A 52,175-nucleotide genomic window follows, 5' to 3' on the forward strand; every position below is an offset into this window, starting at 1 on the left:
GCCGAATGCGCTGGACGCGGGGTGGAGCAGCCCGGTAGCTCGTCAGGCTCATAACCTGAAGGCCGCAGGTTCAAATCCTGCCCCCGCAACCAAAACCCTACGCTACAGTATCCCACAATAGCCAAAAAAACTACGATCCAGCGCGCTAAACAGCTACGATCAAGAAGGCAAAATTCTCGTCTTAACAAAGCTCCTCCGCGTCAGCGTCGAGGAGCTTTTTGTGTTTCTGTTGCGTGTCGATCTCTTAACCTCCATGACCTTTGACCCTGTCCCCAGACTTTGTCCAGTTTTGAGTTCGCTCCAGCGGTTTGGGTTGCTGTATTCTGGACGGTAACGGCGGGTTGAGGTGCGGATCCATTATCGCAGCACCTCATCACGTCACGTCGCGGGTTGATTGTCTGAGCGAAGAACTCGGCGGATGTCAGCCACCGGAGTCCAGAGTTTAGTCGATCATCGTTGGAATCGCTGCGCCAGTTTGAAAGCGCTGGTCGGGCGTATTGTCGATAGGCCAACTGCATTGTTATAATTCTGTCAGTGGCCGTAGCAATCGGTTGTTTCCTGCCTCGCCGTTCTGTGCGGCCATACGGGCGTATCGAGCAGGAGGGATGCCGGTGCGTCGGGCAAAAGCCACGCTGAACGTACTTGCTGATCCATATCCCACCCGCTCGGCTACATCGTCGATTGCGAGATCACCACTCCGCAAGAACTGCCTTGCCAATGCCATACGCCATGTCAGCAGGTATTCCATCGGCGCAACCCCGACTATTCGGTTGAAGCGCGCAAAAAATGCCGAACGGGAGAGCGCCGCCTCTTTAGCGAGATCAACGACGGTCCAGGGATGGCCGGGACGGTCATGCATAGCCCGAAGTGCCGCCGAAAGGCGCTCATCACCAAGCCCTCTGCCGAGGCCCTGTGCAGAATTGGTGTCGGTTGAGGACCGTAGTGCCTCGATCAACAGCACCTCGATAAGTCGTTCCAGAACCGGTTCGCGCGCTGCGCGCCGTTCCTGCGTCTCCTCGTCGATCAACTGCATCAACGTCGCAAGCCGGGGTTTGTCGCGAACCAGAATCACGTCCGGCAACAAAGAAACGAGCAGGGCCGCATCCGGCGTGCCGAAGCTGCAATGTCCGATACGCATTCGTAGCGCGGGTGGGCCGTCATGTGGTCCCACACGAAAATGTCCCTCATTGATCTTTGTCGGGACCGTTGCCGGCAAGTCGGCTGTGGCGTTGGAGCTTTCATTGACGAGATCGCGCATGGCAGGCGCGAGAATGAAGTCTCCGGCCTGCAGGATAAACGTTTGTCGGCCACCGAAAGTGACCCGGCATTGCCCTTCCAGGATGGCACAATAAAACGGCTCGCCTGTGCCGTCACGACGTATACGCCATGCACCGGCGCACTCCACCAGTTTCGAAGCCCGGGCGGCGGGTTGCAGGAGTGTGACGATCTCGGTGAGCGGGTCTGTTGTCATATCCAGGACTATTACTAAAGAAATGAGGAGCCTGGAACATATAAAGTCTCCCTTCGGGTCGCTACCATAATGACACAGCCACTTATGGAGAAAATAATGCCCGCAATTCTGATAACCGGTTGTTCCTCGGGCTTTGGCCTGGAAACTGCAAAACTGTTCCTTGAAAAAGGCTGGGACGTGATCGCCACGATGAGAACGCCCGACGAAAGCTTACTCCCAGCGTCGCGGCGTCTGCGTGTTCTAGCACTCGATGTCACCGTCCCGGACAGCATCTCACAGCTTGTGAAGGCAACGGGTCAGATCGATGTTCTCGTCAATAACGCCGGGTTCGGAGCACCATCTCCTGTCGAACTGACTGCATCCCAGACCGCACAGGCACTCTTTCAGACGAACACGATAGGCACTCTGGCGATGATCCAGGCCCTCGGCCCGCAAATGCGTCGTCGCCGGGCTGGCGTCATTATCAACGTTACGTCCTCGGTCACACTGAAACCGCTACCGGTCATCGGGGTTTATCGCGCCAGCAAGGCCGCAGTGAATGCGCTCAGCGAGTCCCTTGCGATTGAAATGGAGCCCTTCGGCGTTCGCGTCCACATCGTTTTGCCCGGACGTTCGCCGGAAACGAGTTTTGGCGCCAGTGCCCGCCCACACCTGCGCGGCATGGACGATGCGGACTATGCGCCTCTTTTGCACCAGTTCGTCAGGAATGTTCAGGACGACAAGGGCCCTGTGACCCACGCGCGCGATGTCGCGGAAGCGATCTGGAAGGCTGCCACCGATCCGTCTGCGCCACTGCGCATACCGGCAGGTGCAGACGCAGCGCTATGGATGGCTGAGGCGGGCCTGTAATCAGCGAAATTGCGATCCGTCGCTTCTCTGTCGAGCGTTTGCTGTACCCGGTCATTCCAGATCGGGTACAGCGTTTCGAATTCTGGCTCAGACCTGCCGCAAGCCGCCATCGATGCACAGTTCGGCACCGGCGATGTAACTCGCCTCATCGCTTAACAGGAACAAGGCAGCTGCAGCCACCTCGGCGGGTTGCGCCATCCGTCCCATCGGGATCGGAGCGACAATGGCCGCGCGCATGTCTGGCTGAACCGCAGCCATCATTTCCGTATCGGTTGGGCCCGGTGCGACGACGTTAACGCGTATACCCTTGGATACCAGTTCTGCAGTCCAGGTTCGTGCATAGGAACGCACGGCTGCCTTGGTCGCAGCATATGTGCCATAGGAAGCATAGCCGCCGCTGTCTGCAATTGATCCGACGAGGACGACTGAGCCGCCGTCCCTCATCGCCGGCAGAGCCGCCTGGAAGCCGAAGACCATTCCTCGAACGTTAACGTCGAAGTGGCGGTCAAAGTGTTCAGGCGTTATCTCCGTGATCTGGGCGGGCTCGGAAAGACCGGCGTTCAAGACCAGCGCGTCGATACGGCCGTGTTCCCTTCTCACTTTTTCGACCGCCTCCCGCATATCTTCGGGGAGCGCGGCATCGGCGACAATGCCGACCGCACCATGACCGATGGCAGTTGCCGCCCTTTTGGCATCTTCGCTTCGGCGACTGGTGATGAAGACCATCGCTCCTTCGGCCGAAAGCCGCTCTGCAATTGCCAAGCCGATACCCTTGGCGCCCCCGACAATCAGGGCAACCTTGTTACTCATCCGAGCCATCGTAAGTCCTTTCAATTGATGGTCGCTGCATGATATACATTAGATATCTGGTATCAATTACGCACCTTAAGTAGCCTAGATATGGACGAGTATACTGACCTTGAAGCACTTTCTCAGTGCGCCCTTAGAGACATGGCGCAGGTTCGCCCCGTGCTCGACAAGATCGCGGACAAATGGACAATCCTGATCCTGACGGTGATTTGTCCCAGGCCCTCGCGCTTCAACGAGATCAAGCGCCGTCTCGACGGTATCACCCACAAGGCCTTGGCCGATGCTCTAAAGAGGCTTGAGCGGAACGGTCTTGTGACGAGGACCGTCCTGCCGACCCAGCCGGTGGGTGTAGAATACGCGATCACCCCTCTGGGCCATTCTCTGCGGCAACCGTTTGAGGCCCTGTGCTCATGGGCAGTAGCTAATGGCGATAAGGTCGAGGCCGCTGCGCTTCTTTATGACAACAGGGCAAATCATCGCTGATATCGCGATGGCCGCAGAGCCATACCCCCGCTAAGCAGGACGTTTCCGATAATCGTAGGCTGGTTCGGATCTGCGGTCGCCGAACAGTTCACCTCGTTGAACGAGAGGAGATCGGCACTATCTAGGAGAGATGCGGAAACTCGAGAAGAGCGATATCGAACTGATCAGGACGTGGATGTTGTCGCCTGCGGTGACGCTGGGATCGTCCGTGCGAGCGAAAGGCATTCTGCAGGAAATGCAGGCCCGACTGCCTGCGGCTTTGAAGAAAGCGATCAGCCTGGAGGGCAACGAGATCACGCTCGCGATGCCAGCCCGCGACAAAAACGCCTTCGACGCCGCTGCGAGGACCGTGGCCGGCGTGATGATGGAAGCCGAAACTCTTCCGGTGATCCCGCGCGAGATACAGGACATCCTCGCCATCAAGACGAGCGAGCGACATCGCTGGCTCGCGGATGGGCGTCTCAAGAGCGCCGGGACGAGAACCGTGCGGCTGAACGGCCGTGCCCGGCGCATCACCTTCCATGTCTTCGATCCGAAGGTGGTTGAGGACCTTCTCGATCGCGGGGTCGTGGAAGAGTGGCGGGTGGAGGACGCTGAGGCGAAGGCAGAGAAACGACAGAAAGCCGCCTATCAGAGGCGGCTGGCTCGATCGCTCAAAAAGAAGATGAAACCGGGAGAAAAGGCGGGTCAAAAGGTCGACGAAGGTGCGGCCGACCTTCGTGGATGGGGAGAGTTCGATCGGGATGGGTTCCTTCGCTAGGCAATCGCACCAAACATGGTGCCTCCAGCGATTTCGAGAGGCTGTCCCTCCAACGTTACGGAACGTTCTGTTGTTATCACGCAGCATTAATCGTGGCCGCGGGCCTGGGTCGACCTTCGCGGAATGGAAGGTGGCATAGACTTCCGGCCGGGACATAATGGAAGCCGCGCCAGCACAATGTGGGAGAAACTTCTGATTGAGGGAACAAACAGGGCAAAATCCCCGTTGCTCGTCACAATAATTTCTCTGGAGGCGCGTCATGAGACTCAAGCTGGCTTTAAGCGTGGTTCTAAGCGTTACCTTTACGGCGGCAGCGGCGGAAGCGCGGACCCAATTGCATCTTTACGGTACCGTTCCGGTGACGGGTAACCATGTACTGGAGATGGCCTATCAGGCAGCCCTCGACAGATGCAGTTTCGAACGTTACCCATCATATGGCGACGTGGGTTTCTATGCAGGTGCCTATGGCTCCGCCCACGTGCGCAGTTGCATGTATCGCAAGGGTTTCGTTTTTGAGAATGGTGAGCCTTTCGCATATCCTGTGAGAAAAGCGACCTACCTTTCATGGTGACGAGATCACGAAGCGTCTGACGGCGGAGCGCCCGAGGGTTGCAATCTCGGAGTGAGGCCGTCTTCGCAATTCACAAGTTGCGGGTTTCAGGAGCATGTGATTTTTCAGTCGAGTGGCCCGAATCCGTATTGAAAACCGGCGGCAGAGTATCGATTTCAGGGGTAACCTGGAGGTCGGAATGATCTACGTTATTTTCGCGTTGTGCGCGCTCGCGGTAACATTCTTTGCCTGTCGGTATTTCGCCGCCAAGGCTCTCCTTGTCGAACGCGAAATCGACAAAGCGATCGCAAGGCGGTTTGAATCGAGCGGAAAGGTTATCGAACTGGCGGAGCTGCGAGAGGAAAACGCGGTCATGCGTAATCTTCTGCTGGACCTTCTGGAAAACGAAGCCGTTTTTCCAGTCCAGTCAGCACCTCCATCAAGGGTCGATTTGCGCAGGATGGGCGCCGCAAAGGTCCAGAGGTATCGCGAAATACTTGCTGAAAGTCAGTACGTCTTGCAACAGCGTGGAGCCATTGGGGTCTTCGAAGACCATGGCGCATTCAAGGACGATCAACGCAGGTCTTGAGTTTAGGAACAGCTCACGGAGCTTCCTCGTGGGAGTGCGGTAGGAAGAAAGGCCTGAAGTTTTCCTTGTAGAGCGAGGCATCTTCACGCTCCTCGATTGCTTTACCCGATGCGACCGTCTGACGAACCGGTTCTGCGTGGACTCCATCTGGAATTCCCGACGTGTTTTGACTATCAGGGTAGCGCCTCGCGTCGCAGCTGAAGCGAAGCAAAAAGTGTATTCGCATGAGAGCTGACAAAGGAATCCGGATGTCGATCACTGTACAGAGAACAATTCCTGCCGAGCGGATGCGCCAGTTCCATCAGATGGTTGATCGCTGGCTGGAAGAAGGTCCGATCAAGCTCGCGACGAACGCAACGATAACCGCCATGGAGAACGCCGGCATCCCAAAGGCCGAACAGGCAGCGATCATCGAGGACCGCGACATCATCATGAAATACAATATGCGCCTCGGTGTAATCAGCGAGGTTTTCGGCCCCGCCATCGAGAAGGCGGTGGGGTCGTACCGCTCGGGAAGTGAAGCACAGGACGAGATCGCGCGTTTGATTGTAACTGCCATGGGTCTCCGGCAGGACGATGACAGCGAACTGGTGACGTTCACCTTCACGACCCAGAGTGAGGCAGATGTATTCGAAAATGCCACTTGAAACATCAAATTCTGCCCGCCGCGCGCGGTCGCCTGCGAATCAGAGCTTGTGAACGTGACCGTCAATGCGGCCGAAGGGCAGGCAAGATTAGCTCGGGCCTCTATCGATCAATCCATCAATCGGAAAGCGCGACTGGAAACCGATATCGAATTGCCAGACGGATCGTTGGAAGCGTCTCCATAAATTTCGATCGTGACCGGCTCGTCCGCGACATAGATCATTATGTAGCCAACTTCATTCGACGTTCCTTCTGCGGTTCAGATGCATATGCATCCCTCTAGTCGAACGCGCGCAACTCGCGCCGCATCAGGAGCCACCATGTCAGGGTCAAGAGAATGCCGATCACAGCGACGAATATGGCGCTGAACGAAAACGATACCCAGCGCATGAGCCCGACAGTCAACGCCGCACCGATGCCTATGCAGATCTCCTTGATGAACATGGTTTTCTGCCGGACAGAATAGTAGTCGATATGACCAAAGGTACATTCTGCCAGCGAAATCAGGAACACCCAGACCACAGCGCCGGTGAATGTATGGACGTGGAATGCACCCGGAAAAGCCAGACCGCTGAAGCGAACTGCGGTTTCGTCGGGCTTTCGGCAGGTCGGATTCCGTATGCGAAAGCGGCGGTCATCTTGTCGAGTTTACGAGAGGTTGCCGACTGATCTGCGGGGCGAAAGGAGATACTCGTGGATGAAAACAGCCTCGACGTCCATCTTGCGCCGATCACCAGGCGGTCGCCGAGGGTGCATTCGTCAGCCATGGCGCTCCAGTGCTCCAGCCGATTGAAATCTATCGCGACGCGCCGACCGTTGAGGTCACGTGGCATTACGCATGTTCATCGCGCCATGCGGCGCAATGCCAGGGGGTCCCATATGTCGTCGAGCGGACCTTCGAGAGCGGTTCGCGGCGAAATGAGCGTCGGTTCGATAATGGTGACTTCGGGTTCGGTCCGGTTCTCTGCCAGAAGTTCGAACCCCTTGTTGAGCATTTGCGCTATATCGGGCTTGATCATGTAGACCGGGAACGGAAGGAACGATGCGAAGGGGTCGTAGTCAAAACAGCCGACAACGATATCGCCAAACGCCTCGCCGTCATGGCGCCCCATGAAGCGCAGCAATCCTTCGAAATTGATCGATGAATTGACGAAGAAGCAGCGGGGCAGGCGGCCTTTGCGTTCAAAGAAACGTTCGAAAGCGAGTTCCGTCATGCGTGGTGAATAGCCGGTGATTTCGATATCGTCCCCGTTATCGACCCCGAAATAGGCGGCCTTGGTGGCGTGGAAGCCATCTATACGGGCGCGGCTGGCGTGGTCGTCATGACCGCCGAACAGGATGACGTCGTCAGGGCCGAGAGGTCCGTGTTTTTCCGCATGGGCAAGGATTGCCGATGTCAATATTTCCGCACCATGTCTGTTGTCGGAAATGACCGAGGGTACAAATTTGCCGGGAAGGTCAATATTGACATGCGGCAGTGCTGCGCGGGCGCAGACCTGGTGCACGCCGTCGGGATCGGTCGCGCCCGCGATGAAGAGTGCATCGATCGAATAGGCGATCAGGGTCTCCACCGTGCGGCGTTCTTCTTCAGGATCGCGCCGCCCCGATACAACCATCGGCGAAAGGCCGCGCTTGCGTGCCTGTCCCTCGAATGTTTGTGCCATCGAGGAAAAGAACCGGTTGTCATAAATCGGGACCAGTAGGCCAATAAGTCCGGATTTCGAGCTCCTCAAACCTCTCGCCTGCAGGTTGGCGGTGTAGCGGTGCGTCTTGGCGAGCGATAGAATTTTGTTGGCCGTTTCCTCGGAAATCCGCCTTTTTCGCCATGATCCATTCAGGACGGCGCTGACCGTCGACGCTGATGCGCCGGACAATATCGACAAGTCGTATATAGTGGCCTTCTTGGAACTCATGCCCGTCATTGTGATCTCCCCAACTGATTCTAATTATTAGAGTAGGCGTCCCCTTGACGGAAGGGAGCTTCATGATATGGTTATTGCACCATCGATTGTGCAAGTTGGCAATATCGATTGTGCAAGATGGTTGCTGTGGGAGTGGCAAGGGAGAGTCTCGAATAAGCGAGATGAGAAATTTTGAACGCGCCAGATGAAAAATGGCTGCGGCGGGTTTCGTTTGCCTGTTTTTTGAGGAGGAACATCATGAAGAAAATTATTGCTGCAGCGGTTGGTCTGTCGCTCGCGCTGCTCTCGTCCGCAGCCTTTGCCGAAGGGCCGAAGGTGGGCGTCGTCGTCAAGATCGGCGGCATTCCGTGGTTCAACGCCATGGAGGCCGGGATCAAGGAGCAGAGCAAGAAGCTCGGCGTTGACGGTTTCATGGTCGGCCCGACTAGCGCCGATCCCGCCCTGCAGGTCCGCGCCATCGAGGACCTGATCGCCCAGAAGGTCGATTTCATCGGCGTCGTGCCGAATGATGCCAAGGTGCTGGAGCCGGTGCTGAAAAAAGCCCAGGCCGCCGGTATCAAGGTCATTACCCACGAATCGCCCAAGCAGCTCGGTGCCGACTGGGATTTCGAACTCGCCTCCGCCAAGGGTTTTGGTGAAGCGCATGGCAAGCTGCTGGCGGAGAAGATGGGCGGCAAGGGCTCCTATGCCGTGTTCGTCGGTTCTCTCACCGTTCCGCTTCACAATGCCTGGGCCGATGCCGCCATCGCCTATATCAAGGCGAACTACCCTGACATGAAGCTCGTCGGCGATCGCTACGGCGTGGCGGAGGACCTCGACAAGAGCCGCTCGACGGCGCTTGACCTTATGTCCGCCAATGCTGACCTGAGCGGTTTCCTCGCCTTCGGCTCGCAGGGACCGATCGGAGCCGGGCGTGCGGTTGAAGAGCGGCGCAAGGATGGCAAGGTCTTCGTCATCGGCCCGTTCTCGCCGGGGCAGGGCGCCAAGCTCATCAAGTCGGGGGCGCTGACGGGCGGCTTCATGTGGAACCCGAAGCAGGCCGGTGAGGTCTTCATCACGCTCGCGGATCGCATCGCCAAGGGTGAGACACCCAAGGCCGGCGACAATATCGAAGGTCTCGGCACCATCAATCCCGAGGGCAACACCATCGTCGTCGATCAGCTTCTGAAGATCGACAAGGAAAGCATCGACAAGCTCGTTTCCATGGGCCTCTGATCCTCCCCAAGGCCAGGGCGTCGCGCGAGGTTTCATACTCGCGCGACGCCTCATCTGGAAAACATGCCGAGCGCCCCGTCTGCAATGCTGCCGCGGCGAAGGAGATTTACGTTATCATGAGCGCAGAACCGCTCCTGTCCCTCAAAAATGTCAAAGTCACCTTCGGCGGTGTTCGCGCGCTGAAGGGTGTTTCTTTCGAGGTCAACCCGGGTGAAGTGCATTGCCTTGCCGGCGAAAACGGCTGCGGCAAGAGCACGCTGATCAAGGTCATAACGGGCGTTTACACGCCCCAAAGTGATGCTGAACTCTATTTCGACGGCAAGCCGATAGCCGCAATGACCCCAACGCTTGCGCAATCGCTTGGCATTCAGGTGATCTGGCAGGATCTGGCGCTGTTCGATGAAATGACGGTGGCTGAAAATATCGGCTTCCAGTACGCGGTGAATGCAAAATACGGGCTGGTCGACAAGCGCGCCATCGAGCAGGCTGCCGAAAAGGCGTTGGCCCGGCTCGGCGTCGAGATCGATCTCGACAGGCCGCTCAAGGAACTGCCCATCGCCCAGCGTCAGATCGTGGCGATTGCCCGCGCGCTGGTCGGTGAGGCACGGCTCGTTTTCATGGACGAACCGACCGCGTCGCTCACGCAGTCGGAAACGGATTACCTGATCGACATCGTCCGCAACCTGTCGGCCTCGGGTGTCGCGGTTGTCTTCGTCTCGCACCGCCTTGCGGAAGTGCTTGAGATTTCAGACCGCATAACCGTTTTGCGGGATGGCTCGCTTGTCGGTGTCTTTCCCGTTGAAGGCATGACCCAGTCACGGGTGACCGAGCTGATGACCGGCCGCAATTTCGACAGTGCCGTCATTGCCGCCGATCACGATGACAAACCCGTCGTTCTCTCGGTGCGCGGGCTGAGCCGTGCCGGCGAGTTCGAGGATGTTTCGTTCGATCTGCGGCGGGGCGAAACGCTTGGCATAACGGGCCTACTGGGAGCCGGCCGCACGGAACTGGCTTTGACGCTGTTCGGCATGCATCGGCCGCAATCGGGTGAAATCCTCATCGATGGAAAGAAGGTGGATTTTCATTCCAACCGCGATGCGATCCGGGCAGGCGTAGCCTATCTTTCCGAGGACCGGCTTTCGCTTGGTCTCAACCAGCCGCAATCCATTGCCGACAATCTGGTCATGGCCTCGCTCGACCGGCTGCTGCGCGGCGGCCTGATCTCACCGTCGAAAAAGGCGGATGTCGTTTCCCGCTGGATTTCTGCGCTCGGGGTGAAGATCGGCCTGCCCGAAGACCCGATCCGAACGCTTTCGGGCGGCAACCAGCAGCGTGTGGCGATCGCCAAGTGGCTGGCGATCGGGCCGAAAATCCTCATTCTCGACGCGCCGACCGTGGGGGTCGATGTCGGCGCCCGCGCCGGCATCTTCGAAATCGTCCGCAAGCTCGCCGCAGAAGGTCTCTCGATCATCGTGATCTCCGACGAGCCGCCGGAAGTTTATTTCAATACAGACAGGGTCATCCACATGGTCGAAGGCCGGTTTCACGCCACCTATGATCCGCGACGCCTGTCGTTGACTGAACTGGAGGCCGCCATCTATGCGTAGGCTCATCCTCGGACATACGACCGAATTTACGCTGCTTGTGGTCATGGTGCTGCTTTGCACGGGACTGTCCTTCGCCACCGACCGGTTCCTCACCATCTCAAACGCCTTCGATGTACTGAATGTCTCTGCGGTCAACATCATCTTTGCGGTCGGCCTGCTTGTGGTGCTGATCTCGGGCGGTATCGACATTTCCTTCGCGGTCGCCGCTTCCGTCGTCCAATATGTGACGGTGCTGGCGCTCAATGCGCTCGGCGGCGGCAACTGGGCGGAAGGTTTCATCATTGCCGGCGCGGTAGGCCTTAGTCTCGGTTTCGTCAACGCTTTCCTCGTCTGGCGGCTCAACATCATTTCAATCGTCGCGACGATCTCCACCTTCAACATCTTCTTCGGGTTGCTGATGTTCTTCACCAAGGGTGTGTCGATCTACGACCTGCCGGAATGGCTGTCCACGCGTGTGGTATTTTACGAACATGAAATGCCTGATGGTTCATGGGTAGAGCTGACGCTGCCGGTCGTGGTCATGATCCTCTGCTGTATTGCAACCTGGTTCATGATTTCGCGCACCACTGTTGGGCGCAAACTTTACGCCTTCGGCGACAACCCGGAAGGTGCTCGCCGCTTCGGCATCAATATCGGCGCGATGCATTACATTTCGTTCGGCTGGCTCGGCCTGATGGCGGGCATTGCGGGTCTTATGCAGGCGCATTATGCGCAGGAAGTGGTGCCCAACGCGCTTTATGGCCGCGAGCTGGATGTTCTTGCAGCAACGGTCCTCGGCGGTGCGCGGCTTGGCGGCGGCAAAGGCTCTGTCATCGGCTGCGTGCTCGGCGTTCTCATGGTGTCGATCACCCAGAACGGTCTTAACCTCATGGGCGTGTCACCCTTTGCCTTCAAGATGATCGTCGGTGCCATCATTCTGATCGCGATCACCCTCTCTTCCACCCGGTTCGACAAGCTTTTGCCGAGTGCGCTTCGCACGTCCACGAGAAAGGGGAGCGCCCAGTGATGAGCAGCCTTGTCAGGAAATTCAACGCCATTTTCGGTGCCGATATGGCTGGACCGGTGATTGCCTTCATCGCAGTCATGCTCATCTTCGGAACGTTCGCGGATAACTTCCTCTCGCTTGCGACATTCGGTTCGGTGGCCTTCCAGCTGCCGGAACTCGGCCTTCTCACGCTGGCGATGCTGCTGCCACTGCTGACGGGGGGGATCAATCTGTCCGTCACCTTCGCGGCCAATCTCTCAGGACTTGCCGCAGCCTGGGTACTCCAGGCCCATGGCGGCGTAGATGCACCGCCGAGCGCCTTTCTCTTCGCCTGCCTTGCTGCATTTGTCACCGGCGGGGCTGCCGGTGCCATGACGGGTGCGGCGATCGCTTATACCCGCGCGCATCCCATTCTGGTGACGCTGTCGATGATGATTTTCCTGCGCGGCCTCGGCGAATTTCTGACGCGCGGCGGTGACGTGTCAGGGTTTCCCGCCTACATGGCGCCGCTTGGCCATGGCACGCTTCTCGGTCTGCCGATCCCGCTTCTGATTTTCGTCGTCGGCGTGGCGCTCTGGCATGTGCTGCTGACGCGCACGAAGCTCGGCTTCGGGCTGTTGATGATCGGCTCAAATATCGAAGCCGCGCGTTATTCCGGCCTCAACACGCGCAAGATCCAGGTGCTCGTCTACACGCTCTCGGGTCTGATGTGCGCGGTCGCCGGCATCATCATGCTTGCCCGTTTCAATTCCGTCCGTGTCGGCCACGGAGAGTCCTATCTGCTGATCACGGTGCTCGCGGCCTTTCTCGGCGGCATCAATCCCTTTGGCGGTTTCGGTCGTGTGCTTCCCGTTTTTGTCGCGCTCATCGTCCTGCAGCTCCTGTCCTCCGGCCTTAATCTTCTCGGCGCCAACCAGCATCTCGCCACGGCCCTTTGGGGTGTCCTGATGATTGTCGTCATGGCGGCGCGCGGCCTGTTCTCCAGCTACTTCGGATCTCTCAGAAAGAAGGTATGACGTGAAAGGCTTCGGTGTTCACGCAATGATGTGGTCTCTGAAATGGGACCACGAAAACGCCAGACGGTCTATCGCCGCTGCTGCGGATTACGGTCAGGATTTCATCGAGATTCCGCTTATCGATATCCCCTCCGTCGATGCAAAACACACGCGCACGCTGCTGGAGAAATACGGATTGCGCGCCGTCTGCTCGCTGGTGCTGCCGGAGCCCGCCTGGCCGTCCATACGTCCCGATGCGGCAATCGACTATCTGAACACCGCGCTCGGCAAGGCCGCCGATATGGGGGCTGAAGCGCTGACGGGTGTCACCTACGGCGGCACCAATGAGCGAACCGGATTTCCGCCGACACAGGGTGAATATGACAACCTGACAAGGGCGCTTTCGCGGGCTGCCGGCCACGCAAAAACACACGGCCTGCAATTCGGCATTGAGACCGTCAACCGCTACGAGAACCATCTGCTCAACTCCGCCGAACAGGCGGTGGCGCTGGTGGAGCGCATCGGTGCGGACAACGTCTTCATCCATCTCGATACGTTCCATATGAATATGGAGGAAAAGGGCATTGCCAATGGCATCATCGCCGCCCGCAACCATCTGAAATACATGCATATGTCGGAAAGCGACCGCGGCACGCCGGGCTGCGGAAACGTTGCGTGGGACGAAGTGTTCTCAGCGCTCGCAGCCATCGGCTTCAAGGGCGTGCTGACGCTCGAAAGCTTCGCCGCGATGCCCAAGGAGGTGGCGGGCGCGATTTCAACCTGGCGCCCGGTTGCGCCCAGCGCCGATGAGGTTCTCGACAAGGGACTGCCATTCCTGCGCGACAAGGCAAACCAGTACCGCATTTTCTGAAAGCACTCATTATCGGGGCAAGTACCTTGAACACTATTGACGATAATGCCCGCGAGATTGTGGGCCTTGCTCTTCAGCGACTGGAAGGGTCAAAGGCCCGGCGTGTGATGGTTGCGATTGCCGGTGCCCCCGGATCGGGAAAATCAACCATCGCCGAGCGTGTGGTCGATGCGTTGAACGCGGGCGAAGGCGTGTCCGCCGCACTGTTCCCCATGGATGGCTTTCATTATGACGATGCGGTGCTTGAGGAGATGAACCGCCGGCCCTTCAAGGGCGCCATCGATACGTTCGATGTTCACGGCCTGCGCCATATGCTTGAGCGCCTGAAGGCCAATCAGGACGATGTCGTTGCCGTCCCCGTCTTTGACCGCGCCATCGAGATCGCCCGCGCCGGTGGCCGCCTGATCCCGCAATCCGTCGATATCATCGTCTGCGAGGGCAATTATCTCCTCGCCGGCCAGTCGCCATGGGATCGCCTCAAGCCGATCTTCGATCTCACTGTCTTCGTTGATGTCGACGAGGACGATCTGCGTGCGCGGCTGCGGGATCGCTGGCGGAGCTTCGGTCTCGGCGAGGGGGAGATCAACCGGAAGGTAGAGGAAAACGATCTCCCCAATGGCCGCTTCATCACATCCACAAGCACGGAGCCGGACCTTCGCATCGGAAATCCGGGAAGCACTCCCGCGTCGTGAAACGGCCCGAAGGGCTGCGCCTCCCCACCCAAAGTCAAGCAAAACAGAAAAGCGAAAGAGACCCCCATGAAACACGGCATCTATTACTCTTACTGGGAACATGAGTGGAGCGCCAAGTTCGGCCCCTATATAGAGAAGGTTGCCAAGCTCGGCTTCGATATCATCGAAGTAGCCGCTCATCACATCAATGAATACAGTGACGCCGAACTCGCCGTCATCAGGCAGAGCGCGAAGGATAACGGCATCATACTTACTGCCGGTATCGGCCCTTCGAAAACGAAAAACCTGTCGTCAGAGGATGCCGCGGTTCGCGCAGCTGGCAAGGCGTTCTTTGAACGCACCCTTACCAATGTCGCCAAGCTCGACATCCATACGATTGGCGGCGCGCTGCACTCCTACTGGCCGATCGACTACTCGCAGCCGGTCGACAAGGCAGGCGATTATGCGCGCGGCGTGGAAGGTATTCACGGCATTGCCGATTTCGCCAATGACCTCGGCATCAACCTTTGCATCGAAGTCCTCAACCGCTTTGAAAACCACGTGCTCAATACGGCTGCCGAAGGCGTCGCTTTCGTCAAGGATGTCGGCAAGAACAACGTGAAAGTCATGCTGGATACGTTCCACATGAATATCGAGGAAGACAGCTTTGGCGAGGCCATCCGCACGGCTGGCCCGTTGCTGGGGCATTTCCATACCGGAGAAAGTAATCGCCGCGTACCGGGCAAGGGCAGGATGCCCTGGCACGAAATTGGCCTCGCCCTGCGCGATATCAATTACACCGGCGCGGTGGTCATGGAGCCTTTCGTCAAGACCGGCGGCACGATCGGCTCCGACATCAAGGTGTGGCGCGATCTGAGCGGCGGCGCCGATCTCGCGAAAATGGACGAGGATGCGCGCAATGCCCTGGCATTCTCCCGTTTCGTCCTTGGCAGCTGATGCCCCATGGCGCGGATGGAGCGGGATGACTTGATCAAGCGTGAGCCCGATCCGCGAGACAAGCGGTCCAGTCTGGTATCATTGACGCAGGCGGCACTTGCGCGGTTGCCAGCTGGCCGCGCTTTTTGCGCCAGGGCAATCCGGGACATGACCAAGGGATTATCGCGGGAAGAGGTGGACACACTGGTGTCTTTGCTTCGGCGGGTGCTTGATAACGTAGAGGCACTTGAGGCGTGAGTAGCTCTCCAAACGCCCTTATATGCACATTGGTGACGCATGCAATGCAAGAGGGTCACCCATGGGGCCGAGATCGCTCCACAAGGGGTCTCGATCTGCCAGTGCGATTGCCAGAGATTAACGGGAACCGCCTAGGAAGCGAGAGCATGCGGCTCGATCGGGACGACGGCTAAAACCGCTCTTCCAGAATTTGGTGTCAAGAACCGATGTCCTGACCCGCCCCACAATCGGGAAGGAGCCTCGATCTCCTAGCCGGTCCTTTCGCGCTATGAACAAGGCCTATCGGGAACTCCTTCTGCTGCTCATTCGTTCACGGGTCAGTTTTCAATGATCCGCGTTCTCGCCCCTTGATGCGAAACCTTTGATTTCTCCAATCGATGAAGTGGAACTGGCGATGCCAGGCACCGGCATATTTGAACTTTCACGCCGAAACTTACTTATATCTTCGGCCGCGACCGTCGCTGCCACCACTGTCACCAGGGGAGCAGCAGCCCAGTCAGGAGGAGAAATCATGAAACACACGTCAAGCGTATCGTTGAAGGTCAACGGACAGGTCCGAGACCTCGATGTTGACAATCGCACGTCCCTTCTCGACGCACTGCGCGAACACCTTCACCTGACCGGAACCAAGAAGGGTTGCGATCACGGTCAATGCGGGGCCTGCACCGTACTGGTCGGTGGACGCCGCATCAACTCGTGCCTCTCGCTTGCCGTGATGCATGATGGTGACGACGTGACGACGATCGAGGGCCTGGGACAGCCCGGCAATCTGCACCCGATGCAGGCGGCGTTTGTCAAGTTTGACGGCTTCCAGTGTGGCTACTGTACGCCGGGACAAATCTGTTCCTCCGTGGCGGTGCTTGAGGAGATCGCGGCAAACATTCCGAGCCATGTCACGCTGGATCTTAACGCGCAGACATCGGTGAGTGAGGGCGAAATTCGCGAGAGGATGAGCGGCAACATCTGTCGCTGCGGCGCCTATTCCAACATTGTCGAGGCTATCGTCGAAGTTGCGGGGACAAAAGCATGAAAGCCTTCACCTACGAAAAGGCCTCATCTATCGAGGCTGCAACCAGGTCCGCCTTTTCGAACTCGCAAGCAAAGTTCATTGCAGGCGGCACCAATCTCCTCGATTTGATGAAACTGGAGATCGAGACGCCGACACATCTGATCGATGTGAATGGTCTCGGGCTCGATACAATAGAAAAGACGTCTGAGGGAGGCCTGCGCATAGGAGCGATGGTTCGCAATACCGACCTTGCCGCCGATCCAATTGTTCGACGTGATTATGGGCTCCTGTCGCGCGCCTTGCTTGCAGGGGCTTCGGGCCAGCTTCGCAACAGGGCAACAACCGCGGGTAACCTCTTGCAGCGAACACGATGTCCATATTTCTACGACACCGCACAGCCCTGCAACAAGCGTTCGCCGGGAAGTGGCTGTTCCGCCATCGGCGGCTTCAGTCGCCAGCACGCCGTGGTGGGTGTGAGTAATAGCTGTATCGCCACGCATCCCAGTGACATGGCCGTTGCCATGCGCGCACTCGATGCGGTTATCGAGACGGTAAAGGTCGATGGTAGCCGCCGATCAATCCGAATCGCCGACTTCCATCGCTTGCCGGGCGATACCCCTGAGATCGAAACGGTTTTGGAAAAGGGTGAGTTTATCACCGCAGTAGTGCTACCGCCGCCAACTGGAGGAAAACAGATCTACCGCAAGGTCCGCGACCGCGCTTCCTACGCGTTTGCTCTGGTCTCTGTGGGTGCAGTCATTCAGCCTGATGGTACTGGCCGGGTGGCAATCGGCGGCATTGCTCATAAGCCGTGGCGCGTGGAAGCTGCGGATGACGAACTCTCAAAGGGAGCGAAGGTCGCAGCGAAAGCTCTCCTCAACGGCGCTCGTCCGACCGAGCAGAACAAGTTCAAGATCGATCTGGTGGAGCGCACACTCGGCGCCGTGATCGCCGAAGCGAGGGGGTAATTGCCATGAAGTTCGATACACCCGCAACGACCAATCCGATCGACCAGCTGAAAATCGTCGGTCAGCCCGTTCACCGCATCGACGGTGAGCTCAAGACAACGGGGCGGGCCATGTACGCCTATGAGTGGCATGATCCGAACCTGGCCTATGCCTACGGTTACCCCGTCGGATCGACCATCGCCAAGGGCCGCATCATCTCGATGAATATCGAAGCTGCCGAACGCGCGCCGGGCGTGCTTGCCGTGGTAACGACGCTTGACGTCGGCAAAATTGAGAAGGGCAAGTACAATACTGCGATACTTTTCGGTGGCGATGAGATCCAGCACTATCATCAGGCGATTGCCGTGATCGTCGCCGAAACCTTCGAACAAGCCCGCGCAGCGGCAGCGCTAGTAAAGGTGGATTACGCGGAAGAACAGGGTAGTTACGATCTCGCCGAGGCGATGGGTTCGGCAGTCAAGCCAAAAGACGCAGGCGGAGCTCCACCCGATACCGCCGTTGGAGATTTCGAAGGGGCGTTCAAGTCCGCCGAGGTAACGTTGGACGAGACCTACACAACGCCGGACCAGTCGCATTCGATGATGGAGCCGAATGCCTCCATCGCCGCCTGGGATGGCGACGAGCTGACGGTCTGGACTTCCAGCCAGATGATCGACTGGTGGCGGTCCGACCTTGCAACGACGCTTGGTGTCGACAAGGAGAAAATCCACCTCATGTCGCCGTTCATCGGCGGCGGCTTTGGCGGTAAGCTGTTCCTGCGTGCCGACGCTGTTCTGGCCGCGTTCGGCGCGAAGGCAGCAAGGCGGCCTGTAAAGGTGGCGCTGCCGAGGCCTTTCCTCGTCAACAACACGACGCATCGTCCAGCAACGATCCAGCGCATCCGCATTGGTGCAGCTCGCGATGGAAAAATAACGGCAATCGCCCATGAAAGCTGGTCGGGCGATCAGCCCGATGGCCAGCTTGAAACGGCTGCCATGCAGACGCGGCTTCTCTATGCCGGTGAAAACCGCATGACGGCGATGCGGCTGGCGACGCTGCACCTTCCCGAGGGCAACGCCATGCGCGCACCCGGGGAGGCGCCCGGACTGATGGCGCTCGAGATCGCCATCGACGAGATGGCCGAAAAGCTCGGAATGGACCCAGTGCAGTTCCGTATCCTCAACGACACACAAGTGGATCCGGAAAAGCCCGAACGTCCGTTTTCGCATCGCGATCTCGTCGGTTGTCTCAAGCTCGGAGCAGAACGGTTCGGCTGGCCGGGGCAAGCTCAACCCGGCTCTCGTCGCGAAGGCAACTGGATGATCGGTTCCGGTGTTGCGGCTGCGTTCCGCAACAACCTTCTGGTGCCGTCGGGCGCTCGCGTCCGTCTGGACAAGGAAGGGGTCGTCACCGTCGAAACCGACATGACGGACATAGGCACCGGGAGCTACACGATCATCGCCCAAACCGCGGCGGAAATGATGGGCCTACCGATTGATAAGGTCGCCGTGCAGCTTGGCGATTCTCGCTTTCCCGTATCTGCAGGCTCCGGCGGGCAGTTCGGCGCGAACTGCTCGACCTCAGGCGTCTACGCAGCCTGTGTCAAGCTTCGGGACGCTATTGTCAAGAAGCTCGGCTTCAACGAACAGGACGTCGTCTTCGAAGATGGTCAGGTCCGTTCCGGTTCGCGTTCGGTTCCGCTGGCCGAAGTGGCGGGTTCCGAAGGGCTCGTCGCCGAAGACACGGTCGAGTGGGAAAAGCTTTCAGACAGTCATCAGCAATCGACCTTCGGTGCGCATTTTGTGGAAGTGGGCGTCGACCTTGCCACGGGCGAGACGCGGATTCGCCGGATGCTCGCGGTATGTGCCGCCGGCCGCATTCTCAATCCGATCACGGCCCGCAGCCAGGTGATTGGTGCGATGACGATGGGCGCCGGTCTGGCGTTGTCAGAGGAACTTGCCGTCGACACCCGTCGCGGGTTTTTCGTCAACCACGACCTCGCTGGCTACGAGGTGCCGGTTCACGCGGACATCCCGTACCAGGAAGTCGTGTTCATGGATGAGACTGATCCAGTTTCCTCGCCAATGAAGGCGAAGGGTATTGGCGAACTCGGACTATGCGGAGTTTCGGCAGCGATCGCGAACGCGATTCATAACGCAACCGGCATCCGCCTGCGACACTATCCGATGACCTTGGACAAGCTTATTGGGGGCCTGCCAGACGTTGCGTAACTGCGCCATGCCCCCGGAATTCGCCATGCTCAAGCCGCTTGGCGTACAGGCGCACGCCGCTGCGTAGGCTCTGAAATCGGCATATGTCCCAAGCCCTCTGTTCAGGTTCAACATCGTCAATCACAAGATGATCCGGAAGGCGGGGTCAAAACGACGCTTATTTTCCTGCCAGTGGGCGCGTGGGTAGATTTGCCAGGACACGCGCGCTCGTCATCAATGGTTCGCCCTACGTCGCCGCCTGATTGATTGCCGAGACAACAGTTCGAATTCTCAGCGTACTCCATGGCGTGCTTGCGTCGCTAACGGTCGCAGTGCAAAGCCGCAGTCCGGAAACCGTCATGCGGATGATGTCGCTCAACGTCTGGGCAGTCACCACCGGGGCACGCGACGTTCGTAATCTGGTTCAAAGAGCTTCATGTAGGCCGTGTCGTCTCGCTCTTTCATGGCCGTCTGTTCGTACAAACCAGCGAATATTGATAGTTTGTGTCGATCTAACGAGATCCCCAATCCTGGATTCTTTGGCACCTCCAGGCTGCCGCGTTCGAAGACAAAAGGGACTCCTTCAGTCACATCAACACCAGTCCAAGGAAAATGCGTATCGCAGTCGTAGCTTAGATTGGGTGTCGCCGCAGCGACATGGGTCATAGCAGCGAGCGTGATCCCGAGATGCGAGTTGGAGTGCATCGACACTCCGAGCCCCAATGTCTCGCAGATTTTGCCGAGATGCGTTGAAGCACGAAGACCGCCCCAATAGTGATGATCGGACAAGACGATTTGAACGGCGTTCTTTCGGAAGGCTCGAGCAATCTGGTCAAACTCAAGGACGATCATGTTGGTGGCGAGCGGAATTGACGTCGCCGCTGCGACCTGTGCCATCTGGTCCATACCGATGACAGGATCTTCGAGATACTCCAGAACGCCTTCCAATTTGCGCGCTATGTAGATAGCGGTGTCGATGGTCCACCCCCCATTGGGGTCGATCCGCAAAGGGTGATCTGGAAAGGCTTCGCGCAGTTTCAGCATCGTCTCGATTTCGAGATCGGGATGCAAAACACCCCCTTTGAGCTTCAGTGACTGGAAACCGTATTTATCCACCATCCGTCGGGCTTCCCCGACCATCTGGTCTGGCGTCAGCACTTCCCCCCATTCGTCCGGTTCTTCTCCAATATGAGCGGCGAATTTGAAAAACAGATAGGCGCTGAAGGGAACCCTGTCGCGAACCGCACCACCAAGCAGGTCACACACCGGTCGCCCGAGCAGCTTGCCCTGAATATCGAGGCATGGAACTTCAAACGCCGAGGCGACAACGTCCGTCAGTTTGTGGTCGGCAACGGCGCTTTTTGCATTGATGCCACCACCACCTGGCAAAGCGGCAAGGACCCGTGCCTTCAATTCGTGAAGGTGAAACGGATCGAGACCGATCAATGATGGAGCCGCACATCTTAGACCGTCCAGTGCTTTGATACTCCCGTAGCTCTCTCCCAAACCAACGGTGCCGTCATCACAGGTGACTTCAATGATGGTTCTCAGGGCGTGAGGCTGGTGAACACCCTTGCAGTTCAGCAATGGTTTGTCGGGAATGGCAACCGGCGTTAGCTGAATGTCGGCGATACGCATAAGTACTCCTATCGCCACCAGGCGCGCGCTGCGATCAACGCGTCATCCAGACGTGGCAGTTCGGGATGCCAGTGGCGCTCCCATTCGAGACTGAGAGGGAGGTGTCGGTCATTCGATCCGACAAACGACAGAAGATCCGCCATGGGGAAGTTACCCTGGCCTGGAAGCACGTAATGGCGTCGGCCGTCGTCTCCCATCTTGCTGTCCTTGACATGTAAATGAACGACATTGTCGACAATATCAGGCCAAAGGCGCTTGATATCGGAACCCTTGGCCCAGGTGTGATGGGTGTCCCATAATATCAGGGCATTTGGCACAAGCCTGATGAAGGTAGAGAGTTGCGTTGCATCCGCTAGAGCATCATGGGTTTCGATCATCAGATCGACATTCAGCCCCCGTGATTGCCGGTCGACCTGCCATTGATCGAGCACTGCACCTGCACGTGTCATCTCGCCGGTCGTCAACCGATTTCCGCCGTCAAATATCCTGAGATGTGCAATGCCTGCCGCTTCCGCCCACGCAATGAAGGGCTCAACGGCAGACATATCGTCGCTATCAAACAACCGGATCGATGTATTGAGGGCCGTGACCTTGAGGTCACGTTGCGCCAGAAACGCAGCAAAGATTGAAGGGCTGCCAAACTCACCCTCCAGTGCCGAAATCAGGTCGACGGAACCGCAAAGCGTGCGCAATTCCACGGACGAAATACCGTGCCGTTTCGCCAGGTCAGCGGTTTCATGCAGGTTGAGTTCAGAGCAGCCAAGCGTGGAAAAACAATAGTTGAAAGCCCTCATGCCATGCGCTCCATGTCATGTTTGCGAACGGGGTAGAGCGGTGGAAGACCCGCAACAAAGCGCTCGATTTCAGTGATTGCGACATCAGAAAGCGCGCGCAATTCATTGCCCAACGCACCGGCGATGTGTGGGGTCAGCACGACATTCGGCAAGTCGTAAAACGGGCTGTCGACCGGTAGCGGTTCGGGTTCCGGCGTATCGATCAGGATCCGCAGGCGACCGGATCGCGCCTCTGATAACAGTGCTTCGTGATCGACCAGCCAGCCACGCGCCGTATTGATGAACACCGTATGGTCGGCCATCAACGCAAGCTCTTGCGCACCAATCATGTGACGGGTTTGCGGCAGGATCGGTGCATGCAGCGAGACGATGTCGGACCATGCGAGAAGCGTATGCAGTTCCATTTTTGTCGAGCCAAGTTCCGTTGCCTCAACCGCGGACAGGAATGGGTCATAAACGCCGATTTCGAAACGGCCCCGTGTCAGCATATCGATGACCAGTCGCCCGATGCGGGAGGCACCGACAATGCCGACCTTGCGGGAATAGCTTCCAAGCCAGGGCAGGTTCATGCCACGGCGGCTGCCAAACCCACCGGTGCCGCGCTCAGCCCGGTGTTCATCTCGCAGGCGAAACACGTCCTTGCTGCACATGATGATGGCCGCATAGGTAAATTCCGCCACCGGCACGGCCATGGCAGGCGCTGCGGTTGTCACCAGAATATTGGAGTTGTCCCAGAATTCAGCAGGCGCGACGACGCGAACGGATGATGCCGCATAGGCCAACATCTTGAGGTTAGGTGCTCGGGCAAGGCGTTCTTTTGTCAGCGAAGGTGTCCCCCAGGCCGCCAGCAGAATGTCGGCCTCGGCCAAAGCCCGGCGACCTTCCTCCGTGTCGAAGTCCGTATAGGGAAATCCGTCAACGATATCGGTCACCGCATTCAGTCGCGCCCATTCGCGCGCGCCGAAAAACCCTTGCGGAAGCTCGCTGCGCATGGCGATCAGCAGCTTCGGCTTTCCACCACCCTTGCTCATGCACACACCGGACTTGAAACGGGCCGTACATCAATGCGCGCAATATCGATGCTGATCGGCTTTGAACCAGCCTGCAGCAGGACATCAAGATATAGCTCCGGCGGTGCAGCACCCGGCCGGAGTTTTAACGGCGGCGTCCGCAAAGCACCTTTCCAATGTGTATCAGGGAAGGGGAATACTGAGCCGTCTTCGGCACGAAAGGGACTTAGCGCACATGCCTCTTGCCCTTCCTCGGCAATATCTTTCAAACGTAGTGTTACGCCGAGAATGCCTGAATGCGCTGGCACGTCGATATCGCAGATTGCCTCAACCCAGTTACCGGTTCCAGGATGCACAATCTGCCCACCAAGACGGTGGCTTTGCTCCAAGCTCTCTGTCAGAGTTTTCGCGGACATTTCGGTTGCCAGATTGCCGGTCGGGTTGTTGACGGCGTCGAAACGATCATCTCTTGGCAAAACGCGGTCTGCCGCACGCGGCACAATGTTTGCGAGATAGCCTGCCAGCAGCTTGCCGACGGCAAAGGCACCGCGCACCGAAAAATGCGTTCCATCGTCGGAGTAACCGGGATAGGGCTCTCCAAACTCGCTGTTCGGATCGACCCATGCTGCGTTCCAGTCGAATACATGGCAATTGGCGTGACTGGCGGCAAATTCAGCACTCTGGCGATTGATCCAGTGTGCCTTTGCGCGTTCGGAGCCATGCGCCGGCCATTTACCCACGCCACGCGCCAGAATGGGCAGCAGAACGACCGTCTTTCCAGCCGCCAGTAAAGTGGACGCAATCCGTGCTCTGGTATCTGCAATTGTCTGGCGCGTTTCCACCATCATATCGTTGGTGCCGGCATCCAGCAGGATCAGATCGAAATCTGATTGCAGCAATCGCGGCAGTCGTCGTTCGATTTCGATCGCCTTCTGGCCAGAGACACCGAAGTTGAGGCCGGCAAAAAACCGGCTGACGCCCGGCCGATTGCTCGGCTCCCAGCCCGCTGGCACCGATGGATCGTGATGGACCGGGCAATGCAGCCTGCCGTGAGACAGAACCTCGGCCCAGCTCATCCAGCCGCGTGCCGATGTCGCAAGCATCCTGGCATCGCCAATGTGGTTTTGCTGGACGAGCGACGTGCCAAGAATGGCAACGCGGCTCGCTCTCGGTAACGATACGGACATGGTTTTACCAGGATATCAGGAGAACAGGACGCCGCCATTGATGTCGTAGCAGGCACCAGTGATGTAAGCGGCATCATCAGATGCAAGGAAGGCCACCAGACCGGCAACGTCCTCACTCGATCCTTCGCGCTTCAACGAAGTCGCACCGGCCACTTTTTCACGTACTTCGGGTTTGGTGAAGGTGTCGTGGAACGTGGTCGAGATCATGCCCGGGCAAACTGCGTTGACGCGAATATTGGGACCAACTTCCTTGGCGAGACCACGTGTGAAGGTCATTACCGCACCCTTGGATGTCGCATAAGCCAGGGCGCCGGGACCGCCGCCGTCACGACCGGCTTGCGACGAGAAGGTCACGATGGAACCGCCTTTTGTCATCTTCGGCACGGCTGCCTTGGCGATGAGGAAAAGCGACGTTAGATTGACATCAAGAACCTGATGCCAGAAAGCTTCGTCCATATCGGCCAGAGATTTCCGGGCAATCAGACCGCCTGCCACATGCACCAGACCGTGAATGTCTCCGAACTTGTCGGTCGCACCGGAAATCGCAACCTCTACATCGGCCGCCTTGGTGAGATCGGCCTTGATGGCCAGTGCCTCGCCACCGAGCTTCTTGATCTCGGAAACGGCCGATACTGCACCTTCCGCCGCGCCGTTATAGGTCAGCACAACATTGGCGCCTTCCCGAGCAAACCGGATAGCGCATGCGCGACCAATATCACGACCTGCGCCTGCGACGACGACCGTTTTGTTTTTGAAACGTAGCATTATGGAAACCTCGTATTGATTAGAACTGCTTGGCAAGAGAGAGTTTGAAGCGCTCGTCATCGACATCGCTGAAGTAGATGTCCGTCGAGAAACCCTGATCATCGATGAAATTGAAAATACGCTTGGGTTCGCTCAGGATGTAAGGCACCAGAAGAGTGACCAGACGGTGCCGCGTTGCTGCCGGCACGGTCGCGCAAACGTGGTGATGAATTTCGAGCCCTTCAAATTCCTTCGGGTCGATACCCTGGAAACCTTCAACGGCGGAAATCTGCGGTGCGCCAGAGGATGAATAAACAAACTGGCCGTAGAAGCCGGCTTTTTTGCCGGTGTAACGAAAACTGGAACGGCCGGTCTGGGGGGCACCGATCGTGTGGCAAAGCCATTGCAGTTCCTGTGGCTCACTGCACTCAACCTCATCGACGAACACAAAATAGCTGTCGTTGACGAAATGGATTTCTCGCTCTGCCTTGAGCACCAACGGGTTTGCAACCTGATAGGCCGCCGTTGCATCGCCGACGATTTTGATATGGCCAGGTTGCTCGTCTACCGAGACAATACGCCCGGCTGCACGCCGCGCCAGCGCCTTGTCCTTTTCGGCATATTGGCCTTTGCCACCGATCAGCACCGCATTTTTTGACCGGGTCTGACGGCGCCAGTTCACATGCATCTGTGAATTGAAGGCAACGTAATGACCGGATTGGATCGCGAGGTCTTCGCCGTAGGCGTAAAGCACAAAGGCGTTCTGATCGCCGTGGCTGTGGCTCAGCGAACCGTAGGGACTGGACTTGAATACGAATTGCAGATGCCGGTCCGGATCTTCCATGTGTTTCTGGATTGTCACCCAGCCAATATCGTTGAACACGGAAAGGGCTGGAAGATCGGTCGGCGCAACGGCCGCCACCTGCTGGTAATCGTGACGATAAACGAGATCGTCGAAATTCAGGTCCCACCAGCCGTAATTGTAGAAGGCCATTTCTGTGCCGGTGGCATCCTGCTTAATGCGATCGAAATACCATTGGTAATGGCCATTGCCGGTCACACCAGCAAACTGGCGCACATTGTAACCAACCTTCAGACCGGGCAGATCGCCCATGGTGGAATCGTCACCAAAATTGGCGCGACGTGTTCCGGGCGCCTTGGTGTAGAGAGGGAACCGGCCGGTGTTCTGGAAGAAGGGGCGCTGATAGAGATCGTAACCGATATAGGACCGGATCAGGTTGGCCGCTTCAATCAGATAGGCCATGCCAGTCATCCAGTAGTGCGGACCTTCGGCCCAACCACCATCGGTGCCAGCCCATGGAGAATAAAGTGTCGACAGGAACTCAACCGTATAGTCGAGCCATTCGCCGCCTTCGTCGCTTTCACCCAGCAATGAAATGCAGGCAGGTGTCAGCACGGCAGACAGGGAGCGTACTGCGTGGCTGTCATAGGGGAAGACGTGGATACGCGCATGCGAGATCACATGGTCAGCGACCTCACGCGTACGGCGCAGCAGAACGGCTTTGACCGTTTCGCGCTCTTTCGCACTCAGATGGTCGTAAAGCCAGTCATATCCCCAGGCCAGTGCAACAACGACACGAAAGGCGGCTTCATCATTATAGGCGCGGGAGGTCGGGCCAGACGGATCCCAGCCCGCCACGGTCAGCAGCCAGTCACGCGACCTGTCGAGCAGGTCTTCCCGCCCCAGAACACGTCCCGCAATCGCCAGATGGCGAATGGCATAAATCACTTCCTGGCAATCAATATACATTTGCCGCCACAAGGTCGCGACGCGGACATTGTTGGGGTAGGGTTTCGGTTCCAGGATGATCGGCCGGTCCAGCCAGGGCTGGACAGATTTTTCGAAAAAGTCAGACCACCCGCAATGATCGGCATCCTTAGCAACAGCAGCCGAGAAAGCTTTCAACTGGTCGCCATTCAGCCAGAGCCTTGGATGGCTCGTATGGGCGGCGGCACGTCGCGCCGCCCGGCCGGGTAACGGGGTTTTTGGCAATGCGGCAGTGATTTCGAAGCCCCGCGCCTTGCTCCAGTTGGAAAGAGGTTGCCGTGCATTCTGGTCCCAGAGCGCGTAGCTCCAGTGATAGTGGCCATCCTCCAGCGCCACGTCTGGGGTGAAGAAATTCCAAGCCAGATCTTCAAACACAGTTGTCTGTGCGTCAGGGAAATTGGGGTCAGTCGAGATGCGCAGCACATAGCGCGCACCATCATCAATATCGGGAAGCCAGGAAAAACGTGGGGGATTTTCGGTAGGCGGTAATTGCTCACTCGGCATGTAGCCAATGGTCAGGGAACCTGGGCGCGGTTCATCGAGATGAGCTTGTCTGGCAATCGCCGAGGCAGAGGGACGCATTGCGCTCTAACTCCTATAAGAACAAAGAGAGGAGATGGCGGCGACAGGGCCGCCATCACAATAGCCTGATTTATTGGGCCGATTTGTACTGACGGTCGTAGGCTGACTGCATCATCTTGATGACCTCATCGTAACCGAGTGCCGTCAGCCTTTTCTTGTAGGCATCCCAACCGGCATCGACGTCCTGCGCACCAAGGATCCAGGTTTGCTGCATCTCGGTCATGTATGTGAGAATGCTCGGCCAATAGCGGTCGAAGGTTGCCTTTTCCTCGGCGTTCAGCGACACGCCCATGAACTCGTCCTTAAGGCAATTGCACTTGTCGTACATATCGATACCTTCAAGCGCGATTTTGTTGGTCCACTGGCGTTCATATTCGTAGTCCATCCAGTAGCCGCGCGGTACCTGCGCACCCACAGCCCACAGCTGGGCATTAACCGGGTCCTTGTTTTCAAGAACTTCCTTTTTGAACTGCGGTTTGCCGTCGACCATCTCATAGGTCAGGCCTTCGACACCGAAGTTCGACAGGACACGGCCTTGCTGGGAGAACCAGAAATCGAAGTACTTGATCGTTTCGACCGGATGTTCATTGGCGGCCGAGATCGCCCAGCCAACCGGCTGAACACGCAATCTGCGGGCATCTTCGAAACGTTGACCGGAGACGGTCTTCGGCGGCAACATTGGCTTCAGCGCGAAACCTTCGATCTTTGGCGACAGCGCGTCGTTATAGGTCGAGGTGCTGGCGAACCAGTCATGCGTCATGCCGCCGAGATTGTTGCCTAGAAGATATTCACGCGACCGGGCGCCCCGCGTGAAGATTTCCTTGTCGATCAGGCCTTCCTTGTACCACTTGGCGACGTTCGAGATGCCGGTCCTGTAGTTTTCTTCAGCCCATGGATGGCGCAACTCGCCGTCATAGACGGCAAAGTCACCATAGCGTTCAGAACCTGAAACCCGGGCATCCCAGAGATTGATAAGGCGAACCGCGTCGATCTCTTCACGGGCAAAATACGGTACTTCGTCCTTCTTGCCGTTGCCATTCGGGTCCTTGTCGCGGAAGGCTTTCAGGACCTCATAGACTTCTTCAGGCGTTTCCGGCTGTTTCAGTCCCAGTTTGTCCAGCCAGTCCTGGCGGATGAACCAGCCACGGGAGTATTTTCCGTCCGGCACGTAAGGAATGAAATAGAGCTTGCCATCCGGTCCGGAAATCGCGTTGCGGATATCCTTGTGGCTGTCAAAGAATGCCTTGAGGTTGGGGGCGTGTTCCTCGATCAAATCATCAAGCGGAACAAATGCACCTTCCAGCCCGTAACGAATGAAGTCTTCCTTCAGGCCGCCCGACGCATCACCGCCGACGATGTCGGGAAGGTCACCCGAAGCGATCAACAGGTTGAAGGCATCGCGGCTGCTGGTGGTTGCCAGCGATGCGACGTTGCGCACACGGATATTGGTGATCTCCGCAGCCTTCTGCTCCACCGGCCACTTTTCCGAATAGACGTATTTGTCGCGGAAGTGGAAGTGGATCGTCAGCTCCAACGGGTCTTCTGATATTTTGCCCGTATCTTGCGCGAAGGCCGGCAAGGCCATTGTCGCTGCAGTCATCAACGCCAGAAGGGGCGTGCCTTTTCGCAGTTTTCTCACAGGTTCTCCTCCCTTGTGCAGCTACTCTTTGACCCCGCCCAGCAAAATTCCCTTTGTGAAATACTTCTGGGCGTAGGGGTAAATGATAAGGACGGGGATGATCGACGCGATCATGATGGCGGAGGTCACCGTCTCGAATGAATAATGGGCTGTGAGCAGGCTCGAAGCGAACTCGTCGTTCGAATTGAGGTCGACGATGACGCGCTTGAGGTAGACCTGCAGCGGGATTTTCTCCTCGCCACGCAGGAGCACCATTGCCCAGAAATACCCGTTCCAGCGCGAGACGATGCAGAACAGCGCCACCGTGACGATGGCCGGTTTGGAAAGCGGAATGAATACTTTCCACAGCAGTTGCAACTCGCTCGCGCCGTCCATCTTGGCGGCTTCCTCGAAGGATTTCGGCACGGCTTCGAAGAAGTTTCGCAACAGGATGACATTGAAGGCGCTGGCCGCGAACCCGATGATGATACCAAAGCGGCTGTCGAGCAGGCCGAGATCCCGCATGTTCAGGAAGAAGGGGATCATGCCGGCATGAAACCAGAGCGTGAAGGCAATCGCGATATTGAAGAACGTGCGACCGCGCAGACGCTTGCGTGACAATGCATAAGCGCCCGGGATCATGATCAGCAGGCTCATGAATGTACCGCCGAACGTGTAGATGAACGTGTTGCCGTAAGCGATCCAGAACATCCTGTCCGAGAGGACATGTTCATAGGCCGCCAGCGTGACATCGACCGGCCAAAGGGTGACGCGACCGGCAGTCACCGCGGCCCCTGAGGATATCGAAACTGCTGCGACGTAAATGAACGGGTAAAGCGTCGACAGAACGAATAGCCCTAGAAGAATGGCGTTAGCCCAGCCAAAAATCCTGTCGCCACGCGAATAGAGATTGAAACTTGTCATTTTCAGTTCCTCACCAAAGCGATGTCGACGAGACTCGTCGGCTGATGCGGTTTGCCGAATAGACCAGCACGAAAGCGATAACCGCATTGAACAGGCCGGCGGCCGTTGCCAGGTCGTACTGGGTACCTTGCAGACCGGTGCGGTAGATGAAGGTCGAAACGACGTCGGCAGTCTCGTAGGTGGAAGGGCGGTAGAGAAGAATGATGTATTCGAAACCGACCTCGACCAGATTGCCAATGCGAATAATGAGCATGATGACAATCGTGGGGAGAATGCACGGTAGCGTGATCCGCCACATCATCTGCCAGCGCGAGGCTCCATCGACCCTCGCGGACTCGTAAAGGGTTGGGCTCACACCGGCGATTGCTGCCAGATAGACGATCGATTCAAACCCCGACTCCTTCCAGACCGACGAGCCGATGAACACAGGCCGAAACCATTCGGGCTGCGTAAGGAAATATATCGGTTCAAGCCCGATGCCCTTCAGCAGAAGATTGACGATGCCGATGGATGGGGAGAGGAAATTGATGACGATACCCGCAACGATCACCACGGAGATGAAGTGGGGCAGGTAAACGATCGTCTGGGCCCAGCGCTTGCCGATTTCGCTCTGAACCTCGTTAAACATCAAGGCCAGAATGATGGGGACCGGAAAAGCGAAGATGAGGCCGAGGCCACTGATGGTGATGGTGTTCCAGAATGCACGAACGAACATGTCATTCTGGAAAAGCTCGATGAAATTCGCAAAGCCGACCCACGGACTTTTCTCGATGCCACGGAAAATCGAAAAATCCTGAAAAGCGATGACCAGGCCGTACATCGGCTTGTAAAGAAAGAGTGCAAACCAGATGGCCATGGGGGCAAGAAGCAAATAAAGCTGCCAGTCACGGCGCACATCTTGCCAGAGCTCGTGTAGCGACTCCTGAAGATACTGTCTCATGGCCGCGCCCTGCCGGCGGCCTTGAGAGATCTGCCGCTTGCGGCGTCAAAAACATGGATGCGCGCCGTATCGATACCGAGCCGGGTAACGCCGTTTAGCGAGTGATCCGCATAAAGCGTTTCGGCTTTGGCGATGAAGGACTGGCCATCGGCCTTCCCGTGCAACAGTGCCTCGGCACCAAGCGGTTCAACGAGGTCGATGCTGCAATTGAGCACGTCCTGTCCATCGGCCACTTCTACGGACATGATTTCGGGTCTGATGCCGAGTTTCACCGGCTGGCCTTGCACCGCGTTCCGGGCAAAGGCATCGGGGATCGTCAGGCTTTGTCCGGCATCACCCGTGAGCACGGCTTTGGCGTAGCCACCCTGCTTGTCGATTGTCGCGTCAAAAAGGTTCATGGGCGGAGAGCCGATGAAGCTGGCGACAAAAACATTCGCCGGCTCAAGAAAGACTTCCATCGGCGAGCCGACTTGCTCGATATTGCCGCGGTTCATGATGACTATACGGTCGGCCAGTGTCATCGCCTCGACCTGATCGTGGGTCACATAGACGCTCGTCGCCTGCATGCGCTTGTGCAGCTGCTTGATTTCAGCCCGCATATGGGTGCGCAGCTTGGCATCAAGATTGGAAAGTGGCTCATCGAAGAGGAAAATCTTGGGGCGACGTACGATCGCGCGCCCCATGGCAACACGCTGACGCTGCCCGCCCGACAGGTCGGCTGGCTTACGTGCCAGATATTCCGTCAGACCAAGGATTTGGGCGGCTTCGGCAACGGCCTTGTCGACCACATCGCGCTTTTCACCGCGCACGCGCAGGCCGAAAGCAATGTTCTCGGCGACGTTGAGATGCGGATAAAGCGCGTAGTTCTGGAACACCATGGCGACATCGCGATCTTTCGGGGCGATCTTGTTGACCACCCGCCCATCAATCGCGACGGTGCCGCCGGAGATATCCTCAAGACCTGCGAGCATGCGCAGTGTGGTGGATTTTCCGCAGCCCGAGGGGCCGACGAGCACGACGAATTCTTGCGGTTGAATGGAAAGGTTGATGCCATGTACGACTTCGAGAGCACCGTAGCGCTTGACGACGTCGTTGATTTGAACTGCGGACATGAAAGGCCCCTCCTCAAAAGCCTTGAATGTTCAGTCAGGCAGGGGCCTTGGCTCCTCTTGACACACGCTTCCTGGTGACGCGCGTATTGACCTGTTCGATGAAGGTCCAGATTTTGGGGTTCTTGGAGAGCTCTGCGATTTTGGATTCCAGCGATCCCAGATGACACTGTATGGCGTCACGCGCTGCCTCGACGTTGCCAGACTCGATCGCATTCACGATCGCATCGTGCTCTTCGATAACCTTTTCCGTGCGACGTACAGCAAATACCCTTTTCAGGTGGCGCATGCGGTCCATTTCACCTTTGGCCTGATTGACGACGCTCCAGGCGCCGGGCAGGCGAGCCGCTGCAAAAATCGTGCGGTGGAATTCCTCGTCGAGCAGGAAAAAGTCAGTAAACTCTTCATCGGCCGCGGCGGTACGCTGCTGCGAAAGACAGGTCTTCAGGCGGGCGATATCTTCAAGTGAGTGCCGCTTGGCAGCCTCTATCACCGCGCCTTCTTCAAGCTTGAAGCGGATGAAACACGCTTCCATGTAACGCTGCACGTCGATCGGCGAGATATAGGTACCACCCTGCGGTACAACCGTCACGAAACCTTCCTCTGCAAGGCGAATGATCGCCTCGCGCACCGGCGTCTTGCTCACATGCAACAACGCCGCGATTTCCTTTTCGGACAGAGCCCGACCCGGCAGCAGCTTCACTTCCACAATCAATTGGCGAAGCAACGCGTGGATCCGATTGGTCATGTTTCCCTCAACCGGCAAGTCCTGCGGCGTCACAAGATCGGACAGAGGCAAAGATGGGAATTCAACGGTTTTAGACATATCAATAACCAAACTGAGATATCAGAATCTAAGTTGACATATCTGTTGATTTTTTGAAAGTCAAGCTTGTGATGAGGATGGAGATGTCGACCTACCCACAATTCATCCGGATTTTCTATGGAAAGCATCTTCACCCGCAGGGGCTAACACCTTGATTAAAAAACTTTTTCAGTCCGCCTGTGAATGGCTCGAAATATTCCATCCCAAAGCAGGGCGTCCGGGAAAGTTTGAATATCCGGCACAGTTGTTCGGGAGGCTTCGACACGTTTGATCGCTGCAATCGAAGCTGGCGTGGATTCAGGCGCTGGCTGAATTCGCCACAGCAAGGTTCGTTGACAAGCTGATTTTGGGCCAGCCAACATCAGTTCCGCCAACATTGCTTCCTCAACCTTGGCTCCTTCGAAGCATGGAGCAGAGGCCCATCTTGAAGACGTGCGATCACAGCGCGCGATGATGCCGTCCAGAGGCAATATCAACGTTCCATCCATCGTACGTGCGGCGTTCTACCGGTTGATGAAATACAAAAGTCCCGAGTCCTATTGCGGGAAAAGGACGCTTAACAAGAAAGTGGATATCCAATCAGGAAATCAATTGGATCTGGATTAGTCCGCCGGAGCGCTTGGTTCGAATCTCGACAAGTGTTGATCTATCGGCGTTCGAGAGCTCCTCGCCGGATGTCTATTGAGGAATATTCGCGAAAGCATGAAGCGCCACGCCAATCTTCTGAGCCGCAGCGGCGAGGCGTTCATCCCTCGTCCACAAGCTTGATCGTCGATCGGGGAGGATTGAGGTCAACCGATGGGCATCAGTATGCCAGCGTCAGTCAACGGGCTATACCGTACGGATCGCTAAGCCTGCTCAAGTGCTGGTGCAGCCGATCTATAATCGCGACGCGCGTCCCGGCTCGCCTTTGCACGAGCCCGATAGGCCGAAATATCTGCGGCTCACCAAATGGCGCCGAGACAATCGGCACAGCGATATCTCTAAGCGCGATCCAGGGCACCACGGACACGCCGAGACCATGAATTACGCAAGAGACCACCGACGCGATCGTGTCGATCTCGGCTATCAGGTTCGGGGCGACGCCGGTTTTTGCAAGCTCGGTCTCGATGATCTGGGCCAATCTGAACCGACTGTTGAACCTGACATAAGGCATGGTCGACAGCATGTCGATGCCGGACATTCGGGGAGTGCCCTTGGGAGCGATCACGAGCAGGGGTTCGTTGATAAAGGGGTGCCACCTTAGCGCTGAAGGGATTCCAGAGTACTCGGCGACCATCGCGCAGTCCAGGCGGCCGGACAGGACGCCGCTCATCAATTCATCTGTATTGGCGACCTGTAGCTTGATCCTGAGATCAGGATAATCTGCCTTGAGGGCGACGATTGAGAGAGGCAGGAGCGAAAGCGCACTTGAGCGAACGGAGCCGATTGTGAAGGTCCCGCTGATGGCTCTGCCGGAAATCGTGTCAATGATGTTGTCTGCATCACGCACCAGAGTACGTGCTGCTTCGAGCATCTGCAGCCCATGGCCGTTAAGCGTGATCGGCCGGCTCGAGCGATCGAAGAGTTCTCCGCTGACCTCTAATTCAAGTGCCTGCATTTGCTGACTGACTGCGGATGGGGTCAAACCGACGGCCTCAGCAGCCTTTGCAAAAGTTCCGTGCTCAGCGATCGCGATGAAGGTCTTCAGTTGCCGCGTATCCAAACCATCCTCCGACTAATTAAGATTCTCTGTTCATCTTGGCCAGAATTATTCGCTTTAATCAAGAGAGGCTTATGTTAACTTCCGCTCAGGAGACGCCAGGAGGAGCTTTGGCGTATGGGAGGATGGCTACGCTGCGCGCTCAGCGCTCGCGTCCTCGCGCATTCCAGTTCGAGGTACGCATGGGAAGCCGAAACATCCTGGTCACTGGACCAGCCATCAACGAACAAGCAGTCAAGCTGATCGCCGAGAACGGCTATCACGTGTCTTACGTTCCCCCTTACACGAGCGAAGACGACCTGGTCCGGATTGTGACGGAACTTGATCCTGTCGGCGTGGTGGTGCGCATGGGGCGGTTCGGCTCCGCAGCGATTGAAGCCGCGCCTTCGCTACGTGTCCTTTCCAAGCACGGGGTTGGGGTTGACAACATCGACGTGGACGCCGCGTCTCGCCGCGAAATCCCCGTTGTCGTCGCCGCTGGCGCAAATGCGCTTTCGGTCGCTGAACATGCGATTGCACTACTTTTTGCCGTGGTAAAGCGGATTGTGCCGCTCGACAGCAGCCTGCGCGCTGGGCGCTGGGAGAAGGCGGGCTTTGCTGGCAAGGAACTGGCTGGCATGACTATCGGCCTTGTCGGGTTCGGCGCGATTGCTCGGCAAACTGCCTTGTTCGCTAAGGGTTTTGGCTTGAAGGTCCAAGCCTTCGACCCCTTTACAGATGAGGCGGCGTTTGCCGAGGCAGGTGTCCGCCAGGTGACTGATGTCGACCGCCTCCTCTCCTCGTCGGATATCTTGAGCCTGCACTGCCCTTTGACGCCCGACACGCGGAATTTGCTTGATGACCGCCGGCTCGGCCTGATGAAGCCGGGATCGTTCGTTATCAATACAGCCCGGGGCGGCCTGATCGATGAGGATGCCCTTCTTCGCGCTGTCGAAAGCGGACAGATTGCCGGGGCCGGGCTTGACACGTTCCAGACAGAGCCTCCTGGAGACAACCACCCGTTCTGGCAGAATCAGCGGATCGTCGTCACGCCGCATATCGGCGGCGTAACCCAGGAGGCGAACGTTCGCGTCGGCGTCGATGCCGTCGAGGGCATTCTTGCGATCGTGGAAGGTCGTGAGCTTGGCCGCGAGAGGATCGTGAACCATCGCGCGCTGGCAAAGACACCTGCCTGAAAAAGACAATCAAGATCATCGAGGAGAATACGTTGACTATAGGATTTAGGGTTCGCAACAGGGACAGGATCGTCGAACAGGAATGGATCGACAAGTTCAGGGAGCTTCCCGTCGCCAACATCAGCGATAGCATGCACCGCATGTACGCGGGCGGCGCTCAGCTTCGCCCGATGCACCGCCACGGCAAACTTGTCGGCCGCGCACTGACCGTCAAAGCGCCTCCGGGCGACAACCTTATGCTCCACAAGGCGATGGACATGGCCGTGGACGGCGACGTCATCGTCATGGATGCCGGCGGCGACGTGACCCACGCCCTGATGGGGGAGATGATGCTCGACTACGCTCATCGCCGCGGTGTTGTGGGCTTCGTTCTCAACGGTGCGATCCGCGATGCGGATGCGTTTCTCGAAATGAACGTCCCCTCCTACGCGGTCGGCGTGACCCACCGTGGCCCCTACAAGAACGGCCCAGGCGAAATCAATACGCCCATTGCCATTGGAGGAATGGTTGTGATGCCGGGCGACCTGATCGTAGGCGACGCGGACGGGGTCGTCGTTGTTCCGATCGACGATGTGGCGGAGGTTTACGAACGGACGGTTGCCAAGCACGCCGCCGAGCAAAAGCAGATCGAGAATATCAAAGCTGGCACGCACAAGCCGACTTGGTTCAACGACGCCCTCGTCAAGGCCGGATGTGAGCTACCGCCGACTAACTGAACGAAGCTGGCCGATGTTCCGGAGGGGAAACGTCGGCCGGTCACCGAGACCTTGGACGGTACCGTCCAAATACAAACTATCCTGGGAGGATAAGATGAAGCATTTGATTAGAAATACCGCACTGGCAACGACGCTGCTTCTCGCCATAGGCGTAGCCCACGCTGACTGGCCAACGGATCGCCCGATCGAATTTATCGTGGCGTTTGCTCCGGGCGGCGGCACTGATGTGATGAACCGTACGCTTGCTCCTTATGTGGAAAAGGAACTGGACGCGAAGATAACCGTCCTAAACCGTCCAGGTGCGTCCGGTGAAATCGCCTATACTGCGATGACCCAGGCTCGCCCCGATGGCTACACCGTTTCCTCGCTAAACACGCCTGGCTATCTGACGATGCAAATGGATCGCAAGGTGCGGTTCGACCCGAAAAAGCTCTGCCTCGTCGCGCGCATTGTCGAAGATCCCGGTTCGTTCATTGTCCAAACCAATTCCAAGTTCAATACGCTCAAAGACCTCGTCGCCTATGCGAAGGAGAACCCCGGGGCTGTTACCGTCGGCACAACTGGCCTCGGAACCGACGAGCATCTTGCCATGCTTCAGTTGGAGAAGTCTGCAGGTATCGATCTGACTGCGGTCACCTTCAATGGGGCGAACGAGGCTCGCACCGCGCTTCTCGGCGGGCACGTGCACACGATCGGCATCAACGTCGGGGAGTTCGTGGGCAGCGATCACTCCGCGTTCAAGAATCTCGGCCAGTTTGCCGAAGAGCGCGCCTCCATCGCTCCCGATCTCCCAACCGCAAAAGAACAGGGTTTTGAAGTCCTGATGAGTTCTGAGCGCGGAATCGCAATGAGCTGTGACGTGCCGGAGGAAATTCGGACGAAGTTCTCCGCCGCGGTGAAGAAAGCTCTCGACGATCCAGAGTTCAAGGCAAAGGCGAAGCAGATGTCGCTGGCCATTTCCTATCGCTCGTCCCAAGATTGGGACAAGGAGCTTCCCGTGCGCGCTGAGCGCCTGGGCGCGATCTGGAAACTGGCCAAGGAACAGAAGTAATGGCCGCTCCCCGCAAGGCTGGAGGCACCGGTGACCGGCCTGACCTCTTCACCGCAGCGTTATTCATGGGATTCGGCGCGCTTGGCCTATGGGCCGGGCGCGACCTGACCATGGGCACGGCATCCGCCATGGGCCCAGGTTACCTGCCTCGAATAGTGTGCTGGCTTCTTATCATCATTGGCGCCACGATCGGCGGGTTGGGCGCGGTCCGGGCACGGGTCGACATCGACAAACCGAAGCTCTGGCCGCTTATGGTCATCCTTGCAGCAGTTGTTGGCTTCGCCTTCATCGCGGAGTTCTTTGGTTTCGTTGCGGCGTCCGTATGGTTGCTTCTGGTCGGCAGCATCGCTGACCGCGATTCACGGCTTCGCGAGGTCATCCTGCTGACCGCTGGGCTGACAGCGTTTGGCGTTTTGGTCTTCATTGTCGGCCTTGGCGTGCAAATGCCTATCTGGCCGTTCTGAGGGAGGTATAATTGAATTTCGTTGACCTTCTCATGCTGGGCTTCAGCGAGGCCCTGACGCCGACGAACCTGGGCTTCTGTCTGCTTGGCGCTCTGCTTGGCACGCTGATCGGGGTGTTACCAGGTATCGGGCCGACGGCGACGATCGCGGTTTTGCTGCCGATTACGTTCTACCTTCCGCCTCTGGCGGGCCTCATCATGCTCGCCGGCATCTATTACGGCGCGCAGTACGGTGGATCGACGACGGCTATCCTCGTCAATCTTCCCGGAGAGGCGTCGTCGGTCGTGACCGCTGTCGACGGTTACAAGATGGCTCAGAAGGGAAGGGCCGGGTCGGCGCTTGCCGTCGCGGCGCTCGGTTCCTTCTTCGCCGGAACGGTCGCGACGTTCGGTATTGCTATCGCTGGTCCGACGCTATCGTCTTTCGCCCTTTCCTTTGGCCCGGCAGAATACGTGTCGCTGATGCTGTTCGGCCTTCTGGCGGCCACTATCCTCGCCCGCGGACCAGTCCTGAAGGCGATCGGCATGATCCTTCTCGGTCTGCTGCTCGGTATGGTCGGGATCGACGCCAGTTCCGGGGAGGAACGCCTTACATTCACTGCAGTCGAACTCTTCGACGGCATCGACTTCGTGGTCATCGCCATAGGTCTGTTCGGTTTCGCGGAGATCATCGAAAATCTTGAGAACGTCGAAGCTCGTGGTGTGCTTGTCAGCAAGCTCAGCCGCCTGTGGCCGACCAAAGAGGACTTCAAACGGGCCTGGCCGGCTGTCCTTCGCGGCACGGGTGTCGGGACGTTTCTCGGCGTACTTCCGGGCGGCGGAGCCACTCTAGCCTCATTCTGCGCCTATTCGGTAGAGAAAAAAGTATCCAAGCGTCCCCAGGAGTTCGGCGAGGGTGCCGTTGAGGGTGTCGCCGGACCGGAGGCTGCCAACAATGCCGGCGCACAGTCCTCGTTTATCCCGCTTCTCACCCTGGGCATCCCATCGAACAACATGATGGCGATGATGCTGAGTGCGTTCATCATACACGGCATCACCCCGGGACCGACGGTACTGGCAACCCAGCCGGAAATCTTCTGGGGACTCGTTGCCAGCATGTGGATCGGCAACCTGATGCTCGTCGTGATCAACCTGCCACTGATCGGCGTGTGGGTGAAGCTCCTGACGGTCCCGTATCGTCTGCTGTATCCGGCAATCCTTCTCTTTTGCTGCGTCGGTGTCTACAGCATCAACAACCGCATATTCGACGTGGTACTGGCTGCCGGGTTCGGCCTGCTGGGGTATGCCTTCCGCAAGGCCAAGTGCGAGCCGGGTCCGCTACTTCTGGGGTTCGTCCTGGGACCGTTGTTGGAAACCAACATCCGTCGCGCCCTGACAATTTCGCACGGAAACCCCAGTGTCTTCGTGGAGCGGCCGATCAGTCTGGTCCTGCTGATCGCGACAGCCGGCGTGCTTCTGCTGATGATCCTGCCGTCATTCCGCAAAACACGCGAAGAAGCGTTTCAGGAAGAAGAAGCCTGAGGCTGATCTTAAATTGAGCGGCCGCTTGAAAGCGGCCGCTGTTCTCCCTCTGAACCTGGTGTCCCCCAATGCCTCATGCTTCCAGCAAGCCTCTTCGGATCGTCCTTCTCGATCGGAAGACCTTACCCGACGATATTTACTTTCGTGCGTTCTCCTTCGCTCACGAGCTCGTTCAGTTTGACCAGACGGCTCCCGACGAGGTGCCGGAGCGCATCAAGGATGCCGACATCGTCATTACCAACAAGGCCCCTGTGCGCGGCTCAGCGGTCGCGTCCGCTCCCAGACTTAAACTGGTCGCCGTAGCGGCGACGGGCACCGACGTCGTAGACGTCGCAGCATGCGCGCAGCATGGAGTCATCGTCTCAAACATCCGCAACTACGCCGTCAACACCGTACCCGAGCACACTTTCGCTCTGATCCTTGCGCTTCGCCGCAGCCTGCTCGCCTATCGCAATTCGGTGCAGGCCGGACGCTGGCAGGAAGCAAACCAGTTCTGCTATTTCGACTTCCCGATTAACGATCTCGCCGGTTCGACGCTCGGCATCATCGGTGACGGTGCCCTCGGGCGCTCGGTGGCCGATCTTGGTCGTGCTTTCGGGATGAAGGTTCTTTTTTCGGACTACAAGGGCACCAGCGGAATGGGGCCGCTCTATACGCCGTTCGAGAAGGTCCTCGCGCTCAGCGACATCATCACCTTGCACTCTCCCTTGATGCCTTCGACCCGCAACATGATCTCGACCGCGGAGTTCGCACGGATGGCTAGGCGGCCTCTTTTGATCAACACCGCACGCGGCGGACTCGTCGATGAGGCCGCGCTGGAACACGCCTTGAGAAGCGGCCAGATCAGCGGCGCCGGCTTCGACGTCGTCACCACCGAGCCGCCTGCACACGATCATCCGCTGATGCGGCTGCTCGATCTGCCGAACTTCATCCTGACGCCGCATGTGGCGTGGGCGAGCCGAGAGGCTGTGCAGTCGCTGGTCGACCAACTGATTGATAATGTCGAGGCGTTCGAGCGCGGCGCCCCCACGAACACCGTGGCCGCTTGATCATGGCGGCAGTCGCGGACAAACGCGCGCAGCCTTCGGGAATATCTCTGCCTCGATGATTTCGCGGAAGGTATCCGCCCATTTTATTGAGGCGAAGTAAACCTCTCGACAAGGGACTTTTGAACTTTAGCTGTGTCCCAGCAGTCAACCGGTTCAAATAGCTTCAAGAGTTTAAGAACGCCCAGCGTTCACTGGCATCGAACATCTGCATGCCGGTCATTCTCTTGCAAATTCGCGAGCAGCCTGAATAAATGCGGTGAACGCTGCAGGGGGGGTCTTCCTACCAGGGTAATACAACGCCAGCGGGGCCAACGAGGGCGTCCAGTCCTCAAGAACGCGCACCAGTCGCCCAGCCTCAATATCCTCTCGAACATCCGCTTCCATGAGATAACCAAGCCCAACCCCATTTTGGGCTGCTATCGTAACGAGGCTTGGCTCGTCCAGAGTGATCGCGCCTTGCACGTCGATCTGGAGTGCATTTCCGTCTTTCTCGAATTTCCACCGGAAAAGCGCATTGTTCGGAAGGCGCGCGCGAATGCAGCGAAACCTGTAGAGGTCAGTTGGTACAATTGGCTTGCCATGTCTGCGCAGGAATTCCGGTGATGCGACGACCGCATTGCTGCGCTTCAAGCCCAAAGGCACGGCGATCATGTCGGCAGGAACGAGATCGGCCGGTCTCAGACCCAGATCAAAACCCGCCGCGACAATATCGACAATCCGTCCCTCCGTGACAAGGTCGATATGCACTTGCGGATACTTCTCCAGAAATGACAGGACGAGCGGCGCCATTACTTCTCGTGCTGCCGTGGCGAAGGCGTTGATGCGCAATGTTCCGCTCGGGGTCTCCTGAAGCGACTGGGCCGCGAGCATTGCGTCGCGGATGTCGGTCACCGCTGGTCCGACCCGTTCTACAAACGTCTTCCCCGCATCGGTCAGGGACACGCTTCGCGTCGTCCTGTTGAACAGCCGGATACCGAGGCGCTGCTCCAGCTTCGCGATGGAGTTGCTCAAGGCCGTTGTTGACATTCCAAGGTCGAGAGCCGCTGCGCGGAAGGTTCCAAGGCGGGCGATGCTGAGGACGGCATCAAGGTCAGCAAGGACGGAACGGGTCATTTATCCCTCTTTTCGCAATACCTCATCCTTGTTTATCCTGCTTATCCCGTCAATAAGCTTCATCTATCTTCCAGCCAGTGGATATCGCGAAGGCGGAGCCACAGCCCAAGATACCAAAACGACGGGAGATACTACGATGATCGAACTACCCAGCGCTATCGAAGCCTATTTCGAAGCCGACAGGTCAGGCTGTCCGGACGCCATCGCTGCCACCTTCACCGAAAACGGGGTCGTCAAGGACAAGGGGAAGATTCACATCGGGCAGAAGGCCATTCGGGCGTGGATGACCGATGAGGCCCAGCAGTACAGCTACACGGTCAGGCCTTTCCTGATCGCCGTCGAGAATGGAAAGACCCAGGTGATGGCCCACGCAGCCGGCACCTTCCCCGGAAGTCCGATCGACCTTCGCTTTATCTTCGTCCTTTCGGGCGACAGGATTGCTGAGCTGGAGATCACCCTATGACGCCGTTTCTGACACTGGAGGGCCGTCGAACTCTCATCACCGGCGGGACGTCGGGCGCTGGCGCTGCGACTGTGGCTCAGTTCAAGGAGCTCGGCGCCCGCGTGCTGACAACCGCACGCAGAAAGCCGGAGGACTTTTCCGGCGCGGCCTTCGTCGAGGCCGACCTGACCACGATGGATGGCGTTCAGACAGTTGTTGACGCAGTCCACCGGGAGCTCGGCGGACTCGATATCCTCGTCAACGTGTTGGGCGGATCCTCAGCACCTTCTGGCGGCTTTGCGGCGTTGACCGAAGAGGAATGGGAAAAGGAATTCAACCTTAATTTCTTCCCTGCGGTGAGGCTGGACCGCGCCCTTATCCCCGGAATGATCGCGCAAGGAAGCGGCGTCGTCATTCACGTGACGTCGATCCAGCGCGTCCTTCCGCTGCACCAGGCGACGACCGGATACGCCTCCGCAAAGGGCGCGCTCAACACCTACAGCAAGAGCATCTCCAAGGAGGTTTCTCCCAAAGGTGTACGGGTGGTTCGGGTTTCTCCCGGCTGGATTGCAGATCCGGGCTCCAGCGGTCTTGCGCTTCGTATCGCGGAGGAAGCCGGCATCAGCTACGACGAAGCTGTGCAGACGATCATGGACTCGCTTGGTGGTATACCGCTTGGCCGGCCGGCCAGGCCTGGAGAAGTCGCCGACCTGATCGCGTTCCTTGCGTCGGATCGAGCGTCGTCAATTACGGGTACAGAGCATGTGATCGACGGTGGGACCGTACCGACCGCCTGAGCGGTGAGGCGATTTACCACTATCGAAGGTCAGGCGGGTGCGTCCCATCCGCCGACCTGGGAATAGATCGCGTTACGGAGATACCGGACATCGCGGTTAAGAGCAGCGAGTTCCTTTGGCGTCTGTGTAGAGGCCGCGAGCAAAGTGTCGCTGAGGCAGCCGGCCTTGTGCTGCAAGGCACGGCCGTCGTCGGTCAAGGCGATGACAACCTGCCGCTCGTTGCTAAGGTTGCGCGTCCTGCGCAGCAAGCCGGCAGTCTCGAGTCGCTTCAGCAGCGGTGTCAGCGTGCTTGATTCCAGAGCAAGGGTCTGGGCGATGGCGCCAACCGTCTGTCCGTCCTGGCTCCATAACACGTTGAGTACGAGATATTGCGGATAGGTCAGGCCCAGTTCATCGAGAAGAGGCTTGTATGCACGCTGGATCGCAATGCCGGCGGTGTAGATCGCATAGCATAGCTGGTCGTGCAGAGGCGGTGGATCGTTATGGCGTTTTGTCACTGTGAACTCCTGTTGCGTCAAATGTAACGAACGAAAGTACGAAAAACAATATCGCGATAATAATTATGTTGACGCGCAACTCCAAATCTGACAGCCTGAATATATCGCGATAAATGTTATCGCGAGTAAAAAGAGGAAAAAGTCATGACGCGCAAGATCCCGCCCACCGTCGCAGCAATTGCAGCCGTAGCCACATTAACTGCCGCATTGCCGGCAAACGCAGCCGATACCATCCCCAGGGAGCAGTCCGTCAGAAACGTTGTCCTCGTTCATGGAGCCTTCGCGGACGGCTCCGGCTGGAAAGGGGTTTACGATAATCTGACCAAGCGTGGTTACCGCGTGACCATCGTCCAGAATCCACTGACGTCTCTCGCTGATGACGTTGCCGCGACTGCCCGCGCGCTTGAGCGCCAGGATGGTCCGGTCATTCTTGTCGGACATTCCTGGGGCGGCACTGTCATCACGGAAGCCGGTATCGATCAAAAGGTTGCCGGCCTCGTCTACGTCTCCGCACTTTCTCCGGATGTCGGCGAAACGACGGCTCAGCAATACGACGGTTTTGCTCCTGCATCGGAGTTCGTCATCGAAACCACGAAGGATGGATTTGGCTATGTCAGCCCGGACAAGTTCAAGGCTGGGTTTGCCCATGACGTCAGTGACGCCGATGTTGCGTTCATGAAAGATGCCCAGGTCCCGATCAATATGTCGGCGTTCAGCACGAAGCTTGAACATGCTGCCTGGCACATGAAGCCCAGCTGGGCTGTTATCGCAACCGAAGACAAGGCGTTCGATCAGGCAATGCTGATCCATATGGCCGAGCGCATCAAGGCAAAAATCACAAAGGTCTCAGCAAGTCACGCACTGTTCATGACCCAGCCGGAGGTCGTGGCCGATACCATTGATCAGGCCGCCAAGGCCGTCTCCGCGAAGAAGTAATGCCAGGCACGGCGTCATCGCAACAGCCAAATTCCCTGGTCGAAACAGGTCTGGAAACACCGGAATATGGCTGGACGATGTTCAACGGACTTGCCCATCCGAAGAGTCGGGGCCGGTTGCTACTCTCCGGCTCCGACGCAACTGATCCGATCCTGATCGAATCGAATTCACTCAGTGAGCCGGAAGACATGGCTGCCGCCTTGGCCGCCGGGGAATTGTGCCGCATGCTCGGGAATAGTGACAGTTTCGCACCTCCGGTGAAAGGCGAAACTGCTCCGGGCGCGCGCGACCGATCGGGCATGATCAATTTTATTCAGCGCTCTGCCGTCACCTACTGGCATCAGTCCTGTACTGCAAAGATGGGTCGTGACAGCATGTCTGTTGTCGATAACAAGCTGAAAGTCTACGGGATCGGCGGCCTCCGTATTGCGGACGCCTCCGTCATGCGGGCATCTCAGGTCTTCATGTGTCGGCGTTGAAGTGGGTCTGGCTAGAATCTCGGACGCCGAACAGTTCGTCTCCTTCCAGATTGCACAGAGTATTTTGCATCCTCACCGAGCTCGAAGAGCAAAACCTTCGGAATGCTGATGTGATTACGGACGAGATCACAACGACTGGAGAGGGGCGGCATTGTGCGACCGATTGTTCTGCACGGTTTCGACACGTCGTTTAGCATCTTGTTTCTGCTGCGAGTGTGCGCCATGGCGGCGAGGAGGTGGGGACTTCCGATGTATAGCCCAGGTCGTCTCGCCTTTCATGGCTTTCTCAAACAACGTGTGGTGAGCGTTTTTCCTGGTAGGTTCACACGCCCGTAAGCAAGTCTCGGATACTCACTCGGCAATCCTAGTTGTGTATTCCGGGTTTCGCGCCTTGTAGACGACAGCCTCCAAAGCGGGATCTGCGTAGGCATTCACATTGGTCAGGTGACCATTATATCCGCCGACTTTCGTAAGCGTCGCACCGTTTCGCCAAACCATCATGAGGCCACGTTCGACATCCCAGCCGCACTCAGCCTGCATCACGACGTACCAGTTTTCATCCTCCTTTCGCCCTTTCTTGACGGTAACAGGTCCGGGAGTGACATGATCCCATATATCGGCGGGTGATTGTGGAACGCCCATTTCCGCGTCCAGCCATTCTGGTTTCCCGGCCTCTTCGTAATAGTCCTTGTAGAAGGCAAAAACGTGCCGCGTGTCCAAGAGCCTGTCCGCCTCCGTCAGCGCAAGAAACGAGGCCAGAGCAGCAGCGGACTCAGGAGCGTCAGGATCAGGCTCTTCGTCCAGTTCAACTTCAGCGCCATCAAAATAAGAAACGACGATCGTAGTCATAAATCTGCACCTTCAATCCTGCCGCAAGCCGATTTTCAATGCGCCTCCACGGGAGCGTCGGAGGCGCACTGTATCATGATGTTTCGCTGCCGGAAGGGATAGAGGGCGCAGGCAGCGCAGGCCGCGACGGGCGGCCTAGAGGCAAGACGCCTCTATCAGGTCCTCTGTATCTCCTTAACGGCCAATGTAACGAACATGGTCTAACTGCAGTAACTGAAAGTTCGGGGCAACTTCAAGCGCGGTGATGGGGTTGGTTTTTAGAAGACCGGTTCGATTTTGCTCAATGCTGCCAGTCAAGTTAAACCGGCCTCTGCGTGCACCAGTTTTCATCTAGGTGCTGTGGTCGAAACAGATGATTTTGGCGATGGATTAAAGGCTCGACAAGTTTTTTACCCGCCGTTCACGGGTTTCGCCGTACTGGTCACGACTTCTGAGAATGGGACATCAAATGCCCGACTTTTATACGCTCTTTCTCGTTGTCTTGCTGCTCGGTCTTTCTCAATGCCTTATTTGGGGTCTGGTGGTCTATCGCTACGGCGAACTGAAGGCGGCACGTTATTGGTTCTCAGGCAGCGTTGCCAGTGTGCTCGGAGGAGCTATTCTGGCCCTCCAGGGAAATGATGGTCTGCTCATCCAGACTGTACTCGGTAACAGTTTCATAGTTCTGGGATTTTATCTGAACTGCGTGGGCGCCCGCTGTTTCCACGGCGCTCGATTAAAGTTGCTTTCTGTCGCTTGTCTTTTCGTGATCAGCGTAGTGCTGATGCTGGCAACTTTTTGTCCCTGGTACGCGCGCAATCCTGTTTACACGGTGGCGCAGTTGTTGCCGCTAGCAATCACCGCAGTCTTTCTCTTGCGACACCATGGCGGCGAACTCGGCGCAATTGTCAGCAGCGGTGCAATGATCGTGGCCGTTTCCTCGCATGCGATAATTGCTTGCGGCAACATCTTGATCGTCACCCGCCTAACGCCAGAACTGGACCTCAAAGCGGCAGCCGCTGTTGATCTCTTGGCATTCCTTTTTGCCGCAGTGGTCTGGAATTTCGGGTTCCTGTTGTCGGCTGTCGATCGGCTTCGAGGTGAAGTCGAACGCCTCGCCAATGAAGACGAACTGACGGGTCTCGCCAATCGTCGAATGCTGATGAACAAGCTTGCAGATATGTGTGGTCCGTCCCATACCAAACGTGTTTTTAGCGTCATGCTTTTCGATCTCGACCGCTTTAAGGCGATCAATGACAAGTATGGGCATGCTGCCGGGGATGCTGCGCTCCGGCATGCCGCTGCCGTTGTTTCCGAGAAATTATCTGCCAACGATGTTTTTGCTCGGCTTGGCGGGGACGAGTTTTGTCTGCTTCTACCCGGCGTGTCACCCGTCGATGCCGCCGCCAGGGCGAGGACGATGATCAAGGCGCTCACGGCAACACCGATGATATGGAATGACTGTCCCTTGGTGATAAAGACAAGCATTGGCATTGCCTGCTGCACGACCCTGGATAAAATCGATCCCGAGGAACTTCTCGACCAGGCGGACCGTGCATTATACGAGACCAAAAAACGTAGTCGAAACGGATACTCTGTCTATAGAGGTTCGTCTGGCGCTGCGATCAGCGGTAACGTGATACAGCTTAATGATTTCGTCGCAGCAGAGGCAAAATCCAAGTCTTGAAAGTGGAAGCCGAGGGAACTCCCACGACTTGCGTCGCTCCCTCGACCGAAAACCCGCTTTTAATCTGCAAGCGAAGTTTCCGATCCAAGGCACTCGTGATGATGATCAACGGCCGGGCGGTTGGTCTGTCGCGCCGCGGCCGTAGATTTTTAGAACTCCTCCCAGCTGTCTTGCGCAACCGCGGCAGCCGAACCACCCCCGAACGCGTTCGCAATCTTGCGGCCAAGGGCTCTAGCCGGTGATGCTGCAGGTCGTGAAGCTGGCGATGCCGAGCGAACGGCCGCAGGGGCTACAGACGAACGACTTGTGCTTGCGCCATCGGCTAGATTGAAACGCGATAGCAGCTGGTTGAGGGATGCCGCCTCCTTGGCGAGGCTGTGGCTTGCGGCTGTCGACTGTTCGACCATGGCGGCATTCTGCTGTGTGCCCTGGTCCATGGTGTTGACGGCCGTGTTGATTTCCTGAAGGCCAACCGACTGTTCGCGCGAGGATTCGACAATCGCGGCGATATGACGGTTAATCTCTTGCACTTCCGTGACGATCACTTCGAGTGCCCTGCCGGTTTCACCCACCAGTGTCACGCCGGAGCGAACGTGTTCACCGGATGTCGTGATCAATGCCTTGATCTCTTTCGCAGCCTTTGCAGACCGCTGGGCAAGTTCGCGGACTTCCTGTGCGACGACCGCAAAGCCCTTGCCGGCCTCGCCGGCGCGGGCGGCCTCAACGCCTGCATTCAAAGCCAGAAGATTGGTCTGGAAGGCAATTTCATCAATAACGCTGATGATGTTGGTAATTTCACCGGATGAACGTTCGATTTCGTTCATGGCGGTAACGGCCTGACGTACGACTGCTCCGGACTTTTCCGCACCCTCACGGGCCCTCGCGACCAGATGGCCGACTTCTTCGGCACGGTTGCTGCTGTCCTTCACGGTCGTGGTGATTTCCTCCAGAGCGGCGGCTGTTTCTTCGACTGAGGCAGCCTGCTGCTCAGTGCGCTTGGACAGGTCGTCGGCGGCAGAGCGAATTTCGTTGGCACCGGCATCGATGCCGCGAGCGTTCTCGCCGACGGCGCGCAACGCGTCATTCAGATTCGCGACCGAGCCATTGAAGTTGTTCCGCAGAGTATCGAGATGGGCAACAAACGGTGTCTCGATGCGATACGCGATATCACCATCGGCGAGACGGTCGAGCCCCTTGGCCAGTTGGTCAACGGCAAATTGGGTGTCGGCAGCGTCCTTCGCCTTTTGGGCCTCGCGTTCCAATCGTTCCTGTTCGGAAAGGCTGCGATTGGCATCAGCTTCTTTTTCCAGACGGATTTTCTCAAGAGCATTGTCGCGAAAAATGGAGACCGCCTTTGCCATCTGACCTACTTCGTCCTTGCGATCCTGACCATCGACGAGTGCAGTGGTCTCCCCCTGCGCCAGAGTGATCATGCGCTCGCGCAAAGAGGCGATAGGCGTCGTGATCCCCTTGGCGGCAACAACGAGTGACGCGATGATGCCGAGTGTGAATGTGATGCCGACAACCATCAGCGAGGTAAAGATGGTGGAGTTTGTTTGGTCGGTCAGTTCGTCACTTCTCGCAGCCACGGATTTCAAGACCTGGTCCAGAAACGCTGCGTTGTCGGTCGTCAGGGGAAGAATCAAAGAGTCCGCTTTTGCCAGGGTCGCCCTTGCCGGTTCGTCCTGATCAGCTTTACCCAGTTGAACGGCCTGGTCAGTCAAGACGATGACTTCTTTCGTTCTCTCAATGATTTTGTCTATCGCAGCGCTCTCACGTGGGAGAAGTTCTTTCGTGTGCTGGAGACGCTCAAGAAGCTTGCCTTTGCTATCGCTGTAAAAGTCGATAGCTGTTTTCATGGCCGGATCGTCTTGGCGGTAGGTCAGGATTTGATAGGCGGCGTAAGCAGTTGCGACGACATTTCGGTTTACGCGCGACATCTCGACACTGGCGCCAGCATCATTGGAAATGAAATCGGAGTAGCTCGTATCTGCTGCTTTGTATCGGGTTGCGATAAACGCCGTGGCACACAGGCCCACCACGCACAGAGGGATGATCAGGGATAGAATTTTCGTGCGAATGCTCGCATTTTTAAGAAACGACATATTTCCTCGCGGTTCTGTTTTGAAATCGCGAACACGAAGCAGGGAGCATTGCGACCGGGAACTGGTCGAATGAAAAAAGAACTCTGCTGCAGGGGATTCGGCATGGATATGAAGAATTACAGAAGGTGCATGCCGTCATGGCAACCTGATTTTGCTCTGTCTGCTGTTATGGTAAATTAGTTATCGTTTAAATGTAATTAAAGAAACGGCGGCGCTCATAACAAAAGCCGAGGAGACAGGACTTCGCTTTTCGAGCCGAAGGGACCTGTATCCACGAAGTGCAATTTGGCACGTCACCGGATCATCTCTTCAAGATCGAGGACGCCGAAACGGCATTTTCTTGCGCGGTATGCCGACCGCCAGTTGCGACCGTTTTGCGCCTTCATGCCGGCCACAGAAACCAGCTTGGCCGCTGACCGAAAGCAGACGTCACCAGCGATGCGCGCCTTGACATCCGACAACCGTCGGAGCCCGGCGCGCTGCTGTCACCGGATTCCGTTGCTTGGGGAGTGTCACAATGTGCCCATGCCACCGTCGATCATGATCTCGCTGCCGACCGTGTAGGCGGCTTCGTCCGATGCCAGGAACACTACCGCCTTTGCAATCTCGGACGGTTCGCCAAAGCGGCCGGCCGGGACCAGATTTTGTATGCTCTCAGCGACATTCTTCAGGTCAGTCTCGGTGAAACCCAGCTTGCCATAGAGCGGTGTAGAAATGGGACCTGGGCTCACCGCATTCAGCCGGATACCGCGTGTGATCAGTTCGCCGGATAACGTGCGGATGAATGACTGTAGTGCCGCTTTCGAGGCGGCGTAGACACTCGAGTTAGGCATGCCGATGTGGGCATTGACCGAGGTGTTCAGTACGATCGAAGCCGGATTGGCCAGTATCGGCAGTAGTGCCTGCAGCAAAAAATACGGGCCTTTCACATTGATGTCGAAGACCCTGTCAAAACCTTCTTCGTCCCATGCTTCCAAAGGCTTGAGAAGGGCGACGCCTGCATTGATGAAGACGATGTCCAGGCTCCCGAATGCCTCCCTGATCGTTTCAGCGACGACCTTCTGGCCCTTCACGTCGGCAGCGTCTGCCTTGATGACCAGTACACTGGGACCAAGCTCCCGCCGTGCAGCTTCCAGCGTCTCGGGATTGGTTCCCGTGACTGCTACCCGCGCAGCCTCACTGATGAATTGACGTGCTGTCTCAAGTCCGATGCCGCTGGTGCCACCGGTGATGAGCGCCCGCTTGCTTTTGAGCCTACCCATAATCTGAATTCCTTCTCGTTGTGTGGGTTTTCGTAAGTGCGAATGTGGCGCAAGCATGCTGTTCGTACTACTGTGCCAATGGCGGACGTACCTTTCGGAAAGGCCGAACAATGAAGCTGGATGGCATTTCGAGTTTCGTGGCTGTCGCCGAAGAGGGCTCGATCAGCGGGGCGGCACGCACGCTCAGGCTGTCAAAATCGGTCGTGAGCGAACGTCTGGCGGAATTGGAACGCAGCCTCGGCGCTACTTTACTCCACCGTACGACACGTCGCGTTTCGGTGACGGAAGATGGCGCTGCCTTTCTCGAACGCGCCAAGCGCATCCTGCGAGAGGTCTCTGAGGCAGCGGCGGATTTGTCCGAGCGGCGTGGAACGCTGGGCGGTCCAATCCGCATTGCTGCGCCTGTTACCTTCGGGCGGATGCACCTGGGGCCGGCTCTGTATCCGTTTCTGGCTGCCAATCCCGAAATTGAGATGTCGCTCGAACTCGACGATCGGCGAGTCGATATTGCATCAGACGTTTACGATGGCGTTGTGCGCCATGGGGCGATTGACGATTCGAGACTGATGGTCTGGCGTTTGGCGCCAAGCCGCCGTGTCCTGGTGGCCTCCGAGGCCTATCTGTCGGTCAACGGGATGCCTGCAACAACTACCGAACTCGCTGCCCATAAGGGTTTGTTCTACACGAACCGGGGTGTTGCGGATTGGCGTTTCCTTACGCCTGGAGGCATTGAAATCGTTCGTGCACGCATTGGATTCAGAGTGAACAACGGCGACATGCTGCGAGATGCGGCAATCGCCGGTCTCGGTATTGCACTCCTTCCGCTCTTCATCGCAGGACCGGACATTCGCGATGGGAAGCTCAAGATCGTCGATGTCGGCGTTCGGCCGGATGCGGAATTCGTCTTTCTTGCGCACCCCGAGGGTCGCCGTCCTTCGGCAAAACTGCGCGCACTGGCGGCTCACTTGAAAGCGTCGTTCGGGGACCCGCCCTATTGGGAGGATGGCGTGGGTTAAGGGACGCATCATAACGGCCCCGCGCGCCTGCGCCTCGTCAGAGAGTTATATATACTAACCCGATGAAAAGTTACGTATTGATCGTCGCGGTGGCATAGGGTGGATTAGATCAAATATCTTCATCGATCGGCCGGTGTAACGTAAGTACGGTTGCCGGCCGGGCGCAGACAAGCTGGGTCAACATAGCTCGCCGCTGAATTGTCGATGGTGATCCAAATTCCGAATGTTGAGCTGGAGTGGATCTGGTCGCTTTCACGGATTTGTCAGGCCCTGAACACGCACATTATAGATTCGTACGGTGCCACGCTGATTTTCAGCGTATGCACGTAGCGAGCCTGCAATTCCGGTTTTGATGAAGGCTTCGAACATCGTCTTCGCATCTTCAAGGACCG

The 52,175-nt window shown here is 57.4% G+C and carries 49 protein-coding genes, 1 tRNA gene and 3 pseudogenes; 30 read left to right on the forward strand and 23 right to left on the reverse strand.

Going from position 1 to position 52,175, the window contains the following annotated elements; translation table 11 throughout:
- Positions 1-15: 15 nt before the first annotated feature.
- Positions 16-92, forward strand: a tRNA-Met gene (locus tag BLU28_RS24760).
- A 190-nt stretch (positions 93-282) separates the two neighbouring features.
- On the opposite strand, the pseudogene BLU28_RS24765 reads toward BLU28_RS24760, so the two are convergent.
- Together BLU28_RS24765 and BLU28_RS24770 are read right to left on the reverse strand one after the other, a co-directional pair.
- A pseudogene (locus tag BLU28_RS24765) lies at positions 283-497 on the reverse strand (IS3 family transposase); the annotation flags it as partial.
- A 23-nt stretch (positions 498-520) separates the two neighbouring features.
- Positions 521-1,471 carry an AraC family transcriptional regulator gene (locus BLU28_RS24770; RefSeq protein WP_022563261.1) on the reverse strand — a complete coding sequence of 317 codons (951 nt, stop codon included), beginning with the start codon at positions 1,469-1,471 and terminating at the stop codon, positions 521-523.
- A 96-nt stretch (positions 1,472-1,567) separates the two neighbouring features.
- Between BLU28_RS24770 and BLU28_RS24775 the strand changes: the two genes are divergently transcribed.
- A complete protein-coding gene (locus BLU28_RS24775; RefSeq protein WP_022563260.1) occupies positions 1,568-2,320 on the forward strand; it encodes an SDR family oxidoreductase in 753 nt (250 codons plus the stop codon).
- A gap of 87 nt (positions 2,321-2,407) precedes the next feature.
- Here the strand turns inward: BLU28_RS24775 and BLU28_RS24780 are convergent, their stop codons facing one another.
- Positions 2,408-3,139, reverse strand: a complete 732-nt coding sequence (locus BLU28_RS24780) for an SDR family NAD(P)-dependent oxidoreductase (protein ID WP_077985892.1) — start codon at positions 3,137-3,139, stop codon at positions 2,408-2,410.
- A gap of 81 nt (positions 3,140-3,220) precedes the next feature.
- On the opposite strand from BLU28_RS24780, the gene BLU28_RS24785 reads away from it, so the two are divergent.
- The 5 genes from BLU28_RS24785 (at position 3,221) to BLU28_RS24805 (ending at position 6,159) form a co-directional block, all read left to right on the forward strand.
- Positions 3,221-3,613 carry a winged helix-turn-helix transcriptional regulator gene (locus tag BLU28_RS24785; protein WP_022563258.1) on the forward strand — a complete coding sequence of 131 codons (393 nt, stop codon included), beginning with the start codon at positions 3,221-3,223 and terminating at the stop codon, positions 3,611-3,613.
- 130 nt (positions 3,614-3,743) lie between these two features.
- A complete protein-coding gene (locus tag BLU28_RS24790; protein ID WP_022563257.1) occupies positions 3,744-4,373 on the forward strand; it encodes a hypothetical protein in 630 nt (209 codons plus the stop codon).
- 259 nt (positions 4,374-4,632) lie between these two features.
- Positions 4,633-4,944, forward strand: a complete 312-nt coding sequence (locus BLU28_RS24795; protein ID WP_022563255.1) for a hypothetical protein — start codon at positions 4,633-4,635, stop codon at positions 4,942-4,944.
- Between the two features lie 178 nt (positions 4,945-5,122).
- On the forward strand, positions 5,123-5,512 hold the full coding sequence (locus tag BLU28_RS24800; RefSeq protein ID WP_022563254.1) for a hypothetical protein: 390 nt from the start codon (positions 5,123-5,125) through the stop codon (positions 5,510-5,512).
- A gap of 248 nt (positions 5,513-5,760) precedes the next feature.
- A complete protein-coding gene (locus BLU28_RS24805) occupies positions 5,761-6,159 on the forward strand; it encodes a hypothetical protein (RefSeq protein ID WP_022563252.1) in 399 nt (132 codons plus the stop codon).
- Positions 6,160-6,436: 277 nt separating this feature from the next.
- On the opposite strand, the gene BLU28_RS26455 is transcribed toward BLU28_RS24805, so the two are convergent.
- Together BLU28_RS26455 and BLU28_RS24815 are read right to left on the reverse strand one after the other, a co-directional pair.
- Positions 6,437-6,601, reverse strand: a complete 165-nt coding sequence (locus BLU28_RS26455; protein ID WP_158454200.1) for a hypothetical protein — start codon at positions 6,599-6,601, stop codon at positions 6,437-6,439.
- A 398-nt stretch (positions 6,602-6,999) separates the two neighbouring features.
- Positions 7,000-8,079, reverse strand: a complete 1,080-nt coding sequence (locus BLU28_RS24815; protein ID WP_022563250.1) for a LacI family DNA-binding transcriptional regulator — start codon at positions 8,077-8,079, stop codon at positions 7,000-7,002.
- A 237-nt stretch (positions 8,080-8,316) separates the two neighbouring features.
- On the opposite strand from BLU28_RS24815, the gene BLU28_RS24820 reads away from it, so the two are divergent.
- The 11 genes and pseudogenes from BLU28_RS24820 to paoC all read left to right on the forward strand — a co-directional run bounded on the left by BLU28_RS24820 (position 8,317) and on the right by paoC (position 19,804).
- The gene (locus BLU28_RS24820; protein WP_003521644.1) at positions 8,317-9,294 is read left to right on the forward strand and encodes a substrate-binding domain-containing protein; all 978 of its coding nucleotides are present in this window, start codon (positions 8,317-8,319) and stop codon (positions 9,292-9,294) included.
- A 116-nt stretch (positions 9,295-9,410) separates the two neighbouring features.
- Positions 9,411-10,901, forward strand: a complete 1,491-nt coding sequence (locus BLU28_RS24825; RefSeq protein WP_064263709.1) for a sugar ABC transporter ATP-binding protein — start codon at positions 9,411-9,413, stop codon at positions 10,899-10,901.
- A complete protein-coding gene (locus BLU28_RS24830; RefSeq protein WP_006697919.1) occupies positions 10,894-11,907 on the forward strand; it encodes an ABC transporter permease in 1,014 nt (337 codons plus the stop codon). The genes BLU28_RS24825 and BLU28_RS24830 overlap by 8 nt, the downstream gene beginning before the upstream one ends.
- Positions 11,907-12,902: an ABC transporter permease gene (locus BLU28_RS24835; protein WP_077985890.1), complete on the forward strand. Its 996-nt coding sequence runs from the start codon at positions 11,907-11,909 to the stop codon at positions 12,900-12,902. The genes BLU28_RS24830 and BLU28_RS24835 overlap by 1 nt, the downstream gene beginning before the upstream one ends.
- Position 12,903: 1 nt before the next feature.
- Entirely contained in the window at positions 12,904-13,752 is an 849-nt protein-coding gene (locus BLU28_RS24840) for a sugar phosphate isomerase/epimerase family protein (protein ID WP_022563246.1), read from the forward strand.
- Between the two features lie 26 nt (positions 13,753-13,778).
- The gene (locus BLU28_RS24845) at positions 13,779-14,444 is read left to right on the forward strand and encodes a nucleoside triphosphate hydrolase (protein WP_022563245.1); all 666 of its coding nucleotides are present in this window, start codon (positions 13,779-13,781) and stop codon (positions 14,442-14,444) included.
- 66 nt (positions 14,445-14,510) lie between these two features.
- A complete protein-coding gene (locus tag BLU28_RS24850; RefSeq protein WP_022563244.1) occupies positions 14,511-15,380 on the forward strand; it encodes a D-psicose 3-epimerase in 870 nt (289 codons plus the stop codon).
- Positions 15,381-15,656: 276 nt separating this feature from the next.
- Positions 15,657-15,749 (forward strand): annotated as a pseudogene (locus BLU28_RS26695) (GFA family protein); the annotation flags it as partial.
- 262 nt (positions 15,750-16,011) lie between these two features.
- Complete coding sequence (paoA, locus tag BLU28_RS24860; RefSeq protein WP_034497711.1) at positions 16,012-16,647, forward strand: aldehyde dehydrogenase iron-sulfur subunit PaoA; 636 nt, start codon at positions 16,012-16,014, stop codon at positions 16,645-16,647.
- Positions 16,644-17,594: an FAD binding domain-containing protein gene (locus BLU28_RS24865; protein ID WP_022563240.1), complete on the forward strand. Its 951-nt coding sequence runs from the start codon at positions 16,644-16,646 to the stop codon at positions 17,592-17,594. Before paoA ends, BLU28_RS24865 begins: the two co-directional genes overlap by 4 nt.
- A gap of 5 nt (positions 17,595-17,599) precedes the next feature.
- Positions 17,600-19,804, forward strand: a complete 2,205-nt coding sequence (paoC, locus tag BLU28_RS24870) for an aldehyde oxidoreductase molybdenum-binding subunit PaoC (RefSeq protein WP_077985889.1) — start codon at positions 17,600-17,602, stop codon at positions 19,802-19,804.
- Between the two features lie 369 nt (positions 19,805-20,173).
- Here paoC and BLU28_RS24880 read toward each other — a convergent pair whose 3' ends face one another.
- The 13 genes from BLU28_RS24880 to BLU28_RS24940 form a co-directional block, all read right to left on the reverse strand.
- Positions 20,174-21,421 carry a glucarate dehydratase family protein gene (locus tag BLU28_RS24880; protein WP_022563238.1) on the reverse strand — a complete coding sequence of 416 codons (1,248 nt, stop codon included), beginning with the start codon at positions 21,419-21,421 and terminating at the stop codon, positions 20,174-20,176.
- A gap of 8 nt (positions 21,422-21,429) precedes the next feature.
- Complete coding sequence (locus tag BLU28_RS24885) at positions 21,430-22,215, reverse strand: sugar phosphate isomerase/epimerase family protein (protein WP_022563237.1); 786 nt, start codon at positions 22,213-22,215, stop codon at positions 21,430-21,432.
- Positions 22,212-23,246: a hydroxyacid dehydrogenase gene (locus BLU28_RS24890; protein WP_022563236.1), complete on the reverse strand. Its 1,035-nt coding sequence runs from the start codon at positions 23,244-23,246 to the stop codon at positions 22,212-22,214. Before BLU28_RS24890 ends, BLU28_RS24885 begins: the two co-directional genes overlap by 4 nt.
- Positions 23,243-24,412 (reverse strand): SGNH/GDSL hydrolase family protein, encoded by a 1,170-nt coding sequence (locus tag BLU28_RS24895; RefSeq protein ID WP_022563235.1) that lies wholly within the window; start codon positions 24,410-24,412, stop codon positions 23,243-23,245. The genes BLU28_RS24890 and BLU28_RS24895 overlap by 4 nt, the downstream gene beginning before the upstream one ends.
- A gap of 15 nt (positions 24,413-24,427) precedes the next feature.
- Positions 24,428-25,177 carry an SDR family NAD(P)-dependent oxidoreductase gene (locus BLU28_RS24900; protein ID WP_077985888.1) on the reverse strand — a complete coding sequence of 250 codons (750 nt, stop codon included), beginning with the start codon at positions 25,175-25,177 and terminating at the stop codon, positions 24,428-24,430.
- Positions 25,178-25,196: 19 nt separating this feature from the next.
- A complete protein-coding gene (locus BLU28_RS24905) occupies positions 25,197-27,527 on the reverse strand; it encodes an alginate lyase (RefSeq protein ID WP_022563233.1) in 2,331 nt (776 codons plus the stop codon).
- A 70-nt stretch (positions 27,528-27,597) separates the two neighbouring features.
- Positions 27,598-29,127 carry an extracellular solute-binding protein gene (locus BLU28_RS24910; RefSeq protein WP_034497518.1) on the reverse strand — a complete coding sequence of 510 codons (1,530 nt, stop codon included), beginning with the start codon at positions 29,125-29,127 and terminating at the stop codon, positions 27,598-27,600.
- A gap of 60 nt (positions 29,128-29,187) precedes the next feature.
- Entirely contained in the window at positions 29,188-30,069 is an 882-nt protein-coding gene (locus BLU28_RS24915) for a carbohydrate ABC transporter permease (RefSeq protein ID WP_006697906.1), read from the reverse strand.
- A gap of 10 nt (positions 30,070-30,079) precedes the next feature.
- On the reverse strand, positions 30,080-31,009 hold the full coding sequence (locus BLU28_RS24920; protein ID WP_022563231.1) for an ABC transporter permease: 930 nt from the start codon (positions 31,007-31,009) through the stop codon (positions 30,080-30,082).
- Positions 31,006-32,121, reverse strand: a complete 1,116-nt coding sequence (locus BLU28_RS24925; RefSeq protein ID WP_004446116.1) for an ABC transporter ATP-binding protein — start codon at positions 32,119-32,121, stop codon at positions 31,006-31,008. Before BLU28_RS24925 ends, BLU28_RS24920 begins: the two co-directional genes overlap by 4 nt.
- Before the next feature lie 34 nt (positions 32,122-32,155).
- A complete protein-coding gene (locus BLU28_RS24930; protein WP_022563230.1) occupies positions 32,156-32,866 on the reverse strand; it encodes a GntR family transcriptional regulator in 711 nt (236 codons plus the stop codon).
- 233 nt (positions 32,867-33,099) lie between these two features.
- Complete coding sequence (locus BLU28_RS26160; protein ID WP_139190430.1) at positions 33,100-33,321, reverse strand: hypothetical protein; 222 nt, start codon at positions 33,319-33,321, stop codon at positions 33,100-33,102.
- A 446-nt stretch (positions 33,322-33,767) separates the two neighbouring features.
- A complete protein-coding gene (locus tag BLU28_RS24940) occupies positions 33,768-34,649 on the reverse strand; it encodes a LysR family transcriptional regulator (protein WP_022563228.1) in 882 nt (293 codons plus the stop codon).
- Positions 34,650-34,771: 122 nt separating this feature from the next.
- On the opposite strand from BLU28_RS24940, the gene BLU28_RS24945 reads away from it, so the two are divergent.
- The 6 genes from BLU28_RS24945 (at position 34,772) to BLU28_RS24970 (ending at position 40,621) form a co-directional block, all read left to right on the forward strand.
- Positions 34,772-35,821, forward strand: coding sequence for a hydroxyacid dehydrogenase (locus BLU28_RS24945; protein WP_077985887.1), 1,050 nt, complete (start codon positions 34,772-34,774; stop codon positions 35,819-35,821).
- Between the two features lie 32 nt (positions 35,822-35,853).
- On the forward strand, positions 35,854-36,537 hold the full coding sequence (locus BLU28_RS24950; RefSeq protein WP_022563226.1) for an RraA family protein: 684 nt from the start codon (positions 35,854-35,856) through the stop codon (positions 36,535-36,537).
- 94 nt (positions 36,538-36,631) lie between these two features.
- On the forward strand, positions 36,632-37,588 hold the full coding sequence (locus BLU28_RS24955; protein ID WP_077985886.1) for a tripartite tricarboxylate transporter substrate binding protein: 957 nt from the start codon (positions 36,632-36,634) through the stop codon (positions 37,586-37,588).
- On the forward strand, positions 37,588-38,052 hold the full coding sequence (locus BLU28_RS24960; RefSeq protein WP_006697898.1) for a tripartite tricarboxylate transporter TctB family protein: 465 nt from the start codon (positions 37,588-37,590) through the stop codon (positions 38,050-38,052). Before BLU28_RS24955 ends, BLU28_RS24960 begins: the two co-directional genes overlap by 1 nt.
- An 11-nt stretch (positions 38,053-38,063) precedes the next feature.
- Complete coding sequence (locus tag BLU28_RS24965) at positions 38,064-39,572, forward strand: tripartite tricarboxylate transporter permease (RefSeq protein ID WP_006697897.1); 1,509 nt, start codon at positions 38,064-38,066, stop codon at positions 39,570-39,572.
- A gap of 68 nt (positions 39,573-39,640) precedes the next feature.
- A complete protein-coding gene (locus BLU28_RS24970; protein ID WP_022563223.1) occupies positions 39,641-40,621 on the forward strand; it encodes a D-2-hydroxyacid dehydrogenase in 981 nt (326 codons plus the stop codon).
- 216 nt (positions 40,622-40,837) lie between these two features.
- Here the strand turns inward: BLU28_RS24970 and BLU28_RS24975 are convergent, their stop codons facing one another.
- On the reverse strand, positions 40,838-41,734 hold the full coding sequence (locus tag BLU28_RS24975) for a LysR family transcriptional regulator (RefSeq protein WP_022563222.1): 897 nt from the start codon (positions 41,732-41,734) through the stop codon (positions 40,838-40,840).
- A 136-nt stretch (positions 41,735-41,870) separates the two neighbouring features.
- Between BLU28_RS24975 and BLU28_RS24980 the strand changes: the two genes are divergently transcribed.
- Together BLU28_RS24980 and BLU28_RS24985 are read left to right on the forward strand one after the other, a co-directional pair.
- Positions 41,871-42,197, forward strand: a complete 327-nt coding sequence (locus tag BLU28_RS24980) for a nuclear transport factor 2 family protein (RefSeq protein ID WP_022563221.1) — start codon at positions 41,871-41,873, stop codon at positions 42,195-42,197.
- Positions 42,194-42,973, forward strand: a complete 780-nt coding sequence (locus BLU28_RS24985; protein WP_022563220.1) for an SDR family oxidoreductase — start codon at positions 42,194-42,196, stop codon at positions 42,971-42,973. The genes BLU28_RS24980 and BLU28_RS24985 overlap by 4 nt, the downstream gene beginning before the upstream one ends.
- A gap of 29 nt (positions 42,974-43,002) precedes the next feature.
- Here the strand turns inward: BLU28_RS24985 and BLU28_RS24990 are convergent, their stop codons facing one another.
- Complete coding sequence (locus BLU28_RS24990) at positions 43,003-43,470, reverse strand: MarR family winged helix-turn-helix transcriptional regulator (RefSeq protein ID WP_022563219.1); 468 nt, start codon at positions 43,468-43,470, stop codon at positions 43,003-43,005.
- Positions 43,471-43,614: 144 nt separating this feature from the next.
- Here BLU28_RS24990 and BLU28_RS24995 point away from each other — a divergent pair, with 144 nt between their 5' ends.
- Complete coding sequence (locus BLU28_RS24995) at positions 43,615-44,406, forward strand: alpha/beta fold hydrolase (protein WP_022563218.1); 792 nt, start codon at positions 43,615-43,617, stop codon at positions 44,404-44,406.
- Positions 44,407-44,438: 32 nt separating this feature from the next.
- A pseudogene (locus tag BLU28_RS25000) lies at positions 44,439-44,852 on the forward strand (GMC oxidoreductase); the annotation flags it as partial.
- Positions 44,853-45,236: 384 nt separating this feature from the next.
- Here the strand turns inward: BLU28_RS25000 and BLU28_RS25005 are convergent.
- On the reverse strand, positions 45,237-45,734 hold the full coding sequence (locus BLU28_RS25005) for a DUF6985 domain-containing protein (protein ID WP_022563216.1): 498 nt from the start codon (positions 45,732-45,734) through the stop codon (positions 45,237-45,239).
- 448 nt (positions 45,735-46,182) lie between these two features.
- Between BLU28_RS25005 and BLU28_RS25010 the strand changes: the two genes are divergently transcribed.
- Positions 46,183-47,400, forward strand: a complete 1,218-nt coding sequence (locus BLU28_RS25010) for a GGDEF domain-containing protein (protein ID WP_022563215.1) — start codon at positions 46,183-46,185, stop codon at positions 47,398-47,400.
- A gap of 149 nt (positions 47,401-47,549) precedes the next feature.
- On the opposite strand, the gene BLU28_RS25015 is transcribed toward BLU28_RS25010, so the two are convergent.
- Both BLU28_RS25015 and BLU28_RS25020 read right to left on the reverse strand, forming a co-directional pair.
- A complete protein-coding gene (locus BLU28_RS25015; protein ID WP_022563214.1) occupies positions 47,550-49,505 on the reverse strand; it encodes a methyl-accepting chemotaxis protein in 1,956 nt (651 codons plus the stop codon).
- A gap of 512 nt (positions 49,506-50,017) precedes the next feature.
- Entirely contained in the window at positions 50,018-50,767 is a 750-nt protein-coding gene (locus BLU28_RS25020; protein ID WP_034497515.1) for an SDR family oxidoreductase, read from the reverse strand.
- Between the two features lie 110 nt (positions 50,768-50,877).
- Here BLU28_RS25020 and BLU28_RS25025 point away from each other — a divergent pair, with 110 nt between their 5' ends.
- Positions 50,878-51,783 carry a LysR family transcriptional regulator gene (locus BLU28_RS25025; protein WP_004446094.1) on the forward strand — a complete coding sequence of 302 codons (906 nt, stop codon included), beginning with the start codon at positions 50,878-50,880 and terminating at the stop codon, positions 51,781-51,783.
- Positions 51,784-52,175 lie beyond the last annotated feature (392 nt).

This window comes from Agrobacterium pusense, from assembly GCF_900102105.1.
Classification (GTDB): Bacteria; Pseudomonadota; Alphaproteobacteria; order Rhizobiales; family Rhizobiaceae; genus Agrobacterium; species Agrobacterium pusense.

Coding starts and splice junctions, on each gene's coding strand:
- BLU28_RS24930 (WP_022563230.1), bottom strand. CDS start 32,866: ATGACCAATCGGATCCACGCGTTGCTTCGCCAATTGATTGTGGAAGTG.
- paoA (WP_034497711.1), top strand. CDS start 16,012: ATGCCAGGCACCGGCATATTTGAACTTTCACGCCGAAACTTACTTATA.
- BLU28_RS25025 (WP_004446094.1), top strand. CDS start 50,878: ATGAAGCTGGATGGCATTTCGAGTTTCGTGGCTGTCGCCGAAGAGGGC.
- BLU28_RS24830 (WP_006697919.1), top strand. CDS start 10,894: ATGCGTAGGCTCATCCTCGGACATACGACCGAATTTACGCTGCTTGTG.
- BLU28_RS24945 (WP_077985887.1), top strand. CDS start 34,772: ATGGCTACGCTGCGCGCTCAGCGCTCGCGTCCTCGCGCATTCCAGTTC.
- BLU28_RS25005 (WP_022563216.1), bottom strand. CDS start 45,734: ATGACTACGATCGTCGTTTCTTATTTTGATGGCGCTGAAGTTGAACTG.
- BLU28_RS24905 (WP_022563233.1), bottom strand. CDS start 27,527: ATGCGTCCCTCTGCCTCGGCGATTGCCAGACAAGCTCATCTCGATGAA.
- BLU28_RS24800 (WP_022563254.1), top strand. CDS start 5,123: ATGATCTACGTTATTTTCGCGTTGTGCGCGCTCGCGGTAACATTCTTT.
- BLU28_RS24920 (WP_022563231.1), bottom strand. CDS start 31,009: ATGAGACAGTATCTTCAGGAGTCGCTACACGAGCTCTGGCAAGATGTG.
- BLU28_RS24995 (WP_022563218.1), top strand. CDS start 43,615: ATGACGCGCAAGATCCCGCCCACCGTCGCAGCAATTGCAGCCGTAGCC.
- BLU28_RS24910 (WP_034497518.1), bottom strand. CDS start 29,127: ATGACTGCAGCGACAATGGCCTTGCCGGCCTTCGCGCAAGATACGGGC.
- BLU28_RS24970 (WP_022563223.1), top strand. CDS start 39,641: ATGCCTCATGCTTCCAGCAAGCCTCTTCGGATCGTCCTTCTCGATCGG.
- BLU28_RS24865 (WP_022563240.1), top strand. CDS start 16,644: ATGAAAGCCTTCACCTACGAAAAGGCCTCATCTATCGAGGCTGCAACC.
- BLU28_RS24980 (WP_022563221.1), top strand. CDS start 41,871: ATGATCGAACTACCCAGCGCTATCGAAGCCTATTTCGAAGCCGACAGG.
- BLU28_RS24815 (WP_022563250.1), bottom strand. CDS start 8,079: ATGACGGGCATGAGTTCCAAGAAGGCCACTATATACGACTTGTCGATA.
- BLU28_RS24790 (WP_022563257.1), top strand. CDS start 3,744: ATGCGGAAACTCGAGAAGAGCGATATCGAACTGATCAGGACGTGGATG.
- BLU28_RS24975 (WP_022563222.1), bottom strand. CDS start 41,734: ATGACCCGTTCCGTCCTTGCTGACCTTGATGCCGTCCTCAGCATCGCC.
- BLU28_RS24895 (WP_022563235.1), bottom strand. CDS start 24,412: ATGTCCGTATCGTTACCGAGAGCGAGCCGCGTTGCCATTCTTGGCACG.
- BLU28_RS24925 (WP_004446116.1), bottom strand. CDS start 32,121: ATGTCCGCAGTTCAAATCAACGACGTCGTCAAGCGCTACGGTGCTCTC.
- BLU28_RS24805 (WP_022563252.1), top strand. CDS start 5,761: ATGTCGATCACTGTACAGAGAACAATTCCTGCCGAGCGGATGCGCCAG.
- paoC (WP_077985889.1), top strand. CDS start 17,600: ATGAAGTTCGATACACCCGCAACGACCAATCCGATCGACCAGCTGAAA.
- BLU28_RS24850 (WP_022563244.1), top strand. CDS start 14,511: ATGAAACACGGCATCTATTACTCTTACTGGGAACATGAGTGGAGCGCC.
- BLU28_RS24770 (WP_022563261.1), bottom strand. CDS start 1,471: ATGACAACAGACCCGCTCACCGAGATCGTCACACTCCTGCAACCCGCC.
- BLU28_RS24885 (WP_022563237.1), bottom strand. CDS start 22,215: ATGAGGGCTTTCAACTATTGTTTTTCCACGCTTGGCTGCTCTGAACTC.
- BLU28_RS24900 (WP_077985888.1), bottom strand. CDS start 25,177: ATGCTACGTTTCAAAAACAAAACGGTCGTCGTCGCAGGCGCAGGTCGT.
- BLU28_RS24795 (WP_022563255.1), top strand. CDS start 4,633: ATGAGACTCAAGCTGGCTTTAAGCGTGGTTCTAAGCGTTACCTTTACG.
- BLU28_RS24985 (WP_022563220.1), top strand. CDS start 42,194: ATGACGCCGTTTCTGACACTGGAGGGCCGTCGAACTCTCATCACCGGC.
- BLU28_RS26455 (WP_158454200.1), bottom strand. CDS start 6,601: ATGTTCATCAAGGAGATCTGCATAGGCATCGGTGCGGCGTTGACTGTC.
- BLU28_RS24820 (WP_003521644.1), top strand. CDS start 8,317: ATGAAGAAAATTATTGCTGCAGCGGTTGGTCTGTCGCTCGCGCTGCTC.
- BLU28_RS24880 (WP_022563238.1), bottom strand. CDS start 21,421: ATGCGTATCGCCGACATTCAGCTAACGCCGGTTGCCATTCCCGACAAA.
- BLU28_RS24775 (WP_022563260.1), top strand. CDS start 1,568: ATGCCCGCAATTCTGATAACCGGTTGTTCCTCGGGCTTTGGCCTGGAA.
- BLU28_RS25020 (WP_034497515.1), bottom strand. CDS start 50,767: ATGGGTAGGCTCAAAAGCAAGCGGGCGCTCATCACCGGTGGCACCAGC.
- BLU28_RS24785 (WP_022563258.1), top strand. CDS start 3,221: ATGGACGAGTATACTGACCTTGAAGCACTTTCTCAGTGCGCCCTTAGA.
- BLU28_RS24960 (WP_006697898.1), top strand. CDS start 37,588: ATGGCCGCTCCCCGCAAGGCTGGAGGCACCGGTGACCGGCCTGACCTC.
- BLU28_RS24890 (WP_022563236.1), bottom strand. CDS start 23,246: ATGAGCAAGGGTGGTGGAAAGCCGAAGCTGCTGATCGCCATGCGCAGC.
- BLU28_RS24915 (WP_006697906.1), bottom strand. CDS start 30,069: ATGACAAGTTTCAATCTCTATTCGCGTGGCGACAGGATTTTTGGCTGG.
- BLU28_RS24780 (WP_077985892.1), bottom strand. CDS start 3,139: ATGGCTCGGATGAGTAACAAGGTTGCCCTGATTGTCGGGGGCGCCAAG.
- BLU28_RS25010 (WP_022563215.1), top strand. CDS start 46,183: ATGCCCGACTTTTATACGCTCTTTCTCGTTGTCTTGCTGCTCGGTCTT.
- BLU28_RS25015 (WP_022563214.1), bottom strand. CDS start 49,505: ATGTCGTTTCTTAAAAATGCGAGCATTCGCACGAAAATTCTATCCCTG.
- BLU28_RS24955 (WP_077985886.1), top strand. CDS start 36,632: ATGAAGCATTTGATTAGAAATACCGCACTGGCAACGACGCTGCTTCTC.
- BLU28_RS24835 (WP_077985890.1), top strand. CDS start 11,907: ATGAGCAGCCTTGTCAGGAAATTCAACGCCATTTTCGGTGCCGATATG.
- BLU28_RS24825 (WP_064263709.1), top strand. CDS start 9,411: ATGAGCGCAGAACCGCTCCTGTCCCTCAAAAATGTCAAAGTCACCTTC.
- BLU28_RS26160 (WP_139190430.1), bottom strand. CDS start 33,321: ATGTTGGCGGAACTGATGTTGGCTGGCCCAAAATCAGCTTGTCAACGA.